Origin of the sequence: Nocardia sp. NPDC005745, from assembly GCF_040630775.1 — a bacterium.
Taxonomy (GTDB): domain Bacteria; phylum Actinomycetota; class Actinomycetes; order Mycobacteriales; family Mycobacteriaceae; genus Nocardia.
On record NZ_JBEXYF010000044.1, the window covers coordinates 1 to 55664 of the forward strand.

Annotated in this window: 54 protein-coding genes, 1 tRNA gene and 1 pseudogene; 22 read left to right on the forward strand and 34 right to left on the reverse strand. The window is 68.3% G+C overall.

The features are described 5' to 3' along the window. Positions 1 to 103: 103 nt before the first annotated feature. Positions 104 to 684: pseudogene (locus ABZ420_RS32060) on the forward strand (IS5 family transposase); the annotation flags it as partial. A 420-nt stretch (positions 685 to 1104) separates the two neighbouring features. Here the strand turns inward: ABZ420_RS32060 and ABZ420_RS32065 are convergent. From ABZ420_RS32065 to ABZ420_RS32085, 5 genes are all read right to left on the reverse strand, one after another. Further along, a tRNA-Ala gene (locus tag ABZ420_RS32065) sits at positions 1105 to 1180 on the reverse strand. Positions 1181 to 1271: 91 nt separating this feature from the next. Continuing rightward, on the reverse strand, positions 1272 to 2390 hold the full coding sequence (glpR, locus tag ABZ420_RS32070) for a gephyrin-like molybdotransferase receptor GlpR (protein ID WP_357130797.1): 1119 nt from the start codon (positions 2388 to 2390) through the stop codon (positions 1272 to 1274). A gap of 263 nt (positions 2391 to 2653) precedes the next feature. Further along, the gene (locus tag ABZ420_RS32075) at positions 2654 to 3304 is read right to left on the reverse strand and encodes a GNAT family protein (RefSeq protein ID WP_357130800.1); all 651 of its coding nucleotides are present in this window, start codon (positions 3302 to 3304) and stop codon (positions 2654 to 2656) included. Positions 3305 to 3316: 12 nt separating this feature from the next. Further along, on the reverse strand, positions 3317 to 4573 hold the full coding sequence (gene glp, locus ABZ420_RS32080; RefSeq protein WP_357130803.1) for a gephyrin-like molybdotransferase Glp: 1257 nt from the start codon (positions 4571 to 4573) through the stop codon (positions 3317 to 3319). A gap of 150 nt (positions 4574 to 4723) precedes the next feature. Continuing rightward, positions 4724 to 5680: a UTP--glucose-1-phosphate uridylyltransferase gene (locus tag ABZ420_RS32085; RefSeq protein ID WP_357130806.1), complete on the reverse strand. Its 957-nt coding sequence runs from the start codon at positions 5678 to 5680 to the stop codon at positions 4724 to 4726. Between the two features lie 68 nt (positions 5681 to 5748). On the opposite strand from ABZ420_RS32085, the gene ABZ420_RS32090 reads away from it, so the two are divergent. The 3 genes from ABZ420_RS32090 (at position 5749) to ABZ420_RS32100 (ending at position 7486) form a co-directional block, all read left to right on the forward strand. Then, on the forward strand, positions 5749 to 6357 hold the full coding sequence (locus ABZ420_RS32090) for a 5-formyltetrahydrofolate cyclo-ligase (RefSeq protein ID WP_357130809.1): 609 nt from the start codon (positions 5749 to 5751) through the stop codon (positions 6355 to 6357). Positions 6358 to 6426: 69 nt separating this feature from the next. Further along, complete coding sequence (locus tag ABZ420_RS32095) at positions 6427 to 6732, forward strand: FmdB family zinc ribbon protein (protein ID WP_083864045.1); 306 nt, start codon at positions 6427 to 6429, stop codon at positions 6730 to 6732. Positions 6733 to 6820: 88 nt separating this feature from the next. Next, entirely contained in the window at positions 6821 to 7486 is a 666-nt protein-coding gene (locus ABZ420_RS32100) for an SAF domain-containing protein (protein ID WP_357130812.1), read from the forward strand. A 170-nt stretch (positions 7487 to 7656) separates the two neighbouring features. On the opposite strand, the gene ABZ420_RS32105 is transcribed toward ABZ420_RS32100, so the two are convergent. The 8 genes from ABZ420_RS32105 to ABZ420_RS32140 all read right to left on the reverse strand — a co-directional run bounded on the left by ABZ420_RS32105 (position 7657) and on the right by ABZ420_RS32140 (position 15858). Continuing rightward, positions 7657 to 8328, reverse strand: coding sequence for an MspA family porin (locus tag ABZ420_RS32105; RefSeq protein ID WP_357035687.1), 672 nt, complete (start codon positions 8326 to 8328; stop codon positions 7657 to 7659). 67 nt (positions 8329 to 8395) lie between these two features. Continuing rightward, a complete protein-coding gene (locus tag ABZ420_RS32110) occupies positions 8396 to 9070 on the reverse strand; it encodes an MspA family porin (protein WP_357130815.1) in 675 nt (224 codons plus the stop codon). Between the two features lie 322 nt (positions 9071 to 9392). Then, the gene (locus ABZ420_RS32115; protein WP_357130817.1) at positions 9393 to 10064 is read right to left on the reverse strand and encodes an MspA family porin; all 672 of its coding nucleotides are present in this window, start codon (positions 10062 to 10064) and stop codon (positions 9393 to 9395) included. 65 nt (positions 10065 to 10129) lie between these two features. Beyond that, positions 10130 to 10804: an MspA family porin gene (locus tag ABZ420_RS32120; RefSeq protein WP_357130820.1), complete on the reverse strand. Its 675-nt coding sequence runs from the start codon at positions 10802 to 10804 to the stop codon at positions 10130 to 10132. 690 nt (positions 10805 to 11494) lie between these two features. After that, positions 11495 to 11989, reverse strand: a complete 495-nt coding sequence (locus tag ABZ420_RS32125; protein WP_181719529.1) for a MogA/MoaB family molybdenum cofactor biosynthesis protein — start codon at positions 11987 to 11989, stop codon at positions 11495 to 11497. A 101-nt stretch (positions 11990 to 12090) separates the two neighbouring features. Continuing rightward, positions 12091 to 13464, reverse strand: coding sequence for a trypsin-like peptidase domain-containing protein (locus ABZ420_RS32130; RefSeq protein ID WP_357130823.1), 1374 nt, complete (start codon positions 13462 to 13464; stop codon positions 12091 to 12093). Positions 13465 to 13706: 242 nt separating this feature from the next. Further along, the gene (locus ABZ420_RS32135; protein ID WP_357130913.1) at positions 13707 to 15092 is read right to left on the reverse strand and encodes a HAMP domain-containing sensor histidine kinase; all 1386 of its coding nucleotides are present in this window, start codon (positions 15090 to 15092) and stop codon (positions 13707 to 13709) included. A 79-nt stretch (positions 15093 to 15171) separates the two neighbouring features. After that, complete coding sequence (locus ABZ420_RS32140) at positions 15172 to 15858, reverse strand: response regulator transcription factor (RefSeq protein ID WP_062977293.1); 687 nt, start codon at positions 15856 to 15858, stop codon at positions 15172 to 15174. A 356-nt stretch (positions 15859 to 16214) separates the two neighbouring features. Between ABZ420_RS32140 and ABZ420_RS32145 the strand changes: the two genes are divergently transcribed. From ABZ420_RS32145 to ABZ420_RS32170, 6 genes are all read left to right on the forward strand, one after another. Then, the gene (locus tag ABZ420_RS32145) at positions 16215 to 18980 is read left to right on the forward strand and encodes an ATP-binding protein (protein ID WP_357130826.1); all 2766 of its coding nucleotides are present in this window, start codon (positions 16215 to 16217) and stop codon (positions 18978 to 18980) included. After that, the gene (locus ABZ420_RS32150; RefSeq protein ID WP_039801134.1) at positions 18977 to 19387 is read left to right on the forward strand and encodes a roadblock/LC7 domain-containing protein; all 411 of its coding nucleotides are present in this window, start codon (positions 18977 to 18979) and stop codon (positions 19385 to 19387) included. The genes ABZ420_RS32145 and ABZ420_RS32150 overlap by 4 nt, the downstream gene beginning before the upstream one ends. Positions 19388 to 19394: 7 nt before the next feature. Beyond that, positions 19395 to 19766, forward strand: a complete 372-nt coding sequence (locus tag ABZ420_RS32155) for a DUF742 domain-containing protein (RefSeq protein ID WP_040782732.1) — start codon at positions 19395 to 19397, stop codon at positions 19764 to 19766. Between the two features lie 100 nt (positions 19767 to 19866). Next, the gene (locus ABZ420_RS32160) at positions 19867 to 20424 is read left to right on the forward strand and encodes an ATP/GTP-binding protein (RefSeq protein ID WP_040870011.1); all 558 of its coding nucleotides are present in this window, start codon (positions 19867 to 19869) and stop codon (positions 20422 to 20424) included. Beyond that, positions 20417 to 21217 carry an MHYT domain-containing protein gene (locus ABZ420_RS32165; RefSeq protein WP_357130829.1) on the forward strand — a complete coding sequence of 267 codons (801 nt, stop codon included), beginning with the start codon at positions 20417 to 20419 and terminating at the stop codon, positions 21215 to 21217. The genes ABZ420_RS32160 and ABZ420_RS32165 overlap by 8 nt, the downstream gene beginning before the upstream one ends. 158 nt (positions 21218 to 21375) lie before the next feature. Further along, complete coding sequence (locus tag ABZ420_RS32170) at positions 21376 to 22425, forward strand: DUF1906 domain-containing protein (protein WP_357130832.1); 1050 nt, start codon at positions 21376 to 21378, stop codon at positions 22423 to 22425. A 475-nt stretch (positions 22426 to 22900) separates the two neighbouring features. On the opposite strand, the gene rpmF is transcribed toward ABZ420_RS32170, so the two are convergent. Genes rpmF through ABZ420_RS32185 form a run of 3 tightly spaced genes read right to left on the reverse strand, consistent with a single transcriptional unit; the run spans position 22901 to position 24673 of the window. Further along, positions 22901 to 23074: a 50S ribosomal protein L32 gene (gene rpmF, locus ABZ420_RS32175; protein ID WP_040869869.1), complete on the reverse strand. Its 174-nt coding sequence runs from the start codon at positions 23072 to 23074 to the stop codon at positions 22901 to 22903. 1 nt (position 23075) lies between these two features. Continuing rightward, on the reverse strand, positions 23076 to 23336 hold the full coding sequence (locus ABZ420_RS32180; protein WP_040869871.1) for a type B 50S ribosomal protein L31: 261 nt from the start codon (positions 23334 to 23336) through the stop codon (positions 23076 to 23078). Beyond that, positions 23333 to 24673: a GTP-binding protein gene (locus ABZ420_RS32185; protein WP_357130834.1), complete on the reverse strand. Its 1341-nt coding sequence runs from the start codon at positions 24671 to 24673 to the stop codon at positions 23333 to 23335. Before ABZ420_RS32185 ends, ABZ420_RS32180 begins: the two co-directional genes overlap by 4 nt. Positions 24674 to 24774: 101 nt before the next feature. On the opposite strand from ABZ420_RS32185, the gene rpmB reads away from it, so the two are divergent. The 4 genes from rpmB to rpsR are packed head-to-tail and all read left to right on the forward strand — an operon-like array spanning position 24775 to position 25786. Further along, positions 24775 to 25011: a 50S ribosomal protein L28 gene (gene rpmB / locus ABZ420_RS32190; RefSeq protein WP_063052922.1), complete on the forward strand. Its 237-nt coding sequence runs from the start codon at positions 24775 to 24777 to the stop codon at positions 25009 to 25011. A 10-nt stretch (positions 25012 to 25021) separates the two neighbouring features. Next, positions 25022 to 25192 carry a 50S ribosomal protein L33 gene (gene rpmG, locus ABZ420_RS32195; RefSeq protein WP_019049259.1) on the forward strand — a complete coding sequence of 57 codons (171 nt, stop codon included), beginning with the start codon at positions 25022 to 25024 and terminating at the stop codon, positions 25190 to 25192. A gap of 1 nt (position 25193) precedes the next feature. Then, a complete protein-coding gene (rpsN, locus tag ABZ420_RS32200; protein ID WP_357130838.1) occupies positions 25194 to 25499 on the forward strand; it encodes a 30S ribosomal protein S14 in 306 nt (101 codons plus the stop codon). A gap of 32 nt (positions 25500 to 25531) precedes the next feature. Continuing rightward, on the forward strand, positions 25532 to 25786 hold the full coding sequence (gene rpsR / locus ABZ420_RS32205; protein WP_011211513.1) for a 30S ribosomal protein S18: 255 nt from the start codon (positions 25532 to 25534) through the stop codon (positions 25784 to 25786). An 88-nt stretch (positions 25787 to 25874) separates the two neighbouring features. Here rpsR and ABZ420_RS32210 read toward each other — a convergent pair whose 3' ends face one another. After that, on the reverse strand, positions 25875 to 26459 hold the full coding sequence (locus tag ABZ420_RS32210) for a LysM peptidoglycan-binding domain-containing protein (RefSeq protein ID WP_357130841.1): 585 nt from the start codon (positions 26457 to 26459) through the stop codon (positions 25875 to 25877). Positions 26460 to 26670: 211 nt separating this feature from the next. Between ABZ420_RS32210 and ABZ420_RS32215 the strand changes: the two genes are divergently transcribed. After that, complete coding sequence (locus ABZ420_RS32215) at positions 26671 to 27132, forward strand: hypothetical protein (protein WP_357130844.1); 462 nt, start codon at positions 26671 to 26673, stop codon at positions 27130 to 27132. Positions 27133 to 27308: 176 nt separating this feature from the next. Here ABZ420_RS32215 and purH read toward each other — a convergent pair whose 3' ends face one another. The 6 genes from purH to sucC all read right to left on the reverse strand — a co-directional run bounded on the left by purH (position 27309) and on the right by sucC (position 34785). Further along, positions 27309 to 28880: a bifunctional phosphoribosylaminoimidazolecarboxamide formyltransferase/IMP cyclohydrolase gene (gene purH, locus ABZ420_RS32220; protein WP_357130847.1), complete on the reverse strand. Its 1572-nt coding sequence runs from the start codon at positions 28878 to 28880 to the stop codon at positions 27309 to 27311. Continuing rightward, positions 28877 to 29533, reverse strand: coding sequence for a phosphoribosylglycinamide formyltransferase (gene purN, locus ABZ420_RS32225; RefSeq protein WP_357130916.1), 657 nt, complete (start codon positions 29531 to 29533; stop codon positions 28877 to 28879). Before purN ends, purH begins: the two co-directional genes overlap by 4 nt. A 57-nt stretch (positions 29534 to 29590) precedes the next feature. Then, complete coding sequence (locus tag ABZ420_RS32230) at positions 29591 to 31075, reverse strand: DUF6350 family protein (protein ID WP_357130850.1); 1485 nt, start codon at positions 31073 to 31075, stop codon at positions 29591 to 29593. Positions 31076 to 31165: 90 nt separating this feature from the next. After that, on the reverse strand, positions 31166 to 32239 hold the full coding sequence (locus ABZ420_RS32235) for a DUF5336 domain-containing protein (protein WP_357130853.1): 1074 nt from the start codon (positions 32237 to 32239) through the stop codon (positions 31166 to 31168). A gap of 439 nt (positions 32240 to 32678) precedes the next feature. Further along, a complete protein-coding gene (gene sucD, locus ABZ420_RS32240) occupies positions 32679 to 33593 on the reverse strand; it encodes a succinate--CoA ligase subunit alpha (RefSeq protein WP_357130856.1) in 915 nt (304 codons plus the stop codon). Between the two features lie 25 nt (positions 33594 to 33618). Next, positions 33619 to 34785: an ADP-forming succinate--CoA ligase subunit beta gene (gene sucC / locus ABZ420_RS32245; protein ID WP_357130859.1), complete on the reverse strand. Its 1167-nt coding sequence runs from the start codon at positions 34783 to 34785 to the stop codon at positions 33619 to 33621. 537 nt (positions 34786 to 35322) lie between these two features. Here sucC and ABZ420_RS32250 point away from each other — a divergent pair. Further along, on the forward strand, positions 35323 to 36573 hold the full coding sequence (locus tag ABZ420_RS32250; protein ID WP_357130862.1) for a M23 family metallopeptidase: 1251 nt from the start codon (positions 35323 to 35325) through the stop codon (positions 36571 to 36573). 266 nt (positions 36574 to 36839) lie between these two features. On the opposite strand, the gene ABZ420_RS32255 is transcribed toward ABZ420_RS32250, so the two are convergent. Continuing rightward, the gene (locus ABZ420_RS32255; RefSeq protein ID WP_357130865.1) at positions 36840 to 38084 is read right to left on the reverse strand and encodes a helix-turn-helix domain-containing protein; all 1245 of its coding nucleotides are present in this window, start codon (positions 38082 to 38084) and stop codon (positions 36840 to 36842) included. Between the two features lie 214 nt (positions 38085 to 38298). Between ABZ420_RS32255 and ABZ420_RS32260 the strand changes: the two genes are divergently transcribed. Next, on the forward strand, positions 38299 to 38613 hold the full coding sequence (locus ABZ420_RS32260; RefSeq protein WP_357130868.1) for a hypothetical protein: 315 nt from the start codon (positions 38299 to 38301) through the stop codon (positions 38611 to 38613). A 69-nt stretch (positions 38614 to 38682) separates the two neighbouring features. Here ABZ420_RS32260 and ABZ420_RS32265 read toward each other — a convergent pair whose 3' ends face one another. Then, positions 38683 to 39906: a cytochrome P450 gene (locus ABZ420_RS32265; RefSeq protein WP_357130871.1), complete on the reverse strand. Its 1224-nt coding sequence runs from the start codon at positions 39904 to 39906 to the stop codon at positions 38683 to 38685. Positions 39907 to 40057: 151 nt separating this feature from the next. Between ABZ420_RS32265 and ABZ420_RS32270 the strand changes: the two genes are divergently transcribed. Continuing rightward, positions 40058 to 40615 (forward strand): helix-turn-helix domain-containing protein, encoded by a 558-nt coding sequence (locus ABZ420_RS32270; RefSeq protein WP_357130874.1) that lies wholly within the window; start codon positions 40058 to 40060, stop codon positions 40613 to 40615. Positions 40616 to 40711: 96 nt separating this feature from the next. On the opposite strand, the gene ABZ420_RS32275 is transcribed toward ABZ420_RS32270, so the two are convergent. Beyond that, positions 40712 to 42331, reverse strand: a complete 1620-nt coding sequence (locus ABZ420_RS32275; RefSeq protein WP_357130877.1) for an MFS transporter — start codon at positions 42329 to 42331, stop codon at positions 40712 to 40714. 369 nt (positions 42332 to 42700) lie between these two features. Between ABZ420_RS32275 and ABZ420_RS32280 the strand changes: the two genes are divergently transcribed. Then, positions 42701 to 43273, forward strand: a complete 573-nt coding sequence (locus ABZ420_RS32280) for a TetR/AcrR family transcriptional regulator (RefSeq protein ID WP_357130880.1) — start codon at positions 42701 to 42703, stop codon at positions 43271 to 43273. Positions 43274 to 43346: 73 nt separating this feature from the next. Here the strand turns inward: ABZ420_RS32280 and ABZ420_RS32285 are convergent, their stop codons facing one another. Continuing rightward, positions 43347 to 43772, reverse strand: a complete 426-nt coding sequence (locus ABZ420_RS32285) for a hypothetical protein (protein ID WP_357130883.1) — start codon at positions 43770 to 43772, stop codon at positions 43347 to 43349. Between the two features lie 63 nt (positions 43773 to 43835). Then, positions 43836 to 46421, reverse strand: coding sequence for a DNA helicase PcrA (gene pcrA / locus ABZ420_RS32290; protein WP_357130886.1), 2586 nt, complete (start codon positions 46419 to 46421; stop codon positions 43836 to 43838). A 385-nt stretch (positions 46422 to 46806) separates the two neighbouring features. Here pcrA and ABZ420_RS32295 point away from each other — a divergent pair, with 385 nt between their 5' ends. Further along, positions 46807 to 47100, forward strand: coding sequence for a chorismate mutase (locus ABZ420_RS32295; protein WP_062977356.1), 294 nt, complete (start codon positions 46807 to 46809; stop codon positions 47098 to 47100). A 159-nt stretch (positions 47101 to 47259) separates the two neighbouring features. Here the strand turns inward: ABZ420_RS32295 and ABZ420_RS32300 are convergent, their stop codons facing one another. Both ABZ420_RS32300 and ABZ420_RS32305 read right to left on the reverse strand, forming a co-directional pair. Continuing rightward, entirely contained in the window at positions 47260 to 48477 is a 1218-nt protein-coding gene (locus ABZ420_RS32300) for a hypothetical protein (RefSeq protein WP_357130889.1), read from the reverse strand. A 210-nt stretch (positions 48478 to 48687) separates the two neighbouring features. Continuing rightward, positions 48688 to 50145: an NAD-dependent succinate-semialdehyde dehydrogenase gene (locus ABZ420_RS32305; protein ID WP_357130892.1), complete on the reverse strand. Its 1458-nt coding sequence runs from the start codon at positions 50143 to 50145 to the stop codon at positions 48688 to 48690. A gap of 115 nt (positions 50146 to 50260) precedes the next feature. Here ABZ420_RS32305 and pgi point away from each other — a divergent pair, with 115 nt between their 5' ends. Further along, positions 50261 to 51898 carry a glucose-6-phosphate isomerase gene (gene pgi / locus ABZ420_RS32310; RefSeq protein WP_357130895.1) on the forward strand — a complete coding sequence of 546 codons (1638 nt, stop codon included), beginning with the start codon at positions 50261 to 50263 and terminating at the stop codon, positions 51896 to 51898. A 13-nt stretch (positions 51899 to 51911) separates the two neighbouring features. Here pgi and ABZ420_RS32315 read toward each other — a convergent pair whose 3' ends face one another. From ABZ420_RS32315 to ABZ420_RS32325, 3 genes are all read right to left on the reverse strand, one after another. After that, positions 51912 to 52460 carry a potassium channel family protein gene (locus ABZ420_RS32315; protein WP_357130898.1) on the reverse strand — a complete coding sequence of 183 codons (549 nt, stop codon included), beginning with the start codon at positions 52458 to 52460 and terminating at the stop codon, positions 51912 to 51914. 96 nt (positions 52461 to 52556) lie between these two features. Beyond that, positions 52557 to 53261, reverse strand: a complete 705-nt coding sequence (locus tag ABZ420_RS32320) for a nucleoside/nucleotide kinase family protein (protein WP_357130901.1) — start codon at positions 53259 to 53261, stop codon at positions 52557 to 52559. A gap of 131 nt (positions 53262 to 53392) precedes the next feature. Continuing rightward, on the reverse strand, positions 53393 to 54319 hold the full coding sequence (locus tag ABZ420_RS32325; RefSeq protein ID WP_357130904.1) for a LysR family transcriptional regulator: 927 nt from the start codon (positions 54317 to 54319) through the stop codon (positions 53393 to 53395). Between the two features lie 71 nt (positions 54320 to 54390). Here ABZ420_RS32325 and ABZ420_RS32330 point away from each other — a divergent pair, with 71 nt between their 5' ends. Beyond that, positions 54391 to 54792 carry a nuclear transport factor 2 family protein gene (locus ABZ420_RS32330; RefSeq protein WP_357130907.1) on the forward strand — a complete coding sequence of 134 codons (402 nt, stop codon included), beginning with the start codon at positions 54391 to 54393 and terminating at the stop codon, positions 54790 to 54792. Positions 54793 to 55019: 227 nt separating this feature from the next. Here ABZ420_RS32330 and ABZ420_RS32335 read toward each other — a convergent pair. Next, on the reverse strand, positions 55020 to 55664 hold a 645-nt coding region (locus tag ABZ420_RS32335; RefSeq protein ID WP_357130910.1), incomplete at its 5' end, for an acyl-CoA dehydrogenase family protein.

A 55664-nucleotide genomic window follows, 5' to 3' on the forward strand; every position in this document is an offset into this window, starting at 1 on the left:
TCGGTCGTATACGACCGACGTTTACGAGGAGGCACAGCAAACATCCTTACCAGCAGAACCATCGATCCTGCTAACTCGGTGTCCACTACCCGGGGTGAACCTCAGCCGCGTCTGGCGCCGGTTACACAAGGCTGTTCTCGACGAGCTAGGAAGCCAAGGCTTGATCGACTGGTCGCGTGCAGTAATCGACGCGGCGTCGGTGCGGGCGAAAAAAGGGGACCCATGACCGGGCCGAGCCCGGTCGATCGAGGCAAGACCGGATCGAAGATCCACGTGCTCTCCGATCGTGCGGGAATTCCTCTGGCTGTGGGTATTTCGGCTGCGAACACCAACGACGCCGAAGCATTGAAACCGCTCGTGATGGCGGTCCCCGCCGTGCGATCGCGGCGCGGCCCACGCCGACGCAGGCCCGCCAAGTTGCACGCCGACAAGGCCTACGACACCGCCGACCTGCGACGATGGGTGCACGGTCGAGGCATCGCGGTCCGGATCGCACGCAAAGGCATCGAGTCCTCCAAGCGGCTCGGCCGCCACCGATGGGTCATTGAGCGCACCATTTCCTGGCTGACCGGCTACCACCGGCTCAACATCCGCTACGACCGCAAAGCCACACACTTCCTCGGCTTCCTCACACTCGCTGCGACACTGACCTGCTACAAGAAGCTGACGAAATCAGCGACATGAGACACGGTCTTAGAGCCAGGCGGCGCAGCGGCTGGATCGGAAACATCTTCAGGATCAGCTCGAGAGACTGGAGACCAAGGAATCGAGCCCCATCGAACTGGCTGAGGACGGCGCGATACCGAAAGCTCGGATCAAAACCCGCCTGAGGGAGATCCCGCGCACACGGGAGAAACTGACGGCCGAGCCGGGCCAGGTGGCCGAGAATCTGAACGCTGGTGTGGAGTACATCACCGCATGCTGTAGATCACCGGACATGAGCTACAACCGGCATCGGCCGAGTTGAATGCCGTACAAGCCGGAGCTACGGCCGTGCAGCGAGGTGAAGAACCCAGCCGCGATGCTGGCAAAGTGTGCTGAAGCGGCACTTGCCGCAAAAAGAACTCGCCACCCGAAGAGGTGGCGAGTCGCTGAAAGACCTTTTGGTGGAGCTAAGGGGAATCGAACCCCTGACCTTCTCGATGCGAACGAGACGCGCTACCAACTGCGCTATAGCCCCGTGCGGTTCCGGGGAACCGCGCTGTGACACTGTATCAGGCCATCCGCCCAGACTCCGAATCGGTGCCCTGACCTGCGGGAACAGGTGGGGGCTATGCGCCGGCGGCGCGGCGCATGTCGCCGTTGGCGCGGGTGCGCAGGGCGCGGGCGGTGGCGGGGTCGAAGGGGTCGAGGTGGGCGAACATGGGGTCTTCGTCGTCGGGCTCGACCAGGGTGGAGCGGCGGCGCAGGGCGCGGGCGGTGTCGCGGTCCATGGTGCCGTGTGAGGCGCGGGCTCGACGGGCGTGCGGATCGGCCTCGTCCTGGTGGCCACGGTTGAGGCGGGCGGCGCGCCTGCGGCGGATCTCCTCCTCCATCCGCACCTGCTTGCGCAGGTAGGCCAGGTAGGTCACCAGCACGGTGGCGGCGAGCCCGCAGGCCCACCACAGCAAGGGGGTGAGAACCAAGGCGAGCGCGCCGGAGAGGATGGCGGTGAGCAGCAGGCCGAGCACCGCGCGCTGCCGGAAGGTGTAGCGGGCCGCGCGCGCGATGGCGTCGGCCTCGGGGTCGTAACCGCCCCGGCCACGACGGCTGGGGACGAAATCCTGTTCCGCCGAGCCTCCGCCGTCGTAGTCGTCGTACTCGTCGTAGTCCACGCGCGCGGGCGCGGTGGAGCGCGCAGGCGGGATTCTGGCCGCGACCGTCTCGGGGTGGTATGCGCCCACGCCGCCATCATCGGTCTCCGCGTCGATCTTCGCAGCGACTTCGGCGGCTTCGTCGTCGTCCGACTGCTCGCCGACCGACTCGGCCTCGTCCGACTCGGCCTCCTCCGGCTCCACCTCGTCCGGTGCGTCGGTCCCGAAGTCGTCGGTCTCGGTGTCGTCCGTTTCGGCGTCAGCGATGTCGGATGCCGCGACGTCGTCGGCCGCGGGCATGTTCTCCTCGTCGGTCTCGGTGACGGGCTCGTCGGCCGGTGTCGTCATCCGGTCCTCCGCATCATCGCTGTGGGGATACTTCCTCGGTACGCGGCGAGGCCGCCAGTTGGGATCGGTTTCGTGCCCGGCGGCCGGGCCTTTCCGGAGACGTCGTTTGCCTCCGCCGCGATGCAGGACCCTGGTCGCCAGCGCGGCATCGGTGGTCCGGCGGATTCTCGGGTGGCGATCGGCGAGAATCGGGAACAGGACGAAGACCCAGAGCACGACCAGCCCGATCCACAGGATCGAATTCGGCATCGCGTCAGCACCTCCGTCCCGCCTGGGGTTTTGTCCGGCTCGGCCCGCGAGCGGTTCGTCACACGCTCCGCCCTCGGCCGGCCCCCGTCCGACGCAGCGGCGCGGACGCCGGTCCCCTCGCAGGCTCTGTGCCGATGACGCAAGACGCACCATCGACGTCCGTAGGCTAATTCCGGGTAGCACCAAGTTCCGGCAGGCGCGCCGTGCACATCCGCCACACCTGTCACATTTCCACCAATGTCACCGCGGCCGCATGGCCGGATCTACAGCAGGGTGACGCGCCCCTCTCGCACCAGCCGGTCCAGGACCGTTCCGGCCGGCTCCTCGACGGTTATGCCGACCAGCAGGTGATCCCGCCAGGCGCCGTCCACGTCGAGGTAGCGCCGTAGCAGTCCCTCTTCCCGGAAACCGACATTGCGCAGCACCGCCTGGCTGGCCAGATTCTCCGGCCGGACGGTCGCCTCGACCCGATGCAGACCGACCGGCCCGAAGCAGTGGTCGAGGCCCAACGCCAACGCCGCCGTCGCGACACCCTGCCCGCTGAGATCCTTGGCCACCCAGTAGCCGATCCATGCCGAGCGCAGGGCGCCGCGCACGATATTGCCCACGGTCAGCTGCCCGCTGAACACGCCGTCGACTTCGATCACCAACGGGATCATCGCGCCGCGCCTGGCTTCCGCCTTGAGACTCGACCACAGCGACGGCCAATTGGAGGCGTGGTTGCGCGCCTCCCACGACCCGCGTCCGGTCGGCTCCCACGGCTCCAGATGCGCTCTGTCGCGCAAGCGGATCCGGCTCCAGGCCGCCGCATCGCGCAGCCGCACCGGACGCAAGGTCACCTTTCCCGCGGCTGCCCGGACCGGGCCCAGTCGCGCGGGCCACCCCGGATGCTGCGTGGCCCGGAAGACATTCATCGCGTCCACGTCTCAGCCACGCTGTGCGAGAAAGGCGACCTGGACTTCGTCACCGGTACGGATCTCGGTGTCGTCCGGGTCGATCACGATCAAGCTGTTCGCCTCGGCGAGCGTGGCGAGCAGGTGCGAGGAGGAGTTCCCGTTGCCGAGCGGCTGTACGAGGTATTCACCGGTCGCTTCGTCCCGCATGAGCTGCGCGCGCAGGTATCCCTTGCGCCCGGCCATGGAACTGATCGGGGTGATGGTCCGCGCGTTGATGATCCGGCGCATCGGTTGCCTGCGCCCCAACGCGATTCGGATCAAGGGCCGCACCATCACCTCGAACACCACCAGCGCACCCACCGGATTGGACGGAAGCAGGAAAGTCGGCACCTCGTCGCGGCCGAGCCGGCCGAAGCCCTGCACGGAACCGGGATGCATGGCCACGCGCGTGATTTCGAGCTCGCCGAGCCCTTCCAGCGCCTCCCTGACCTGCTCGGAGGCCCAGCCGCCGACCGCGCCCGCGATGACGACCACCTCGGAGCGCACCAACTGCCCCTCGACCACGTCGCGCAACCGGCGCGGATCGGAACCGACGATGCCGACGCGATTCACGTCCGCGCCGGCATCGCGCGCGGCCGCGGCCAGCGCGTAGGAGTTCACATCGTACACCTGGCCGGGGCCGGGCGTCCGATCGATATCGATCAGTTCGCCGCCCACCGAGAGCACCGATAGTCGCGGGCGCGGATGCACCAGCACTTTGTCTTGACCGACCGCCGCGAGCAGACCGACTTGCGCGGCGCCGATGATGGTCCCCGCCCGCACCGCGACGTCACCCGGCTGGACGTCGTCGCCGATGCGCCGCACGTAATCGCCGGAGCGCACCGGTTCGTACACCTTGATTCTGGCCCGGCCGCCGTCGGTGAAATCCAGCGGAAGCACCGCGTCGGCGAGCGTCGGCATCGGCGCGCCGGTGTCCACCCGGACGGTCTGGCGCGGTTGCAAGCGGATCGGCTGACGCGAACCGGCGACAACCTCGCCGACCACCGGGAGGGTCAGGTCGACGAGGTCGCCCGCTTCGTCGCGGATGTCGGCCCCGGCGGAAGCCACGTCGACGCTGCGCACGGCGTAACCGTCGATGGCGGCCTGATCGAAGCCGGGCAACGGCCGCTCGGTGACGACGTCCTCGGCGCACAGCAGGCCCTGGGCCTCGGAAATCGCGACCCGGACCGGCCGGGGCGCGACCGCCGCGGCGGTCACCTTGATCTGCTGATCCTCAACCGAGCGCATCCAGCCCTTCCTGATCCTCTCCGCACTCCATCCGGTCTCGCCTGCACGGGCACGCGCGATCCCGCCGCGGCGCAAGCGCATTCGCGCGCACCGCGGTGACCATCATTCGTACCCGACGGTCCACGCTCGGCGAAACCCCCGGCCGGTCCCTCAGTCGTCGGTCGTCAGCTGCGGATCCCAGTCCGGACCGAGGCGGTACTGCAACCACTCGCGCAGGGCGGGGCCGTATTCCTCTCGTTCCAATGCGAAATCGACCGCAGCACGAAGATAACCGCCCGGGTTGCCCAAATCGTGGCGCGACCCACGGTGCACCACCACATGAACCGGATGTCCCTCGGCGATCAGCAGTGCGATCGCGTCGGTGAGTTGCAGTTCGCCGCCCGCACCGGGCTCGATGCGGCGCAGCGCGTCGAAGATCGCGCGGTCCAGCAGATACCGGCCCGCGGCCGCGAACGTCGACGGCGCGTCGGCGAGCGCGGGCTTCTCCACCATTCCCTTGACCCGCAGCACGTTCGGGTTCACCGCGTCCGGCACCGGCGCGACGTCGAACACGCCGTAGGCGCTGACCTCGTCCTTGGGTACGTCGATGGCGCACAGCACCGTTCCGCCGCGCTTGCGGCGCACCCGGCACATCACGTCGAGCACACCGCGGGGCAGAACCAGGTCGTCGGGCAGCAGGACGGCGATGACGTCCTCGTCGTCGTCGAGGGCCCGCTCGGCCTGGGCCACGGCGTGCCCGAGCCCGAGCGGCTCCTCCTGCACCACCGAGGTCACATCGAGCAGTCCCGGCGCCTTGCGCACCTTCTCCAGCAGCTTGAACTTGCCGCGCTCTTCCAGCGTGCTCTCCAGCACCAAGTCCTCGACGAAGTGCGCGACCACGCCGTCTTTGCCCGGGGAGGTGACGATCACCAGGCGCTCGGCGCCTGATCCGGCCGCCTCGGCGGCGACCAGCTCGATGCCCGGGGTGTCCACCACCGGGAGAAGTTCTTTGGGCACCGTCTTGGTCGCGGGCAGGAACCGTGTTCCGAGCCCGGCCGCGGGCACCACGGCCGTGCGGAAGCACGACTCCGCCGGGGCGCCACCGGGCTGTCCGGACTTTGCTGTCATACGCATACCCTATCCATCCATCACGCCGCCGGATCGGCGTCGAGCCGACCCGGTCCCGGGGTGAGCCTATGGTGATCACTGTGGAGATGCCCGGCGAGCGCGATAAACATGCATGGCGCATCGAACTACTCGCCCGGCGCGCTGTGATGAGCGCCACGGAGCGCGAAAAGGAAGCGTTCGCCCTGGCCACGGCGATGGACACCCTGCAAGCCCAGGGGTGGGTCTGCGCCTACGTACCGGTGGCGGGTGAACCGGGATCGACGGCGATGCTGGACGCGCTGCTGGCCGGTGGCGCGCGGATACTCCTGCCGGTCACCGGGCCGCCGGGACCGTTGAGCTGGGCCGAATACACCGGCGCGGACGCGCTGCGGCGGGCCCGCTACGGCTTGCTGGAACCCACCGGCGCTGTGCTGCCGCCGGACGCCGTGATCCGGGCCGATCTGATCATGGTCCCCGCCCTCGCGGTGGACTTGCGCGGCGTGCGGCTGGGTCGCGGCGCGGGCTACTACGACCGCACGCTGCCCGCCGCGCGTCCGGACGCGCGGCTGGTCGCGGTGGTCCGGGACGACGAGCTGGTCGACCGGCTGCCCGAGGAGCCGCACGACCGGCGCATGGGCTGGGCGCTCACGCCACGGGGCGGCCTGCGCCGCTTGGGCGACCATTACGCTGGGGAATGAAACACCGATTGGCGGTGTTGGCACTGTCGGCTGTAGAGTGCCAGATCGACGAACACCGCGGAGGATCCTGTGCCTACTTACTCGTATGCGTGCACCCAGTGTGACAACCGCTTCGACATCGTTCAGTCCTTCACGGACGAGGCGCTGACGGTGTGCTCGGAGTGCTCCGGCAAGCTGCGCAAGCTGTTCAACTCGGTCGGCATCGTCTTCAAGGGCAGCGGCTTCTACCGCACCGACAGCCGGGGCGGCTCCACGACCGCCAGCGAGCCGGCCAAGTCCGACAGCGGTTCGAGTTCCTCTTCCGACTCCGGGTCGTCGAGTTCCGGGTCGTCGAGCGGGTCCACCGCATCCACCAGCACTGCCGTGGCCAGCTGATTCGACGGTTTTTCCACAGCCAGTCAGCTATCCACAGCCCACCGTGATCCCGGCCGGGTGAGTGCGCGTCCGGCCATAGGATCCGGCCATGACTCGTGCATTCGCCGACCTCGGCCGCGGCGGCTGGAATCCGGCCGGGTGGCAGCGACCGCCCTGGGCCGACGCCGCGCTCGCCCGACGGCTGCTCGCGGCCGCGCTCGCCGCCCTCGCGGTCTTGCTCTTCCTTCGCGGTGACCCGGATACCGAACGCACGACGGTCCTCGTCGCGGGCCGGGATCTGGCGCCGGGACGACTCCTCGAAGCAGGTGACCTACGCCCCGCACCACGCGAAGCGGGCACGCTGCCCGCGGGTGCGGTCGCCGATCCCGCCGTGCTCGTCGGCGCGACGCTGACCGGCGCCATGCGGCAGGGAGAGGTCTTCACCGATCTACGCGTCGTCGGCCCGCGTTTGGCCGCGGCGGCGACCGGCGCGCGCGAGGCGCGCATCGTGCCCATCCGTCTCGCCGACACGGCGGTCGCCGACATCTTGCGCGCGGGTGATCGCGTGGACGTGATCGGCGCCGAAGACGCGAACGGCCCCGGCACCCGTCCCGCCCGCACCCTCGCCACCGATTCCGCCGTCATTCTCGTCGCCGGCGCGGGTGACGGACGCGCAGCCGCGGAACGCGTGGTGTTGGTGGCGATGGACGCCGAGCACGCTACCGCCGTGGCCGGGGCGTCACTGCGCACCGCGCTCACCGTCGTCTTCCACTGACCCGTCGACTGCTTCGCCGAAGAACCACACTGCGAGGTGCTGATTCAGATTCACGATCTGCACCGAGAGCCGGACCGCGCAGGGTGGGCGGAACTCACTTCACGTGCGCCGCAAGCGAAACGGGCCCGTCATCGACAGGCCCGTTCGCCTTGCGCGCGTTACTTTCCGGCTCAGCCGAGGCTGAAAGGCGCTCCCCACAACGTCACCCAGGTGATCACGTTGTCGGTCTCCACCTCGACGCTGACGAAGGCCCGCGCCTGGGCGTAGCCTCCGCAACCGTTGAGACCGATGGTCTCATCGGCCCACGTCACCGAACCGGACGTGCCCTTGAACGCATTACGGGTCTTGTGCGTCTCGTTACCGAAATCATCCGCCTGCTCCAAATCGAGCACATAGAACGACTTCGACTGCCCCGGACCCAGGGACAGATTGCCGCCCGAGTTGGCGCCGACGCCACCGGTGACGTTCTGCCCGTCGCTCCAGTCCACATTGCCGTCCACACCACCCGTGGCACCGCCACCGGCGATGTTCACCTGGCAGCCGACTGTGTAGCCCGGGAAGATCTTGCCGCCTGCCGAGCCCGACAAGTCCACTTGTGCGCTACCGGACACCCATGCGTTGCGGTGCAAGGGTGTAGCGCCCATGGACGGACTGATGGTCGCGGACTCGCCGACCAGGCGAATGGTCACGACGGTGCCGTCCGACAGCGTCTTGGTCAGCTCCCCGCCCGGCAGCGGGACGAAGGTGTCGGCGTTCGCCGCACCCGTGGAGAGCAGACCTACCGCGATGGCCGCGGACGCGCACAGCCCGGCCGCGCGCGCCAGTTTTTTACGATCGAACATGATGGTAATTCCCCTAAAGAATCGAGTTCGTTTCAGCGAAAAGAGATTTGATGGATCCGACCCGCGTTCAGCCGATGCTGAACGGCATCCCGTAGAGGGTGGTCTTCGAGTAGTGATCGCCGATGATCTCGACGACCGTGTACGAACGCGCCTGCGCGTAACCCGCGCAGCCCTGGACCTCGATCTCGGCATCCTGATACTCCACCGAGTACACACCCGGCTTCAGAATGTCCTTGTAATCGATCTGAACGAACTTGACCTCACCGGGACCGAGGTTGACACCGATCGAACCACCGGCGCTCGCGCCGCTGAGGTTCACACTGCCCGACACACCCGCCGAAATCGCGTCGTCGGCGATGCTGACCTGGCAGCCGACGATGTAACCGGTGCTCAACTGCGACGCACCGTGCGTGGACGAATTATTCGTTCCCGGATTCCCGGTCGGCCCGTTGTTCGGGCCGATTTCGCCTTCCGGCGTCACCGCGACATCCGCGATGGCATTCCCCGACACCCACACGACACGGCCGGCACCGTTCGCGGCGAGGGATGGGGAGATCAGGGCGCGCTCGCCCGTACGGGCGATGTTCACGCCAGGGCCTGCCTTGTGGCCGTCCGGCAACGGCACGAAGGTATCGGCGTCGGCGGCGCCGGTCGAGAACAGACCGGTGGCCACGGTCGCCACGGCGGCGGCGCCCGCGACGCGGACGCCTCGAGACAGACCGTTGATGCGGTACTTGCTCATGTTTTTCCTCATCAGGTTGCATCCGCCCGCCCCAGGGTGTCGAGGCGGACTGTCCCTCCAAAGCCGACGGCGCGCTCGGTGGAATGTGCTGTCCACCAGACGATCCGCCGACCATCGCGTCATCGAGCGATCTCGGACGAAACAATGCTATTCGGTATCAACCAGACTTTTCCGGAAATTCGGGCAATTCGTCACGCGACGTCAACGATCCGGCTAGGATCGCGCCGACTTGCGGCGCAATGGAATTCATGACGAAATGGACCCGCCGCGATACGAGGGGTCCATTTCATCAATGGCTACGGGTTTTTCACCCGTAGTTCACTCAGCCGAGGCTGAAAGGCTGTCCCCACAACGTCACCCAGGTGATGACATTGTCGGTCTCGACTTCGACGCTGACGAAAGCGCGCGCCTGGGCGTAGCCTCCGCAACCATTCAGACCGATGGTCTCATCGGCCCACGTCACCGAACCGGATGTGCCCTTGAACGCATTCCGGGTCTTGTGCGTCTCGTTACCGAAATCGTCGGCCTGCTCCAGATCGAGTACATAGAACGACTTCGCCTGGCCGGGGCCGAGCGAGAGGTTGCCGCCGGAGTTGGCGCCGACGCCGCCGGTGACGTTCTGCCCGTCGCTCCAGTCGACGTCACCGTCGACGCCACCGGTGGCTCCGCCACCGGCGATGTTCACCTGGCAGCCGACGGTGTAGCCCGGGAAGATCTTGCCACCTGCCGAGCCCGACAGCTCGACCTGCGCGCTACCCGAGACCCACGCGTTGCGGTGCAGCGGCGTCGCGCCCATGGACGGGTTGATGTTCGCCGACTCGCCGACCAGGCGAATGGTCACGACGGTGCCATCCGACAGCGTCTTGGTCAGCTCCCCGCCCGGCAGCGGGACGAAGGTGTCGGCGTTCGCCGCACCCGTGGAGAACAGGCCCATGGCAATGGTGGCAGCGGCGCCGACGCCGGCCATCCGCGCCAGGTTCTTACGGTTGATCATGGTTGGTATCCCTCGAGGGTTGAGTCCGCTTCAGCGGGAGGATGGTTCGTTGGAGTCGACAGACGTCAGCCGATGCTGAACGGCATCCCGTAGAGGGTGGTCTTCGAGTAGTGATCGCCGATGATCTCGACGACCGTGTACGAACGCGCCTGCGCGTAACCCGCGCAGCCCTGGATCTGAATCTCGGCATCCTGGTACTCGACGGAATACACACCCGGCTTGAGGATGTCCTTGTAATCGATCTGAACGAACTTGACCTCACCGGGACCGAGGTTGACACCGATCGAACCGCCCGCGCTCGCGCCGCTGAGGTTCACACTGCCCGACACACCCGCGGAGATGGCGTCGTCGGCGATGCTGACCTGGCAGCCGACGATGTAGCCGGTGCTCAGCTGCGACGCACCGTGCGTCGAGGAGTTGTTGGTTCCGGGGTTTCCGGTCGGACCGTTGTTGGGGCCGATCTCACCGTCCGGCGTCACGGTGACGTCGGCGACCGCGTTGCCCGATACCCAGACCACGCGACCGGCGCCGTTGGCAGCCAGCGACGGCGAAATCAGGGCCCGCTCTCCGTTCCGGGTGATCGTCACGCCCGGCCCCACCTTCTGGCCGTCCGGCAACGGCACGAAGGTATCGGCATCGGCGGCACCGGTCGAAAGCAGGCCCAGGGCAACGGCCGCGGCAGCGCCCGCGCCCGCGACGCGGGCACCGCGGCGCAGACCTTTGGTGCGGTTCTCGCTCATACTTCCCCTCATCAGGTTCAAACAGTCAACCTCGACCATCGAGGCTGGACAGTGGTCCTCTCAGGCCCAGCTCAGTGTGTCGCTCCTTTGTTGCCGGTGTGTAACCGGTTGTTATTTCGGCGCAACGGACTTGCTGGTAACGGAACCGAGCCAGGTTCCGCCGAACGGCTCCATGCGTGCCGGTACCCGCGCCTGCGGGGCCCGATTGCGAGTGGCTCGATGGGGAGATTAAACGTTTTATAACGGCGCTCGCAACGTAACGTTTCGTAAAGTTCAAGGTGACCTGCATCACACTTGCGCACATTTGAATATGGCTTGACGTGCATAAATGCCGAATCGCTACAGCCGGCCGGGATGAGTGAGCAGATCGCGACACAGGAGCGCCAGGGCCCGGATACGGGACGGGGCCGTAATGATCGCGCCGGTATTACTTCCGCGCAGAAATGATCACTGGCCGGTTACAAACCTGGCGGGATTGATTACGTAGCTACTACGTAGATAACGGTCAGCCGTGATGCGGGGGAATCTGGGCGCGCAGCCAGTCGTCGGCGGACCGGACGTCGTCGCGCTCGTCGCGCTCGTCCGCGGTGGTCTCGGGCAGAGTGTCGCCGAAGATCTTCGCCAAGCGCGCGGCATCCCTCGCCCGGCGCGCCGCCGGGCGAGGGTTCTCAGGGGGTGTGGGGGCGGTGATTACTCCACCAATCCGGACAGCTCACCGATCACCCGGCTCGCGAGCGGGCCGAGCGTCGCCATGCCGTCCCGAATGGCGGAACGGGTGCCGGGCAGGTTGACCACCAGGGTGCTTCCGGACACGCCTGCGACACCACGGGAAAGCCCGGCGTCCAGCGAACCGGCCACCCGGCCGGAGGACCGCAGCGCTTCGCTGATTCCCGGCAACTCGCGGTCGAGCACCTGTGAGGTGGCCTCCGGTGTCACGTCGCGCGGGGACATGCCCGTGCCGCCGACGGAGATCACCAGATCGACGCCGCCGATCACCGCGGTATTGAGTGCGTTGCGAATTTCCACCTCGTCGGCCTGCACCGACACCGACGCGTCCACGAGGAAACCCGCCTCGGTGAGCAGCTCGGTGACCAGCGGACCGAGCGAGTCAATACCTCCATGCGCCGTTCGATCGTCGACGACAACCACCAGAGCACGCCCCGCCACAGGAGCATCGATTTCCATGGTGCTCACCGTAGCGCCTGCGTCCAGCAACTCGGCGGCCGCGCCGAGAACGTCGGCGTCCACATCGATCTCCGGGCCGCGCCCGCCGGGCACCAGGCGCATCACCGGCCGCCGTCCGCGGGCGCGCCGGAGAGAGTCACCTCGACGGTCTTGGGGTTGTTGCCTTGCGCGTCGGTATAAGTGACTTTCACCTTGTCTCCTGGCTGATGCGAGCGAACCGCGGCGACGAGCGCGTTCCCGGAATCGATCGGGCGGTCGTCGAGCTTCGTCACCACAGCCCCCGGCGGGATGCCCGCGCGTGCCGCGGGACCATCCGGCGTGACGTCGCGAACCTGCGCGCCGGAAACCTGTTGGGCCGGGTCCTGCTGACGCGACACCGTGATGCCGACCTGGGCGTAGGTGGCCTTGCCGGTCTTGATCAGTTCGTCGGCGACGCGGCGCGCCTGGTCGACGGGGATCGCGAAGCCGAGTCCGATCGACCCGGTCTGGCCGCCCGCCGCCTCGGTGGGCCCGAGCGTCGCGATGGCCGTGTTGATACCGATGAGCTTGCCACTGCCGTCCACCAGCGCGCCGCCCGAGTTGCCCGGGTTGATCGCCGCATCCGTCTGGATCGCGTCGATCACGGGGCTGACCGCCGCGGCGGGGTCGCTACCGTCACCGCTGGTTACGACGGGCCGGTTCAGCGACGACACGATGCCGGTGGTGACCGTGCCCGCCAGCCCGAGCGGCGAGCCGATCGCGACGACGGGCTGGCCGACCTGCAGATTCGCCGAGGTACCCAGCTCGATGGGGGTCAGACCGCTCTTTCCGGACGCCTTGATGACGGCCAGGTCGGAGACCGGATCGGCGCCGACCAGCGTCGCGGGCGCGCTGCTGCCGTCGGAGAACACGACCTCCATCTTGGCGCTCGGCCCGCCGCCCGCGGCCACGTGATTGTTGGTCAGGATCAGGCCGTCGGAGGACAGGACCACCCCCGAGCCCTCGCCCTCGGCCTTACTGCTGGCCACCTTGATCATCACCACGCTGGGCAGCACCTTCTGAGCGACCGCTTGGGTGGAGCCGGCCGGAGCGTTGACGGCATTGCTCACGTTCGGCCTGGGAGCGTCCAAGGCGTTGGTGGCCGGGGCGCGACCCTCGTCGCCGTGCGTGACCAGCGCGCCGACCGCACCGCCGACGCCACCGCTGACCAGCGCGAGGGCGACGGCGCCTGCGGCCAGGCCCGCGCGGAACGGACGCCGCGGCGGGGCGGGCGGGGCGCCATAGGCCGGGCCGTGCGGTCGAGTGGGGTCATTCGGCGGACCGAAGGACGCCGGATATCCCTGGAACGGCGCGGCCGGATGTTGCTGCGGCGGGTACTGCGCGGTGGGATGCGGCGTTTCCTGCGGACCGTAACCGGCGGCATGCGCGTTCCCCGGCCCGAACGGGCCCGCGGCCTGCGGGCCCGGCTCCCGGCGATCCTTCGAATCCTCGGTCATGGACTCCTCGTTTCTCCTCGCGTCCCGACCAGGTTGGCCACGGCGACTGAGAGCGGACTGAGACCGCGCTTTCAGTTTTCCGAGAGCTGTGCGGCCGGTACTGCGATAGAACCACTGACTACTTCATGTCTCAAATTCTGCGGCAAACCAATCGGAGCAATCGAAATACCCGGCCGACGATGAATATTTCGCACAGCACTCGACATTCTGTCGGAAATGGACTTCCGTCGCCCGGTATTGCGTCAATCGGACACCGGCGCGCCCGGCTCGCCGGGCAACACGATGCGGACAACGGCGCCGCCGCGTTGCGAGGTATCGATCGCGATGGTGCCGCCGTGTTTTGTCACCACCTGCTTGACGATCGCCAGACCGAGGCCGGAGCCCGGCATCGATCGCGACGACATGACGCGATAGAAACGCTCGAACACCAGCTCGCGTTCCGCCGCCGGAATACCGGGACCCGCGTCATCGATGGACAGCTCGAGCAGGCCCGGGCCGCTCTCCCGCATGAGGATGCGCACCTGCGCCCTGGCCGGGCTCCACTTGGCCGCGTTGTCCAGCACGTTCAGCACCGCGCGCTCCAAGCCCGCCTCGTGCCCGTAGACGAACCACGGGCGCAGATCGGCGACGAACTCGATGCCGGTGCGGCGGCGGCGGGCGCGTTCGAGTGCGCGTTCCACCACCTCGCCCAGATCCACGCGCTCGTAGACGGTTTCCGGCGCGTCCTCGCGCGCGAGATCCACCAGATCGCCCACCAGGGTCGACAACTCCTCGATCTGGGCCATCACGTCGGCGCGCAGTCCGGCCATGTCCTCGTCCGGGATACGGGGAGCGCCGGGACGGCCCGAAGCGATGAGCAACTCCATGTTGGTCCGCAGCGACGTCAGCGGCGTACGCAGTTCGTGTCCGGCGTCGGCGACCAGCCTGCGCTGCCGATCGCGCGACTCGGTCAGCGCGCGCAGCATGGTGTTGAAACTTTCTGTGAGCCTTGCCAGTTCGTCGTCACCGGTGACCGGGATCGGAGTCAGGTCGTCGGTGCGGGCGACGCGCTCGGTGGCCGCCGTCAGCCGCGCGATGGGCCGCAGACCCGTCCGCCCGACCGCCGTGCCCGCCGCGGCGGCCAGCACGACGCCGCAGCCGCCGACCACGAACAGCAGCCAGGCGAGCCGGTCGAGTACCTCCCTGGTGCGGTCCAGCCGCTGGGAGATGACCAGCGTCGCACCCGAGTTGGTGTAGACCGCCAGCACGCGCTGGTTGCCGTCGGTGCGCAACGACGAACTCCGCTCGCCGCGCGCCACGGCCAGCTCCTGGTTCCCGACCGGCGGATCGGTGGATTGCGGGGGAAGCCAGCGCCGGAGGTCGGGATAGATCAGCGCGATGCCGGTGTCGTCGTAGAAGGCCGCGGCGACCATCAGATTCAGGTTGTTGAACCCGTACGGGTTGCTGGCGATCACGGCCGTGGAACGGCTGCGCAGCTGGGCGTCCACGTCGGCGTACAACGCGCGCGCCACCAGCGCGTAGGCCGCGATCGATGTGACCGCCACCGCGATCGCCACGACGGAGGCGGCCAGCAGCGTCACCCGCCAGCGCAGCGAGACCGACCGCGTCAGCGGCATGGGCGGCCGCATGTCCGCGGGCTCGGGCGGACGTTGGCCGAGTGCGGCGACGGCGGGGCGTCTGGGTGTGGTGCGTGCCATATCCCTGGACCTACGGTGGCGTTTCACGCAGCACATAGCCCACGCCGCGCACCGTGTGAATCAGCCGCGGCTCGCCTTCGGCCTCGGTTTTGCGGCGCAGATAACCGATGTAGACCTCGAGCGCGTTTCCCGAGGTCGGGAAATCGTAGCCCCAGACTTCCTCGAGAATGCGGCTACGGGTCAGCACCCGGCGCGGGTTCGCCATCAGCATTTCCAGCAGTGAGAACTCGGTGCGGGTGAGACTGATCGGCCGGGCGCCTCGGGACACCTCGCGGGTCACCGGATCGAGCGACAGATCAGCGAACTTCATTTCCTCCGATGCCTCACCCGGACCCGCGGTCGTCCGCCGCAGCAGCGCGCGCAGCCTGGCCAGCAGCTCTTCCAGCGCGAAAGGCTTCGGCAAATAGTCGTCCGCCCCGGCATCCAGCCCCGCGACCCGCTCCGATACCGAATCTCGCGCGGTGAGAACCAGAATCGGCAAATCATCGCCGGTGCTGCGCAGACGGCGGCAGACCTCGAGCCCGTCGAGCCGGGGCATCATGACGTCCAGGACGAGTGCGTCGGGTCGCTGGACAGTTGCCTTCTCCAGCGCGTCCACACCGTCCACCGCGAGATCGACGGAGTAGCCGTTGAACGTCAGCGACCGGCGCAGCGATTCCCGGACCGCCCGATCGTCGTCGACCACTAGAATGCGCATGCCCCCAGTTTGACCGCACCGACTGAGAGGTAACTGAGAGGGCGCTCTCGACACGCCGTGGCGCACACCCGCCAGAACCCCCGGCGCGTCGCCCGCGTCAACCCGGGTGACCAGGCTCTTCCAGGGCCCCGCCGAGAAGTTGACGCGTCCCTTACGCATTCCACCGCGAAACACGTTCTCTATAGCCATATTCGGTAAATTGAAGACCGACTCCCCCGGATTGCCGATGACCCCTCTGCACGGTATGTTCCGTGCGGTAAAAAAGAAGACCTCTAGTTGGTTCTTTGCGGGTTGAATCAATACCGAACAGCCACGCGCGCCCGAGGTCACTGGTGAAGCGGAGGCGACGGAAGCGGATGGAAGCTGCACCGCGGTCCTGGCAATTCAGCCTGTCGAACTGGTCGGTCACCCGCAAGGTTGGCGTGGTGCTGGTGCTTCCGGTGCTGCTGGCCACCGTCTTCGCCGTGCTCCGAATCAACAACGAACTGCGTACCATGGCGCAGTTGGACGCGGCGACCGAACAGGCGATCATCATCCGGCCGATCGTCAAGTTCGGCTCGGCCACCGAGCAACTCGGCGTCACCGCGACCGCCACCTGGGGCAATACCGCGGACCCGCAGACCGACGCGGCGCTGACGAAGTTCGACCAGGCCCTGGCCGAACTGGAAGGCGCCTTGCAGACCACCAAGGTCAGCGGCCGGGTCACCTCCGAACTCGCCTCGGCCATCGCCACCGGCACCACGATGCGCAACAGCCTGCGCAACGGCTCGCCCGCCATGGTCGGCGAGCAGTCCGACGAGATCATGGTCCGCATCGGCAACGCGCTCGCGCTGTCGCCGTCGGTGGACGACCTGGTCATCCAGCGGTACTTCCTCCAGCTGGCGTCGGTGCAGACCGCCCGGCGGGTACTCACCCAGCAGCGCATGCTGATCGGCTCGCCGGACGCGGGCCGCAACCCGAGCGTGCGGCCGCGCGTGCTGGTCGCGGCGGGCGCCGAGATCACGATGATCTACCAGTACGCGCAGATCCTGCCGGACTACGCGGGCAATATGCGCCCGCTGCTGGACGCGGTGCAGACCCGTCTGGGCACCTTCAGCCAGAACGTCGCCGATCCGGCGTCCAACCCGGCCGTCATCGACTCGCTCCTGATCAGCTCGGACACCTACGAGAAGACCACCGCGCAGCTGATCGACACCATTGATGCCGCGCTGGCCGCCCGCACCACCGAAGCACAGGCCGGTGCGCTGCGCGAGACGACGATCGTCATCGGCATGCTGCTCGCGGGCCTGGCGCTGGCCCTCTCGGTGGCGCGCACCCTGGTCGTCCCGGTCCGCCGCCTGCGGCGGGACGCGCTCGAGGTCGCGCACATCAAGCTGCCCGACGAGCTGGCCGTGGTGCGCGCGGGCGGCACCACTCCCGAGATCACCCCGGTCGCCGTGCACACCACCGACGAGATCGGCCAGCTGGCCCGGGCCGTGGACGAGATCCACGAACAGGCGCTCAACCTCGCCGCCGACCAGGCCCGCTTGCGCCTGCAGATCGGGAACATGTTCGAAACCCTGTCCCGCCGCAGCCAATCGCTGGTCGAGCAGCAGCTGGCGCTGATCGAGGACCTCGAGCACGACGAGGACGACACCGACCGGCTGCAGAGCCTCTTCCGCCTCGACCACCTGGCCACCCGCATGCGCCGCAACGGCGACAACCTGCTGGTGCTCGCCGGTACCGCGCTGCGCCGCGGCCAGCTGCACCCGGTGCCGCTGTCGGACATGCTGTGGAGCGCGGTCTCCCAGGTCGAGGACTACCAGCGCGTCGAGATCGGCGCGGTGCCCGACGGCATCGTGGCGGGCGAGCCCGCCGTCGACATCGAGCACCTGCTCGCCGAGTTGATCGACAACGCGCTGCGCTACTCGCCGCCGACCACGCCGGTCACGGTGATGGTTTCGCGCGCGGTGGACGGCGGCTACCTGATCGAGATCACCGACCGCGGCCTCGGCATGTCGCTGGAGGACCTGCAGACGACCAACGACCGGCTCGCCTCCGGTGGTGAGGTGACGGTCGAGACCGCGCGCCGCATGGGCCTGTTCGTCGTCGGACGGCTGGCCAAGCGCCACACCATCACGGTCAGCCTGCGGCGCACGTCCACGATGGCGCAGCAGCCGGGCATCACCGCCAGCGTGCACCTGCCCGGCGCGCTGGTCGCGCCGCCCATGGACGTCACCGACCCGGCGGGCAAGCCGCTCGACCTGACCGCCGAGCATCACCTGCCCCCGCACGTCACGCCGCCCACCGGTGCGCACCCGCGCAACCTGGTTCCGGTGCCGAGCCTGCCGCAGCGCGACACCGCGCGTTTCGGCGTGACGAGTTCCGGCTTGCCGCAGCGTCGTCCGGCCATCCGCGTGGCCGATGCCCCCGACCAGCCCACGGTCTCCACACCGGTAGGCCGGGCGGTCAACCCGGCGGATCAGCCGCCCACCCAGCCGTGGCCGGTGCTCACACCGCGCACCGACGACCGCACCCCGACCGGTCCGTTCGCCCCGGTGACGCCCACCACCGGTGAACACGCCGTCGAACGGGAGCAGAAGCCGGCGCACACCGATCTGTGGGCCGAGGTGAAGGACGACGAGCCGGCGACCGGCCCCACGCCGACCGTGCCGAGCCAAGCGCCCGCGCCGCAGACCACCGCGCGATCCGGTCTTCCGATCCGGAAGCCCGCCGCACCCGTCGACCCGCCGCAGGAGGTGGCACCGGAACCCGCGACGGTGACCTCCTCCCGGCTACAGCCGGTCGCCGGAGCGTCCCCGACCCCGATCTATCAGCGCATGGTCTCGGAATGGCTGGTCGAGCCCTCGACTTCGCAATCGCCGGAAAGCTCGTGGTCCTCGCCTGGTGACGCGGGCTGGCTGGCCGCCGAGGATGCGAGTCATCCGACCACCACCGCGCGCACCGTCGGCGGGCTGCCGATCCGCAGGCCGGGCGCCCAGCTGGTGCCGGGCGGCCTGGCGCCGGTGGACGACGCGGGCCCGCGTGATCCGGAAGAAATTCGCAACAACCTGACCAGGCATCTCAGTGGGGTCCGCAGCGGGCGGGCCAATGCGCAGTACAACGACGGAGGGCTTGCATGACCAACGCGAACAACAGCACCACAGACGAGAATCTGAACTGGCTGGTCGCCCGCTTCACCCGCGATGTGCCCGGCGTGTCCCATGCGGTGCTGGTATCGGCGGACGGCTTGCTGCAGGCCACCAGTCCGCATCTGCCCAGCGATCGCGCCGAACAGCTCTCCGCCGTCACCGCCGGGCTCGCCAGCCTCTCCATGGGCGCGGCCTCGCTGTTCGACGGCGGCAAGGTGATGCAGTCGATCGTGGAGATGCAGCGCGGCTACCTGCTGGTGATGAGTGTCGGCAACGGCTCGCATCTGGCCGTGCTGGCGAACAAGTCGCATGACATCGGCCGCATCGGCTACGAGATGGCACTGCTCGTCGATCGGGTGGGTTCGGTGGTCACCGCGACCGCGCGCACCGCTGTCTGAGCGTGAGATGTCCAACCCATACGGCCCCGGACCACGCCCGACAACGCGCGTCCGGCCCTACGCCCTGACCTCGGGGCGTACCGAACCCGCGATCGACCTGCCATTGGAGGCGGTCATCGAAACCTTGTCGTACACTGCACATCTCGACTGGCCGACCGGCGATATCCGTACCGAGATACTCCGGCTCGGCACGCACCGCCTGTCGGTCGCGGAGATCGCGGCACATCTGGACCGGCCGCTCGGCATGGTCCGGGTGGTGATCGGCGACCTCGTCGTCGATGGCACCATGCGCGTGCATTCGACCCTGACCGAAGAGGCGAGCTATGACGAGCGCCGTTCCCTGATGGAGAGGACATTGCGTGGACTCCGCGCCCTATAGGAATCTGGGGCCCAGTGGACATCCCGGGCCAAGTGCGAATCTCGGACCGGGAAACGCCCCCGGACCGGACGGCTTCGAGAATCGGGTCGCTTCGACGAAGATCGTCGTCGCGGGCGGCTTCGGCGCGGGCAAGACCACCTTCGTCGGCGCGGTGTCGGAGATCGTTCCGCTGCGCACCGAGGCGATGGTGACCCGATACTCCGACGGCATCGACGATCTCGCCGAGACGCCCGAGAAGGAGACGACCACCGTCGCCATGGACTTCGGCCGGATCATCCTGCCGGGCAACCTGGTGCTCTACCTGTTCGGGACGCCGGGTCAACGGCGGTTCTGGTTCATGTGGGACGACCTGATCCGTGGCGCGATCGGCGCGGTGGTGCTGATCGACACCCGGCGGCTGGAGGACAGCTTCGCCGCGGTCGACTTCTTCGAGGCACGCAAGCTGCCGTTCCTGATCGCGGTCAACCGCTTCCCGGACGCGCCGCGCTTCCCCATCGCGGAGCTGCGCGAGGCGCTGTCGGTGCGCGAGGGCGTGCCGATCGTGGACATCGACGCGCGCAACGCGATGGAGGTGCGTCAAGCGCTCGCCGCGGTCACCGAGTACGCGATCGCTCAGCTGAAGGCCAGCGAGCTGGAAGGGACCGCCCGCCATGCGTGAGGTCGCGGTGCTGGCCGCAGGCGGGGCGTCCGTCGACCAGTTCGCCCTCGGATACTGGATGATCGCGCTCTCGCTGGGCATCTCGGTGCTCGGTGCGGTGGTCGGTCTCGCCTGCATCGTGCACGGCGCGCGCTCGGTGCAGTTCCGGCTCGTGTGGCTGGTCTCGGCGGCGATCTCGCTCGGCGGCGTCGGGGCGTGGCTGGCCACCTCGGTGGCCATGCTCGGCCTCAAAGTGCCCGGGAGCGCGATGCGGTACGACCCGGGCAGGCTGATCGCCGCCCTGGTGGTGTCCATCGCGGCCGTCTTCGCGGCGCTGCTGATCATCGGGCGCACCCCTCGGCTGACGCTGCTGCTGCCCGGCGGCTTGGTGCTCGGCCTCGGCATCGGTGTCACGCACTACCTCGGCATCGGCTCACTCGAGATCCAGGGGTCGGTCGGCGTGACGACCTGGCTGGCCGCCGTCTCCGCCGTGATCGGGGTGATCACCGCGACCGCGACGCTGTGGTTGTTCCAGACGATGCGCTTCCCGCTGGCCCGCGCCGCGACCGTGCTGCTGTTCGGCGTCGGCGTGTCCGCCACGTACTACACGGCGCTGTCCGCGCTGCATTTCGACGTGGACCGGACGGCGAAGGTGCCCGGCGGCGTCGAGCTGTTCGACTTCGTGTTCCCCATGTTCGTCATCGGCTTGCTGGCGTTGACCGTGCCGATCTCCGCGGTGCTGATCGCGCCGGATCGCCGTGAGCTGGCCGGCCCGCCGAAGGTGCGGCGGCCGAAGCTGCAACCCGTTCGCTGACCCGCGGTCGCCGACAACGGCGAATCACACGGCCCGCGGTTCGGACTCACGGCGCGGAACGGGGCTGTTCGACCGTTTCGCGCTGACCGATCCCCGCGGGCGGTGCGGATTCGGCGATGCCCCGGATTCACCAGCCCGGCCCACTTACAGTGGAGGCCATGCGTTTCGGTCTCGACTACGCCGCGGGACGTCCGGGGGGCGCGGCGATTCGGGCGGCGGGGTACGACTTCGTGGTGCGGTATCTGTCCGAGGGCGGCCCGAGCTTGCCCGGAAAGCTGCTCACCCCCGCCGAGGCGAACGATCTGCGGACGCACCGAATCTCGATCGTTTCGACTTGGGAGACCACGGCCGCGCGGATGCTGGACGGCTACGGTGCGGGCATCGTGGACGCGCGCGCGGCCCTCGCCCAGGTGCTGCGCTGCGGCGGCCGGGTGGACCGGCCGATCTATTTCTCGGCGGATTTCGACGCTTCGCAGCAGGATCAGCTACGCGTCAACGCCTATCTGGACGGTGCCGCGACCGTGCTCGGCCGCGCGAACGTCGGTATCTACGGCGGGTACTGGGCGGTCAGCCGCGCACTGGACGCGGGGTACGCGACGTGGGCATGGCAGACCGACGCGTGGTCGGGCACGAACGTGGAGACCAGACGCGCGATCCATCAGACGCTGCGCCAGGTGACGGTCGGCGGCGTGCTTTGTGACGTGAACGAGGCCGAGACGACCGATTTCGGCCAGTGGGATTTCGTGGGACGGGAGGATCCGGACGTGACGCCGGAACAAGAGGAAGTGCTGCGCGACATCCAGATTCAGCTGCGCGGACCCGGTTTGTCGGGCTGGCCGCAACTGGGCGCCGACGCGGACGGCCGGAATCGGACGCTGGTGGACGGATTGGCCGCGGCATTGGCGCGAATCGCCGCATTGGAGCGCGAATCCTCCGCATTGCGAACGCAAGTCGGCGAATTGCGCACCGAGATCAGCGAACTGGAGGCGACGACCGCCGAACTGACCGACCAGGTGGAACGTTGGAACGGGCGGCATTGGCCGTGGCCGCTGTCGCTGATCGAGGGTCCCGCAGCGCTGGTCGGCGAGCAGCTCGCGCGCTTGGAGGCCCTGCTACCGGACCTGCCCGGGCTGCCCGGACACGACGGTGGCGTTCGGCGCGCGCCGGGCGGTGACGACGGACCGGCGGCGTTGACCTCGAAAAACTGAGTCTCACACCGGCGCGACGATCGGAGCCGCCCAGACCGGTGGACGAGAGCGACTCGGGAGAGCGGAAACCGGCGAACAGCCCCGGAATTGGCGATGGACGGGTTCTCTTGGAAACCAAGAGAACCCGCCCTCGACGACGAGGGTACCGGTATCGGGCTGTGAGCGCACCATTTTCGGTGAACTTTTCCCCCGCGGAAAACCAACCATTGGTCCGGGATTCATCGCCTGGCTATCTGATCGCAATCGCTTCACGCGCAATAGTGCGACGTGATGCGGGACACATAGTTTGCTGTAAATTAGCCAACTTGTCTGATGGCTGGCGCGGAATTCTCCTCAGAAGGCAGCGACGTGGCCGTTTCCGGACGGTTGACCATCATCCTGCTCATCCGGAGCCCCATCGGCATCGGCCGAGCAATCGCCCGTCGACACCAGCGCTCGCGGCGAAGGGCTGCACGACGCTTTCGGCGCGTACCGCTCAGAGCTTCTCGACGTCGATCAACCCGCGCCGTACGGCCGCGACCAACCGGCGCGGCACCTTGTGCACGACACCCGCGACGGTCACCGGCACCAGATCCACGGGCGCGGCCTTCCAATTCGACCGGCGGCTGCGGGTGTTCGACCGCGACATCCTCCGCTTCGGTACCGCCATCTCAGGATTCCTTCCGTGCGCGCTTGCCGTACTTGCGTTCGAACTTCTCCACCCGCCCCTGGGTGTCCAGCACGCGGTGCGCACCGGTCCAGAACGGGTGCGAGTCGGCGGTGACGTCCACCGTCAGCAGCGGATAGGTGTTGCCGTCCGCCCACTCCACGGTGCGCGTGCCGGTGGCCGTGGACCGGGTGAGAAATCGCTTGCCGGTGTTCACGTCCTCGAAGACCACCAAGTGGTAGTCCGGGTGGATCCCTTTCTTCATTTCGCCTCTCCTCTCGGGCTTTTCGCGTCCTCTACGGGTTGTCCCGGTTGGTCGCCGCTCGCGCACGGGTCGGCGTGCCATTCCCCGAACGGGTCCTCCCACTGGGCGACTCGCTCCGGCGCACGCTCGACCAGCCGCAGTTCGTCGTCCTCCACCAGCGCCCAGTGCAGCGCTTCGCGGATCTCCGCCGGATCGGCGTCGTGCACGAGGATCGACAGCGAGACGTCCCGGTCCCCGAACCGCTCGTCCCAGCGCAGGGCGGCCATCGCGCGGCGCTCCGGATCGGTCTCGGCCAGTTCCTCTTCCGGCAGCGCGGCCAGCCAGCGCCCGGCACCGCCCACCCGCAGGCCGCCACCGGCGGATTCGAGCCACACCACCTCGTCGGGCTGGGTGGCCAGCCAGACGCGCCCGCGCGCGGTGACCACACCCTCGAGCAACACGTCGAGAGCCTGGTGCAGGCGGGCGGGATGGAAGGGCCGCGCCGCGGCGAACTCCACGAGTTCGACGCCGTAGTCACCGGTCAAGGGCGGTCGGCCACGCAGCAGCGGCGCGTGCGCGTCGAAGATCCTGCCGCGGCGCGAATCGGCGGGGATCCGCGTGAGCAGCGTTTCGGCCAGCGCGGGGGTGATGGAGTCCGGCTCGTCCACCCAGGCGATCGGCGCGCCGGGGATCAACCGGGCCAGAACGGCGGCGAGTTTGCCGCGGTCGACCGCCATGTCCGCGAGCAGCGCTTCGAGCGTGACGGCGCCCAAGGCGATGACGGCATCGGCGAAATCGACCTGTCCGACCGCGACCTGCGCCACCGTGCGGTCGTCGTCGGCGGCGGCGAGGCCGCGTTCGGCGAGCGTCTCGTCCCCCGTCGCGTCGGCGAGCCAGGCGCCCGCGTCCAAGCAGGTGACAACCGCGTCCACCCGCACGTCGCGCCCGGCCGGGCCGTCGACGCGGCCGTGCACGCCGGCGACCACGACATGCTCGATGGCCTGGCACACCGCTTCGGCCTCGAACGCCGGGTCCAGCGCCAGCACGATGCGATCCACCGATTCACGCTGGGAGAGCGTGCGCAACAGCGGAAGCAGATCCATCCGCAGCGTGCACGAGACGCAGCCGTGCGCGAGTTCGAGCACCGCCGAGGTCTCCCGCGTCGCGGTGCGCACCGTGCGGTGCACGATGCCTTCCCGCAGCTGGGTCAGATCGTGGCGGACCACGATGGTGCCCGGAGCCATGCCCAGCACCGCGGCCGCGCGATCGACGCCCGTCGCGGCGAGTCCCGCGAAACCGGCGAGCACCACCACGGGCGTTCTGCGGTCGAACTCGGGTGGGGAATCTGCCGCCGCCACCGGAACTCCTTTCAGTAACGATTTTCATTTGCTGTAAGGCAACGGTACATTGCTGGACAGCCGTTGTCGAAAATGATTGTCATCTACTGGAGGGAGTCCGGATGTCGGCCCACTGCCAGGTCACCGGGCGCAAGCCCGGCTTCGGTAAGTCCGTGTCGCACTCGCACAAGCGGACCAGCCGCCGCTGGAACCCGAACGTCCAGCGCAAGACCTACTACCTGCCCAGCGAAGGCCGGCGCATCACGCTGACCGTCTCCGCAAAGGGCATCAAGACCATCGACCGGGACGGGATCGAGGCCGTGGTGGCCCGGCTCCGAGCCCGCGGCGACAAGATCTGAGGAGCGACCCATGGCGTCGAAATCGACCGACATCCGCCCGATCGTCAAGCTGAAGTCCACCGCGGGCACCGGCTACACCTACGTGACCCGCAAGAATCGCCGCAACGACCCGGACCGCCTGGTACTGCGCAAATACGACCCGGTGGTGCGCAAGCACGTCGACTTCCGCGAGGAGCGCTGAGATGGCCAAGAAGTCGAAGATCGCGCGTGATCAGCAGCGCAGGACGATCGTGGAGCGCTACGCGGCACGCCGCGCCGAACTGAAGGATCTCATCCGGAGGCCGGATACGCCGGAGTCCGAACGCGCGGCGGCCCAGGCAGAACTGCGGAGGCAGCCGCGCGATGCCAGTCCGGTACGATTGCGCAATCGGGACGCCGCCGACGGACGACCGCGCGGTCATCTCCGGAAGTTCGGACTCTCCCGTGTGCGTGTGCGCGAGATGGCCCACCGGGGCGAATTGCCCGGTGTGCGCAAATCGAGCTGGTAGACAACCACTGATCTCGAGAAGGAACTCGTCATATGGCAGTCAAGCGAGCACCGTCGAAGAAGGTCCGCGCCGAGCAGGCCCGCCGTCCGAAGAAGAACCCGCTCATCGCCGCCGGCATCGAGACGGTCGACTACAAAGACGTGAACCTGCTGCGTACGTTCATCTCCGATCGCGGCAAGATCCGCAGCCGCCGGGTCACCGGGCTCACCCCCCAGCAGCAGCGCCAGGTCGCTGTCGCGGTGAAGAACGCCCGTGAGATGGCCCTGCTGCCGTTCACCAGCCGGTAGGCGGACCGCGCGAGACGAGCGAAGCAGAAAGACCCCCGATGCGTGCGCACCGGGGGTCTTTGTCATGGCGGTTACCGGACCGGCCGGATCACGGGATGGTCACCACCTGGCCGGGGTTGATCGCGTCCGGGTTCGGGATGCCGCTGGCGTCCGCGATCTCCTGGTAGCGGTTTCCGTCGCCGTAGAAACGCTCGGCGATCGCCCACAGGGTGTCGCCCGGCTCGACGGTGTAGGTGCGCGGCTCGGGAGCCGGAGGCGGAGGCGGCACCTCCTCGGCGGCCGGAGCCGCGACCTGTTCGGGCTCCGGCGCCTGCTCCGGTTCCGGGGCGGGCAGCGGAGTGTCGGTGTGGGTGCCGGACGCCCACAGCGCGCCGCCGTCGGCGCCGTACAGCACGACGTTGCGATCGGCCTGCACGACGAGCCGATCGGCCGCCTGGCCGTTGGTCTCGGTCGCCCACGCGGCGCCGTCGCTCTTGTAGAGCACGAAGTTGCCGTCCTCCTGGAGCACGGCCCGCTCGACGCCCTGATCATGAGTTTGGGTGGCCCACACCACATTTCCGCCCGGCTCGGACAGCACTAGATTGCCGTCGTCCTGCAAAGTGAGGGTGTAGGCCCCGCCCTGGAGCGATTGCCCCCGCCCGAGTTCTTCGCCTACGCGCAGCGTGTCGACCACGATACTTCCTTTCCAGAAAAAGCTGGTAGAGCATCCGACATGGATGCGCACCACCACGTCCCGGCGCGCATCCCCGCAGAACTTACTGCCCCCGAATGGTTTTCGGAGCTGTTACGCGCGGGGTTCGCGGAACGTTCACTGTGGGGTTCGTCCCAGTGCGAACGCGCCCGCGGTGCGCTACGCGGCGCAACGCCGGGACTAGGGTGGCGGTATGGATCGGATCCAGGCCGGACGCGCCGCCACAGCTGTCGCCGTAGTACTCGCCTGCCTCGCCGTCGGGGGCTGCGGCGGCTCCGACGACGAGGGGGCGCCGCGGAGCACGAGCGCCACGTCGAGCGCAGCGCCGCAGACGCCGATCGAGGATCCACGCGGGAACCAGGGCAACGAGTTCACCGCCGATCCGGCCATCGTCGGCGCGCACCCGATCCCCTTCCAATCGTGGACTCGCTTGGCGGACAACAAGATAGCGGTGAACTTCGAAACCGGGTCGCCGGAATGCTACGGCGTGGACGCCACGGTCACCGAGTCCGGCTCTACGGTCACGGTCGAGCTGCGCTCGGGCAGCCGCGCCGAGGCGGTGGGCCGGATGTGCACGATGATCGCGGTCTTCGGCACCCTGGAGGTGCCGCTGAAAGAGCCGCTGGGCAACCGCACGGTGCTCAGCGCGGCCTAGGACGACGTGCGGCACGGCCGGGGACTCCGCGCCGCACGGATTCGCCTCCGCCTTCCCACACGGGAGGCCAGGTAGCTACCGGCTTGCGCCGATGTTCCACGGCCGCGTCATCTCCGCTGGAACGAAAACGCCGCGTCGGACCTTCGATCCGACGCGGCGTTCCAGGACTACCGATCTCAGTGGGCGAAGTGGCGGGCCCCGGTGAGATAGAGGGTGACGCCTGCCTCACGAGCGAGGTCGATGGTCTCCTGGTCGCGCACCGAACCACCGGGCTGCACGATGGCGCGGACACCGGCCTGGATGAGGGTCTGCGGACCGTCCGGGAACGGGAAGTAGGCGTCGGAGGCCGCCACCGAGCCCTTGGCACGGTCCCCGGCCCGCTGGACCGCGAGGCCGACCGCGTCCACGCGGTTGACCTGGCCCATCCCGACACCGACCGAAGCGCCCTCGTGCGCGAGCAGGATCGCGTTGGACTTCACGGCCCGGCAAGCGCGCCAGGCGAACGCCAGATCGGCGAGCGTTTCGGCGTCGGCGGCCTCGCCCGCGGCCAGGCTCCAGTTGGCCGGGTCGTCGCCCGGCGCGTCCAGCACGTCGCGCTGTTGCAGCAGGACGCCGCCGCTGATCGGCCGCAGCTCGGCGCCCGCGCGCCGCGGCGGCTCGGCGACGAGGATGCGCACGTTCTTCTTGCGCTGCAACACTTCCACCGCGCCGTCCGCGTAGGACGGCGCGACGATGACCTCGGTGAAGATCTCGGCGACCTGCTCGGCCATCTCCACGGTGACCTCACGGTTGGTGGCGATCACGCCGCCGAACGCGCTGACCGGGTCGCAGGCGTGCGCCTTGCGGTGCGCCTCGGCGATGTCGGCGCCGAGGGCGATGCCGCACGGGTTGGCGTGCTTGATGATCGCGACGGCCGGGGCCTCGTGGTCATGGGCGGCGCGCCAGGCCGCGTCGGCGTCGACGTAGTTGTTGTACGACATCTCCTTGCCGTGCAGCTGCCGCGCCTGCGCCAGTCCGAGGCTGCCGTCGCCGCTGGTGTACAGGGCGGCGGACTGATGCGGGTTCTCGCCGTAGCGCAGCACCGCCGACCGAGCCCAGGTGCCGCCGAGCCATTCGGGGAACCGGATCGCCGTGTCTTCGGCCGCGTCGCCCGTGGCCAGCGCGTTGGTCATCCAGCTCGCGACCGCCACGTCATAACTCGCGGTGTGCTGGAACGCCTTGGCCGCCAGGGCCGTGCGCTCGGCCAGCGTGAAACCGCCGGACTTCACCGCGGCCAGCACGTCGTCGTAGTCGCCGCTGTCGACGACCACCGCCACCGAGGGATGGTTCTTGGCCGCGGCGCGCACCATGGACGGGCCGCCGATATCGATCTGCTCCACGCACTCGTCGGGCGTCGCCCCGCTCGCCACGGTCTGGGTGAACGGGTAGAGGTTGACCACCACCAGCTGGAACGCCTCGACGCCGAGTTCGACGAGCTGGTCGACGTGCTCCTGCTTGCGCGAGTCCGCCAGGATGCCCGCGTGCACCCTCGGGTGCAGGGTCTTGACCCGGCCGTCCAGGGTCTCCGGGAACCCGGTCAGGTCCTCGACCTTGGTCACCGGGATGCCCGCGTCCGCGATCTTGCCCGCAGTGGAACCGGTCGAGACCAGCTCGATGCCCGCGGCGTGCAGACCGGTCGCGAGCTCCACGAGACCCGTCTTGTCGTAGACGCTCACCAGCGCCCTGCTGATCGGCTTGCGTTCACTCACCGGAGAACTCGCTCATCTGGGATAACTGCCTTTCGTCCGTCGGAGACAATGCCTCGCGTCGCGACGGCGGCGACGACCTCCGCCAGCAACCGTCGCTCGACAACCTTGATGCGCTCGTGCAGGGCGGCCTCGTCGTCACCCGGCAGCACCGGCACCGCCTCCTGCGCGAGAATCGGCCCGGTGTCCACGCCCTCGTCGACCAGATGCACGGTGCAGCCGGTGACCCGCGCGCCGTAGGCGAGCGCGTCACGCACGCCGTGCGCGCCGGGGAAGGCGGGCAGCAGGGCGGGATGGGTATTGATGATCCGGCCGCCGAACCGGTCCAGGAAGGCGGGACCGAGCAGCTTCATGAAACCCGCCGATACCACCAGATCCGGCTGGTGCGCGGCGACGGTCTCGGTGAGCTCCACATCCCACGCGGCACGGTCCGGAAAGTCCTTCAGCGCCACCCGGAAATGCGGTATGCCCACCGCGTCGGCGTGGGTGGTGGCGGCGCACAGCCGGTCGACGGCGACCGCGACGACCTTCGCCGGGTAGCCGGGTGCGGCCGTGGCGTCCAACAGGGCACGCAGCAGTGAGCCGGTGCCCGACGCCAGCACGACGACGGTGGCCGGCGTCGCTGCCGGCTTCCACGAGGCATGCGGGGACGTCAGCGCTCTACTCCCTGATCGATCGGATGGCGGATGGATGCGGCACCGCCGGGTTAGAGCCTAACGACCGTCCACCCGGTCACTGTCCGGCAGGTCCGCCTCGACCACTTCGGCGTCGACGATGTCCGATGTGGCGTGGTGGTGGTATCGGCCGCCGGACTCGATCGCGGGCGGATCGTCGACGAATTCGGCGTCCAGCGGGGCTTCCAACTCCGGCCGGTCGTAGTCGTCGTAGTAGTCGTCGTCCTCGTAGTAGTCGCCGTCGTCCGCTTCGTAATAGGCGTCGTCCTCGTCGAGGTAGTCGTCGTACGGATCGGTGTAGTCGCCCGGTGGAACGCCGACCGGTACGAGGAACCATCGCGCGAACGCCAGGCCCGCGTAGCCGGGAACGGCCAGCCAGGCGAACGTGATCAAGGGGAACACCGGCAGGTCCAGCCCGACGCGGCCGACCGCGCCGAGTTCGCCGCCGGCCACCGCACCGGCCAGCGTGAGCGCGAGCGCGGCGAGCCCGGCGGAGGTGAGCGTGGCCCACGGCGCGGTGATCCGGTCGGTGGAGGTGCGCGCGAGATCGAGCCCGCCGAGCACACCGACAGCGGCGGGAACCACCAGCAACACCGGCCACCATCCCGCCGCCGGACCGGTCGGCACGGCGGCCAGCAGTGGAAAGGCCGGGATGGGTCCGCCGACGACGGAGAACACCCCGAAGGACGCGGCGCCGATCTGCGCGCTGGAACCGACCAGCACACCGACGGTCTGGATCGCCAGGTTCGGCACGTACGCCAGCGAGAGCAGCGTCAGGCCGAGGACACCTCCGAAGTTGCCCGCCGACTGATACATCTCGCCCAGCCGGGAAATGTGCGCGAGGAACGAGATCACCACGACCGCCGTCGCGCAGCCCAGCAGGCGCAGGACCGAACGCCCCGCGCCGTAGAGACCGGATACCGCCCAATCGGGCAGGCGCAGCAGCGCGAACAGCTGTCGCCGGAGACGGACGGCGATACCGATGGCGGCGGCGAGCAGATACAGCGCCGCGACCCAGGCGAAGGCGGCGAGGGTGTTCGGCGGTTGCAGTGCGATGACACCGGAAGCGTCTTCGGTGACCGCGAGGCAGACGGAGGTGACCAGCAATGGACCGCCCACCGCGGCGCCCACGATCCATCCGAGATCCGCCCTGGTGGACTGCGGTTCCACGGCGCGCGCGCATTCCCGTGCGGCCAGCCAGACCAGCAGCGCGGTCGGCAACAGCGGAAGCAGTCCGAGCGAGGTCTTGCCGATCACCAGCGGAACCTGGTGCACGCCCAGCCAGGAGGCGGCGATCGCGCCGGAGGTGCCGTCCAGATCGCTACCGGAGGCCAGCAGCGTGACGAAAACGAGGACGACGAGGGCGGTCAGCCCGAAGGCCGAGGGGCGGCCCGCGACCGCGATGAGCACCCTGGACCGCTCGGGGGTGAGGGACAGAAACCCGTCTTCGTCCGCGTCCGGGGGCGGCTGCGACGCACGCGACCCGCCGATCCGGCGGGTCGAGGAGTTTCTGGAGGAGCTCATGGCAATTCAGCGTGGCATCCTCCCCGGCGCGAGCGGGTCAGGCGCGCCGCAGGCACGCGACCGCCGCGCCGGGGGGACGCCGCTGAGTTCCTACTTGTTGTTGTTGTCGTCCGACGAGGGACGGAACGCCTGGGTGGCATCCGAGGACGGATCGCCGCTCTGCTCGCCGCCGAACGGCTTGTTCTGCTGGCTCGGCTGCGCCTGCTGCTGGCCGTAGCCGGGCGTACCGTAGGGCGCCTGCTGACCGGACTGCTGCTGGCCGCCGAAGTGCTGGGTGGCGCTCTCGTCCGGGCGCGGCTGCGCGCCGTACGGCGAACCCGGCTGCTGCGACGCGCCGTAGGCCGTGGTCTGCTGGCTCTGCCCGTAGGGCGACTGCGGCTGGCCGTACGACTGACCCTGCTGGGCCTGACCGTAACCCGGCTGACTCTGCTGCTGCCCGTAGGGCGAGGGCTGCCCCGCCTGGGACGGGAACTGCGGCGGCGCGGCCTGAGCGCCGTAGCCCGCCTGACCGTACGGGCTGGCTCCGTAACCGGGCTGGCCCTGGCCGTAGGACTGCTGTCCCTGTCCGAACGACGGCTGCTGCTGGGCGTAGCCGCCCTGGCCGAATCCGCTCGGCGCGGTGGCCGGGCGCGGCGCGGGGGCCTTGAGGATGCCCGCGTCGAACAGCGCCGCGGCGATCGACACCGCCGCCTGCGCGAAGGCCAGCACGAGCAGGACGTACGCACCCGCCTTCAGCTCGCTGCCCTCACCGAAGTTGAACGACTGGAACAGCAGCGCGATGAAGCCCGCGGTCGAAGCCGCCGCGGCCGCGCCGATCCAGTTCTGCTTCGGCAGCAGCGACAGCGCGGCGAGCAGACCGCCCAGCAACAGCAGACCCAGCAGCGGCGTACCGGACGCCACCTCGAAGAAGTTGGCCGTTTCCGGTGCGCTGACCCTGCGGCCGCCGATATCGATGGGCTTGCTGCCGAGGAACGGCAGGAAGCCGAGCAGGAAGTTGATCACGCCGAGCGCGGCTACGCCGACCACCAGGAAGAACGGCAGACCTTTGGCATCGGAACCGGTAGCGCTCGAACCTGAAGTGGCACCACCCGTCGCCGGGCTCTGACTGGATGGCGCTGAGGGCTGGGGTGTGTTGTACCCGGAGCCCCCGGTCGGGTAGGACATGTCGTCGTCTCCTCAATCGAGTCGTACATGGTCTTCACGGCTGGATTACTTCTGACGCTACTGCACTGTCTCGCCCCGGTCACCCCTGCCGCGACGGCCGGAATGGGCGAGTCCGCCCGTATCCCGGCAGGTCGCGGCACATGTCCGGGCGCGAAGCACCTAGCGAGACCACCTACCGCTCCTTGAAACTGTTGCCCGCGATGGCACTTTTCACACCACGGGGGTTCTCAATAGCGGGGAATTTCCGGTGACAGGTCGATGAACCATCCATTCGGCTGCCTCGTGTGAACAGAGAAGGGGACGACGAAACCCCCGGCACATCGAACAGTTCCGCGCGTGGCGGGTCCGGATGCTCGGCTACTGCCCAGCCAGAGCCCGCCGCCACACATGACGAAGGCCGCCCCCCGAATTCGGAGGCGGCCTTCGTGCGCGGGGTAGATCAGGCGGTGATGCTGGCCTTCTCCAGGATCTCGCGAGCCAGCGCGGCGGTCTCGGACGGCGTCTTGCCGACCTTCACGCCCGCGGCCTCCAGCGCGTCCTTCTTCGCCTGGGCGGTGCCCGACGAGCCGGACACGATGGCGCCCGCGTGGCCCATCGTCTTGCCCTCGGGGGCGGTGAAGCCCGCCACGTAGCCGACGACCGGCTTGGTGACGTTGGCCTTGATGTAGGCCGCGGCCCGCTCCTCGGCGTCGCCGCCGATCTCGCCGATCATCACGATCAGCTTGGTCTCCGGGTCCTTCTCGAACGCCTCGATGGCGTCGATGTGGGTGGTGCCGATGACCGGGTCGCCGCCGATGCCGATGGAAGTCGAGAAGCCGAAGTCGCGCAGCTCGTACATCATCTGGTAGGTCAGGGTGCCGGACTTGGAGACCAGGCCGATCGGGCCCTTGCCGGTGATGTTGGCCGGGGTGATGCCGACCAGCGACTCGCCGGGAGTGATGATGCCGGGGCAGTTCGGGCCGATGATCCGGGTCTTGGCGCCCTTCTCCACGTTGTAGGCCCACGCGTAGGCGGTGTCCTGCACCGGGATGCCCTCGGTGATGACCACCAGCAGCGGGATCTCCGCGTCGATGGCCTCGATGATGGCGTCCTTGGCGAACTTCGGCGGCACGAACGCGATGGACACGTCGGCGCCGGTCTCCTTGATGGCCTCGGCGACGGTGCCGAACACCGGCAGCTCGACCGCGTTGCCGTCGGAGTCGGTGTGCGCGACGGTGGTGCCCGCCTTGCGCGCGTTCACACCGCCGACGATCTGGGTGCCCGCCTTCAGCATCAGCGCGGTGTGCTTGGTGCCCTCGCCGCCGGTGATGCCCTGGACGATGACCTTGGAATCCTTGTTCAGGAAGATAGACATTCTTTTCGTCCTTACTCGGCCGTCGTTATCGGGCGGCTGCCAGTTCGGCGGCCTTGTCGGCGCCTTCGTCCATTGTCTGCGCCAGCGTCACCAGCGGGTGCGCGGCATCGACGAGGATCTGGCGACCCTCGTCCACCCGGTTGCCGTCGAGGCGGACCACCAGCGGCTTGTTCGCGTTGTCGCCCAGGATCTCCAGCGCCTTCACGATGCCGTTGGCGACCGCGTCACACGCGGTGATGCCGCCGAACACGTTGACGAACACGCTCTTGACCTGGTCGTCGTTCAGGATGACGTCGAGACCGGCGGCCATCACCTCGGCCGAGGCGCCACCGCCGATGTCCAGGAAGTTGGCCGGCTTCACGCCGCCGTGGCCCTCGCCCGCGTAGGCGACGACGTCGAGGGTCGACATGACCAGACCCGCGCCGTTGCCGATGATGCCGACCTCACCGTCGAGCTTGACGTAGTTGAGGTCGTTCTCCTTGGCCTTGAGCTCGAGCGGGTCGGTCGCGTCCTTGTCCGCGAACGCCTCGTGCTCGGGGTGGCGGAATCCGGCGTTCTCGTCGAGGGTGACCTTGCCGTCCAGCGCGAGGATCTCGTCCTGCGGGGTGCGCACCAGCGGGTTGACCTCCACCAGGGTGGCGTCCTCGGCGACGAACACCTCCCACAGCTTCTGGATGGTCACGGCCGCGGCGTCCAGCACGTCGGCGGGCAGGTGGCCCTGCTCGGCGATCGAACGCGCGAACGCCAGGTCGACGCCCTTGACCGCGTCGACGGGAACCTTCGCCAGCCGCTCCGGCTTGGTGGCGGCGACCTCTTCGATCTCCATGCCGCCCTCGACCGAGCACATGGCCAGGTAGGTCCGGTTGGCGCGGTCCAGCAGGAAGGAGATGTAGTACTCCTCCGCGATGTCCTTGGCCTCGGCCACCAGGATCTTCTTGGTGATGTGACCCTTGATGTCCAGGCCGAGGATGTTCTGCGCGTGCGTCAGCGCGTCATCCGGGGTGGCGGCGTACTTCACGCCACCGGCCTTGCCGCGGCCACCGGCCTTCACCTGGGCCTTGATCATCACCGGCTTGCCGATTTCCGCCGCGATGGCGCGGGCGTCCTCGGCCGTGTCCGTGACGCGGCCCTCGGACGAAGGCACTCCGTGCTTAACGAAGAGCTCCTTCGCCTGATATTCGAAGAGATCCATGTACTCACCGTCTCGTCTGCGTTGTGATGACAACGTCTTTGTTGGCGGCCCGACGTCGGAAGCGGGTCGGGTCGGACTCTAATCAGTCACATGGAGGGCCAATCGGCCACGTTCATCCTAAGTGGCGCAGGTCACGGAGTTGTGCCCAGGGCGGCAAAACCGCTGGCCAACGCTACTCGCGAGTAGGTTGCTGGCACCGCGCCAGGTAGAGCGGGCGAACCCGGGAGCGAACCGCGATCTACTACGAATCGTCGTTGAACGACCTCTCCGGAGTGCCCATACAGCAGTGAGATATTCCGTGGGGTTAGGGTGATGAATCTCACATGTTTGTCACGGACCGTGCACACCGCTTGTGGGCACGACATCGTTTCGTTACCGTCATTGCGGTCGATGTCACAACACGGTCACGACTAGGAGGACGGCAAGCTTGACGCAGCACAGCACTCCGCAGACGGAGAGCCGCTCCGCATTCGACCGATCGACGCCGCTGGTCAAGCGGCATCCGAGTTCCATCCGCTTCACGATGTGGCACCGCCGATGAACCACAGCTCCACCTTCGCTTCCGATGATCGCTTGCGGTCGGGACATCGTTATCGCTCCGACGACGAGCCCTTCGCTCCGGCGGCCCGCCACGCAGGCCCCTCGTTCGACCAGCATCACGCCGGGTACGAGGCAGCGCCGCAGGCGGAATACGACTTCCGTCCCGCCGGTGGCGATTACGGCTTCGCGGCCGAGCCCGCTCACGATTCGGGCTACGACCAGCCGGCCTATGAGAACGCGGCCTACGACAACGCGTGGGACACCAACAGCGCGTGGTCGCAACAGAATTGGGCACAGCAGGACTCCTGGTCCGACGGCGCCGCCTGGAACTCCGGCGACGCGTGGGCCGAGCAGGAGCCCTGGACGCCCGACGAGACGTCCTGGGTGTCCGACACCGGCTGCTGGGCTCCCGAGGAATCCTGGGCGACCGAGACCCCCGAGCCCGAGGCCGACGAGGAGCCGAGCGCACCCGTCCTGCCGACCGTCATCCGAGGGGGCCGCTCCGCGAACAAGCGCGGTGGCGCACACCGGGTAGCGGCGCCGCCCGCAGCTCTCAAGGGTCGGGCCGCGGTCGCCGCCGTCGCCGCGGGCGCGGTCGTCGCGGCCGGGCAGGCCGCGTTCGCCTCGCCCGAACAGCCGTCGCAGGCGGTCGACTACGAAGCCGCGGGGCAGATCCACGAGATCGCCGCGCAGTCGATGAACATGGCCGATCCGACGGCCGCGCCGGACTCCCCCCAGGTGCTGAACGTCTCCTCGCCCGCCCACCTCGACCAGTTCAACGACATCCTGCAAAAGGGTCAGAAGTACGCCGAGGACCTCGCCGCCCAGGAGGCGTCGAAGCTTCGCCCGCTCTTCACCAAGTTCGCCGCGGGCACCTTCACCTCCGGCTTCGGCGCCCGCTGGGGTGTGCAGCATCTGGGCATCGACATCGCGGGCCCGATCGGTACCCCGATCTACGCCGTCGCCGACGGCACCGTGCTCGAAGCCGGTCCCGCGTCGGGCTTCGGCATGTGGGTCCGTCTGCTGCACGACGACGGCACCGTCACCATCTACGGCCACATCGACACCGCCACGGTGTCGCAGGGCCAGCGCGTACTCGCCGGAGACCAGATCGCCACCATCGGCAACCGCGGCTTCTCCACCGGCCCGCACTGCCACTTCGAGGTCTGGCTGAACGGCGTCGACAAGGTCGACCCGCTGCCCTGGCTGGCGACCCGCGGCATCAGCCTCGGCCCGCAGCGCGACTGAACGGCACGTCCAGCCTCCGAACTGCGGCCGGATCGGGTAGCCGGCTCCTCGGGCATCAGGCTGATGCGGTGACGACAGCAATCGGAGCAGCATGCGGCGGAACCGGTGCCAGTCCGATGTCCACGGCGGGAACCCGCTCGCATATCACCGGCGGGCCTTGACGAAGCCTCACGTCTGAATCCTCAGCAGCTAGGCAACTGATCGGGCAGTCCGTCAACCGCCGCGTGCGCGGGAAACATGGTTGTAGTACCGCGCGAGACAGCACCTCACAGGACGGGGGTGTCGGCCGGGGCGGTGTCGGTGAATAGTTCGGGGGCGTTGCGGCGGATCTTGCGCAAGGCGGCGGTGGTGCGTGCGGAGTTGACGGCGTGCAGGGCAGGTAAGGCGGTACGCCATATGTCGGCGGCTTCCGTGTGCCTGCCGATTTTCCAGCGGAGTAGGCCGGTTTCGGCTGCGCTGAGCGCCCAAACGCGGGCGTGTGTCTCGGGATTCCAGATGCTGGTGCCCAGTTCGTAATGGCGTTCGGCATTGGCGAGATCACCCAGAGAGAGAAAAGTTTTCGCGGCTTGGTCGACAACCGTGCCCTTGTTGGGGCACCACATCGACACCCAACGCGGTTGTTCGCTGGTCAGCTCGGGAGTTATGTGCGGTTCGGCGGTCCGCAGGGTGGCCAGCGCCTTCTTGTGGTCGCCGTTTTCGGCATGACAGCGGGCAACCGCGATCGTGAGCAACGCTGTCGCATCCGGTCCGAACCGGCCTCGTCCCCGGGCTACGGCCGCTTCCGCGAGTGCGGCACTGAATCTCGGTTGGCCGATGTCGGTTCCTTGCATGGCGAGGATGCGCAAGACCCAGGCGTCCTGACCCGGCACCTGACTTTCCTGCGCGAGCCGCAGCGCCGAGAGGAAATACCGCTGCGCGATGCCGTCCTCCCCCGCGTCGTGCGCTTTGAAACCCGCCAGATACGCCAGCTCGGCGGCGGCGCTGAACGCGGCGGAGCGGACCGTCGAATCGGCGAACCGTGAACGCAGCAGTGACGCGACATCGGTGCTCAGGAATTCGGCGACAGCGGTCCGGCCGATGCCGCCGCCCTTGACTTCGTCCAAGCGCAAGAAAGCGTCCGTGATCCCCTGCACGGCGCGCACTTCCGGCATTCCGACGCGCGCCGAGTCGTCGGCTCGCACCAAGCGGGCCATGTCCGACTGCGACACGAGCGCGGTCGCCGAAAGCGCCGCGCTGCAGGCGGACGTGCGCAGGAACGACCGCCGGTCCACATCCGCTCGGCCCAACATACTGACCAGTGTGACAGGGTCGCATGTCACTTCGCCGCACGCGCGCGTGTAGGCCGCGACCACGTCGGCGGAAGCGACGCGTGTTCCCGTCTCCACATGGCCGAGGTAGCTGCGCGAGAACGGTATTCGCGCCGCCAGTTCGGCCAGTGAGAGCCCCGCCGCCTGCCTGGCGGCTCGCAAACGTTCCCCGATGTCAGGAGGCAACCCCCCGTCCGTCCCCATGGGTGAATCGTAGGCGGATCGGTAGACGTGCTGTAGCCGTTTTACCAGTCCAGAGCGATGTTTTCCGCGCGAGGCCTGCATCCGCACCCACCCGGCGGGCGCGTCCGCTCCCGTCTGGAACGGACGCACCGCGAGCCGTGAGCGGCCCCCAGTGATCACACCCCGCCGGGTGGCGTGCGTCCAGAGGACGAGCGACGAAGCAGGGGTGATCGTGATGGGGTTCAACTGGTGGCGAGACGCCGAGCCGGACGACATGTCGGCGCAAGCGATCATCGACCGGATAGCCGCCGAGTGGCGTGCCGAGCGCGAACGCGAACGGCTTCGCACCGAGCGGCCCGACTCCGGGCTGTGGCCTACCGGCTGGCCGCATGAAGCTCCCGAGCACCCGCTGAGCGTTTCCGAAGCGCACCAGACGATGCAGCGGCACAGGGAATGCCGGGCGGACCAGTGCCCGCGTAAGGTGGCGGCCCGGCAGACGCTCATCGACGCCGGGCGCATGAAGCCGGACACCTCACGGGAGGAGCGCTGAACGCGTTGCTCGGTCCCAGGACTCATTACCGCCGTCGCCTCGGACACCCGGACGGTGACGTGGCCCCGATCAGTTCCGCACGCGTACCGGCACGTTGGTCCAGCCCGCGACGCTGGTTTGCGTCGCCTTCCGCAAACCCGCTCTGTCCACCTCGTATTCGGGCATGAAGTCGAGCATCGCGTCCAAGGCGATCCGGCCTTCCAAGCGTGCGAGGGCGGCGCCGAGGCAGCTGTGGATGCCGTAACCGAAGCCGAGGTTGTGGCCGGAGTGCGGGCGGTCGATGTCGAAGCGGTCGGCGTCGGGGAATGCCCGCTCGTCGCGGTTCGCGGAGGCGAGCAACATGAGTACGGGGCTGTGTCGCGGGATGGTCCGGCCGTGCAGGTGGACCGCACGCAGGGTGTAGCGCAGGTCGTATTGCACAGGCCCTTGATAGCGCAGCAGTTCCTCGAAGGCCCCGGGGATCTTCGACCGGTTGCGGCGCAGGTCCCGCCATTGCTCGGGGTGGTCGGCGAAGATCACCGCGGCGTTGCCCAACAGTTTCGCCACGGTCTCCGCTCCGGCGCCGGCCAGCAGGGAGGCGAAGCCGAGGATCTCGCGATCGGTGAGCCGGGTGGGAGTGCCGTCTTCGCGCTCCACCTCCACTTCGGTGAGCCGGCTGATCATGTCGTCTCGGGGACGGGCCCGGCGTTCCAGGATGAGCTGGTGATAGAACTGCGCGGTCGCCTCCAGCGCCAGCCGCGCTTCCGGTGTCGGCCCGGCATATCCGGTCTTGCGTTCCATCGGCGCTGCCAGCCACCGGCGCAGCTGCTGCCGGTGTTCGGGCGGGACGCCGAGCATCGTGGTGATGACTTCGATCGGGAAGAGCGCCGAGAAGTCTTCGACCAGGTCGAACCGTTCCGGATCGAGTTGTTCGACGAAGCGGTGGACGGTTTCGCGGACCATCGGTTCCAGTCCGGCGATGGCGCGCGGGGTGAACACCTTGCTCACCAACTTGCGCATCCGGGTGTGGCCCGGCGGGTCCATCATGATGATCATCGGTATCGCCTCGTCCGGCGGATCCGGATCGAGAACCATCTCGAGGGTGATCCCCCGCGCCGACGAGTACGTCTGGAAGTCCTTCATCGCCGGTGCGACGTCTTCGTAGCGCGACAACGCCCAGAAGCCGTAGGCCGGGTTGTGGTAGACGGGGGCGTCGTCGCGCAGCCGCCGGAAGGTCCGGTCCGGGTCGGTGAGGAATTTTTCGGAATAAGGGTCGAAATCGATGGTGTCGTCCGGGACAAGTGTGTCTGTCATCGGTATCTCTACTGTTCCGGGAAGGGTCCGCGGGCGCACCGAGTTCGCCGGCCGAGTGCCCGGGATTCGGTGCGGGAGCGGATGATTCGAGTACCGGAAGCTCCGGCACGATTCGATGTTACAGTTTTTACGAAACTTGTAAAGGATGTAAATGGATTCGGATTCCGAGAGCAGCTCGGACACGACGACCCGAACGCGGATCCTGCGGGCGACCTTCGAGGTGCTCGGCCGCCGAGGGCACAGCAAGCTGAGCCTGTCGGATGTCGCCGCCCAGGCCAAAGTGTCGCGGCCGACGCTGTATCGCCTGTTCTCCTCGAAAGAGGAACTCCTCGCCGCGTTCGGCGCCTATGAACAGCGCAACATCGAGGACGGGCTGCGCGCGGCGACCGAGGGACGGACCGGCCGCGACCGGCTGGACGCCGTTCTCCAGTTCATCGTCGAGTTCCAGGATTCGTATTCGCTGAGCCACTTGGTGGACGTCGAGCCGGATCACGTGCTGTCGCAGATCGCGCGGGTGCTGCCGATCATGCGCGCGGTCATCCAGCCGATGGTGGAGGGCGACGACGCGGAGATCGTCGCGGCCACGATCGTGCGGCTGGCCATATCGCACTATCTCGTCGCAGGCGACGACAGGGCGGCCTTCCTCGCCCAGCTCCGTCATGCGGCGGGGATCGGCGCGTACGACCGGCCGGCACCGGCCGGTCGATGAGGTCGCCCGCACCTCGCGGCGCTGTTGGGTAGTGGGCTGTTGGGAAGGCCAGGCGCCTGCTGGCGATTCGGGGTTTCGCCGGCCTGCCAGCCCCCTTCAGGGCTTGGGCTTGCGCTTCCAGACGAGGAGCATGGAGTCGCCGGCGGGTTTCCATGGCAGGAAGATGGCAATGGCACCCGCGACGATCAGCGACGCCGAAACCGTCACGTAGGACGCGAGTTGGAATCCCTCCATCGACGCGGCTTTCATCGCGTAGATCAGGTCGGCCTTCTGCTGGGCGAAGGCGGGGTTGGTGGGACGCTTGGCCATTTCGAGTACAGCGATGACGCTTTCGCGGGCGAAGCCCTTCTCGTTCGTGGTCATCAGGAAGTCCGGGATGGCATCGATGCGCGGTCCGACCTCGGTGGTGTACACCGACGCCACGATCGATCCGAGCACCGCGACACCGAGGGTCCCGCCCGCCTCGCGGGTGGTGTCGTTGACCGCCGAACCGGCTCCCGCTTCGTCGAGGGCCACCGAGGACATGATCGAGTCGGTCGCCGGGCCCTGCACGATCGCCAGCCCTAGACCCATCAGCACCATCGAGACGAGCACAGGACCCACATACGGTGTCTCCACTTTCACCTGCCCGGCGATGAACATCCCGACACTCATCACCACCAGACCGAGGACGATGACCGCCGTGGTGCCGACCTTCTGGGCGATCAGCGTGGCCAATGGGGCGCCGACGGCGATGGCCACGGCGAACGGTAGCGAGTGCAACCCGAATTGCAGCGGCGACAGCTCCATCACCCCCTGGAAGTACTGGGTGATCATGAACAAGAATCCGAACATGGAGAAGTAGCCGACCGCGATCGCCACCGCGGGCAGGGAGAATCGCCGGATCCGGAACAGGTTCATGTTCAGTACGGGCGAGGCAGTGCGCATCTCCCATCGGACGAACACCGCGAAGCAGACCGCGGCGAAGACGAAGCACGTCAGGCTGATCGGGGAAAGCCAGCCCTGATGCGGCGCGGCGATGATGGTCCACACCAAGGTGGTGACGCTCAGGAGCGAGAGGGCGATGCCGATCACATCGAGCCTGCCGGTGTGTGCGGCCTTCGACTCCGGAAGCAGTACGCGGGCGAGAAGCAGGACGATCATGGCGACGGGAACGTTGACCCAGAAGACCGAGTGCCAGGAGAAGTGCTCGAGTAGCCAGCCGCCCGCGGTGGGCCCGATCGCGATGGCGAAGCCCGCCATCGCCGTCCACGCCGCGATGGCGACGGTCCGTTCCCTGACGTCGGTGAAGATATTGATGATCAGCGCCAACGTCGCGGGGAATACAGCGGCGGCGAACACTCCCATAGCGGCGCGGGCGGCGATCACCTGTCCCAGGTCGGTCGCCAACGCGCCACCCAGAGACATCACCGCGACGCCGGCCAGTCCGAGCATCATCACCTTGCGTCGGCCGTAACGATCTCCGAGGTGGCCGAACGCCAGCAGCAAGCCCGCGAAGGCGAGCGTGTACGCATCGACAACCCACTGCAATCCGCTGAAACCGGCGTGTAACTGCACACCCAGGGACGGCAACGCGACGTTGACGACGGTGTTGTCGAGTACCACGAGCAATTCCGCGACGCAGATGACGACAAGGGCCTGCCACCGCCCCCGCGTGCTCGGGGTTGCGGTGTGCACAGCCCGTGCGGCCGGCTCGGCGACGGATGAGTGGGGCATGGGAAATCGACTCCTCGTCTTTGCAATACGGGCCAACTCGGAAAGTGGCAGCCGACGGGGCCCGGCGACAGCCACCCCGGACCGGCAGCCATGGGATGCCGGCGGGGCAGCTCGATTCCGCGAGAGCACCGCCTTTTGTGGGACGCCGATATCAGGCCCCGCGGTGGGGTTCGGGCCGGTTCCCTCCGACAGATTGATGTTACTTAGCGTAACGCTAACGGCAGCGTAATAGAACGCCTGGTCTATCGCAAGCGCGGGATTGCGGGTTCTTCGAAGAGATCCGGAGCCGAGACTCCATCCAGAAGACTGGATGGTCTACTGTTCGGTGCGTCGCTAGGCTGGATGGCCTGTACAGAGGGGAAGAGGCTCATGGCTGCGGATGCGCGACGGCGCTTGATCGAGAGCGCGATCGAGCTGATCAGACGCCGGGGGGTGGCCGGCACCGGGGTGGCCGATCTGCTCGAGCACAGCGGCACCGCAAGACAATCGATCTACAAGCATTTCTCCGGCGGAAAGTCGGAGTTGATCGAGGAGTCCGTCCGGACCGCAGGCGCCTGGATCGAGCAGATGATCGAGCAGATGGCCGAGACGCTTTCGTCGCAGGAAATGCTGCGGGCCTTCGTCGAGTATTGGAAATGGGTGCTGGTTACCAGCGACTACGAGTCCGGGTGCCCGATCGCCGCCGCGGCATACGGCGGAAGCGAAGCACCGGCCGCCCGAGAACTATCCAGCCAGGCATTCCGGCGCTGGGAACACCACCTGGCCGAGAAAGCCATCGCACAGGGCGTACCGACCCGGACAGCCCAGAGCCTGGCGACCACGACAATCGCGGCGATCGAGGGTGCAGTCATGATGTCGATCGCGGATCGCAGCATCGCACCCCTCAACCGCACCTACGACCAGCTCCGCGAACTGCTCGGAATCCATCTCGAGGCACCCTGACCACGCCGCCTCTCGAGACAACGGACGCGTACGGCTATGAGCGGTCAGCTATGACAGCAACGTAGGTGGACGCCTATGGTGCGGCCGCGATCGCGAGACCGAGCAACGCGATGACCTTGGCGATCTCCAGGCCGATGTACCAGTAGTGCGCGGGCGAGCGCGGCAGATCCTCGCCCGCCAGCTCGCGATCGGCGCGGCGGGACAGCGGCGGGCGCACCACGAGGATCTGGACGGCCAGCAGCACCACGGCCACGCCCAGCCACAACCAGGTCGGCTTGCCGGGGCCGGTGATCAGCGCGGCGATTATCAGCAGCACGGCGAGCACGGCCTCCGCGGCGTTCAGCGCACGGAACACCAAGCGGCCGATGCCGAGTCCCAGCGGCAGCGTGACCCCGGGGGCACGGAACTTCAGCGGCGCTTCCAGGAACGAGATGGCCAGCACCATGCCGAGCCACAACATGGGCAGAAACCACAGGATGTGCTGCGCGACCGTGTCCATAGCGCGGACCCTACCGGCGGAACGCGTCCGCGCGGCAGGGTCCGAAGGCCCGAACCCGGTAGCTCAGAGCTTGACCAGCGTCCGGCTGTACTGCGGGATCAACCGGATCTTGCCCGCGGTGCCGAAGTCGATGGTCACCGTGGCCAGCGGCCCGAAGCCCTCCGCGGCGATCACCCGGCCGAGACCGTATTTGTCGTCGCTGACCCGATCGCCCACGGCGAGCACCAAGTTCGTGTTGTTGCGGGTCGCGCCGCCGGGAGCGGGCCTGCGCGGGCCGCGATCGCGCAAGCCGGGTCGTGGCTCCGACCACCCGTCGCCGCGCGTCCAATCCCGTTCCAGCCCGTCGTCGTCACCGCCGCGACGCCGCAGCCCCCTCGTTCCGGGCGATCCGGCGGGCTCGAGCCTGCGCCAGTCGATGAGGTGGCCGGGGATCTCTTGCAGGAAACGCGATTCCGGATTCGACACCGGCTGCCCCCAGCCGGACCGCACCACCGCCCGCGTCAGGTACAGGCGCTGCCGGGCCCTGGTGATGCCCACGTAGGCGAGGCGGCGTTCCTCGGCCAGCTCGGTCGGATCGCCGAGCGCCCGCATGTGCGGGAACTGCCCATCCTCCCAACCGGTCACGAACACCACCGGGAACTCCAGGCCTTTGGCGGTGTGCAGCGTCATCATCGTGACCACGCCGGAGCCCTCGTCCGGGATCTGGTCGGTGTCGGCCACCAGCGAGACCCGCTCCAGGAACGCGGCGAGCGAACCGGGATCCGGCTCCCCTTCGCCCACCTCGGGCAGCAGCCCCTCCTGCCGGGCGGCCTCCGCGTTGTTCTGCGCCTCCGAGCTGAACTCCCGCGCGACACTGACCAGCTCGTTGAGGTTGTCCAGCCGGGCGCCGTCCTGGGGGTCGTCGGAGGCCTCCAGTTCGGCGCGATAACCGGTGCGCTCGAGCACCGCTTCCACGACGTTGCCGACATCGGGAAAGTCGGACTCCGCGCGTTCGCCTGCGGCCCGGATGTCGTCGAGCAGCTCCAGGAAGCCCGCGATGGCTCGCTGCGCGCGCGTGTTCAGCAGCGCCACCTTGCCTTCCGCGGCGTCGCGCAGCGCGGCGGCGAAACCGATGCCGCGCTGTTCGGCATGGACCGCCACGCAGGCTTCGGCGCGGTCGCCGATGCCGCGGCGCGGCGTGTTCAGGATGCGGCGCATGCTCACCGCGTCCTCCGGGTTCTCCAGCACCCGCAGGTAGGCGACGATGTCGCGCACCTCTTTGCGCTCGTAGAAGCGGACGCCGCCGACCACCTTGTAGGGCAGGCCCATCCGGATGAAGATCTCTTCCAGCGCGCGGGAGTTGTTGTTGGTGCGGTAGAACACGGCGACGTCGCCGTAGTTGGCCTCGCCCTGGTCGACCAGCCGGTCGATCTCGCGCGCGACGAACGACGCCTCGTCGTGTTCGTTGTCGGCGACGTAGCCGGTGATCAGATCGCCTTCGCCGGAATCGGTCCACAGCTTCTTCTCGCGCCGGTTCTCGTTGCGCGAGATCACCGCGTTGGCGGCGGAGAGGATGTGCTGGGTGGAGCGGTAGTTCTGCTCCAGCAGAATGGTTTCGGCGTCGGGGAAGTCGCGCTCGAACTCCTCGATATTGCGGATCGTCGCGCCGCGGAAGGCGTAGATGGACTGGTCGGCGTCGCCGACGACGCACAGTTCGCTCGGCGGTACCCGGTCGTCGGCGCCGTCTTCCACGTGGTGGCCGACCAGCTCGCGGACCAGGACGTACTGCGCGTGGTTGGTGTCCTGGTACTCGTCCACCAGCACATGCCGGAACCGGCGGCGGTAGTACTCGGCGACCTGCGGGTGATTCTGGAGCAAAGCCACCGTCTCACCGATGAGGTCGTCGAAGTCCAGCGCGTTCGCCGAGCGCAGCCTGCGCTGGTATTCGGTGTAGACCCGCGCGACCAGGCCGGGCAGCTCGGTGTCGTCGGATTCCGCGTCGGCGGTGGCGCGGGCCGGATCGATGAGTTCGTTCTTCAGATTGGAGATCGCCGTCGCCAGCAGGCGCGCGGAGTACTTCTTGGTGTCGATGTCGAGGTCGCGGCTGATCATGGTGAGCAGGCGCCGCGAATCGTCCGCGTCGTAGATCGAGAAGTTGGAGTTCAGCCCGGACAGCAGCGCCGCCTGGGTGCGCAGGATGCGGACGCAACTGGAGTGGAACGTCGACACCCACATGGCATTCGCCCGCGGGCCGACCAGTCCGGTCACCCGCTCCCGCATCTCCGCGGCGGCTTTGTTGGTGAACGTGATGGCCAGCACCTGGCCCGGCGTGACGCCGCGGGCGGCCAGCAGGTAGGCGATGCGACGGGTGAGCACCGCCGTCTTGCCCGAGCCCGCGCCCGCCACGATGAGCAGCGGGGATCCGGTGTGCACGACCGCCGCGCGCTGCGGCGGATTCAAGCCGTCGAGCAGCCGCTCGGTCTCCTCGGCGCGCCGCTGTTCCCGCTCGGCGCGCTGCCGCTCGCGCTCCGCGTCGGTCGGCGGCGCCGCGCCGACGGCGGCGGGCTGCGACCCCTCCGCCGCGTTACCGCCGGCGAACTGCGGTTTCGATGCCGGATCCGGGTGCACGATCCGACCGGCCTGCGTCTTGGGAGCCACCGTGATGTCCATCGTCCATCCACGCTACCGGCGGCCACCGACACAGATGAAGCCCCGGGTGAGATCGGTATCGGTTCGGCGCCGGATGGCTGAACGGCGAGTGAACTCCCGCTGGTGGGAAGGGCGGGTGAAACAACCTGCGAATCTCACGCGATTCCCAAACGTATATGTTTTGCATACCCCCCAGCCCGTGGCACACTGGCGACATGCTCAGCGCTTTCGCCAGACATCCGATTCGGCTGCCAGCCGAACGCCGGGATCGCGGAGCCTGTACCTGAGCACACCTTTCTGGGGGGACAATACGAGGCCCCACCAGGTCTGTTTCACGGTGAAAGAACCGATCGGTAACGAGCCGCGAGCACGCCCCGATCCATGTTCTGACACGAGGAGATGAATGATGAGCACCCCTGCCACGACGACCGGGTCCGAATCGGCGCTGCCGCAGACCGAGGCCGAGATCGACAAGCTCCGCAAGGAGATCGATCGTCTCGACGCCGAGATCCTGGCCGCGATCAAGCGCCGGACGGAGATCTCCCGAATCATCGGCCGGACGCGCATGGCGTCGGGCGGGCCGCGCCTTGTGCACAGTCGCGAGATGAAGGTGCTGGAGCGTTTCAGCGAGCTCGGCCAGGAAGGCCACACTCTCGCCATGCTGCTGCTTCGCCTAGGCCGCGGTCGTCTCGGCCACTGAACTGAGAGCACGCGGCGCGCTCGCCGGACCGTCGCTTCCCCTGGCCGCCCCGGGTGTACATGCACCCCGGGGCGGTCGCTTCATGTCCGCCCAGGCCGCCTACCACCCGGGGCGGAAGGTTTCCAGATCGTCGGCTCGGTGGATGGTGCCCCACCGACGCTATCCGGGATCCACGGCCGGTCCATCACCCGCGGCGGAATCGTTCAGTGCCCGCAGGTCGGCCCTCAGCTCGGCTTCGAGCGGTTCGGCATGCGAGCGCATAACGGGATGCACATGACGAAGATGCTCTAGGTCTTGACTCGTCCGTTCGATCGCGGCCGCTCGTTCCGCGGGGCTGCCCTCCGCCGCGATCGTGCGATTGTCCAGCACACGCCAATCTATTCCGGATTGGTCCAACGCCTCTCGCACGGCCGCACTGGGTGGCTGGTGCAACCCGATGAAATCTATGTCCGCGGTCGTCAGGTCGAACATCTGGGCTTCGATGAAGTGGTTGGCGCGAAAGTCCGCTCCGAGATAGTCGCGGCCGATCGGAGCGAGCCCGTTCATTCCGGCGCCATAGGAGTATTCCGACGGGTTGTCCACGGGAGAGGGTATCGCCAGGTCCCGCTCCACCAGCGAGTCACCGAACGTGATGGTCGCTCGGGACCGGACCTCCGGCTTCAGATAGATCTGATTGTCTCCGTAGTTCAGCTCCGACAACGCATCGATGAGGCCCGGTTGTGATGGGCGCACTCCGTCCACGGCGACGTAGCCGTAGACGGGTGGGTTGTCGTGGACGTGCGGGCCGAACCACTCTTCTTCGGCATGAGCGCGATCGCCGACGGGGTTGCGAGCGCCCCTGATTCGCCCTTCCCCGAGGATGGCCACGAGTTCGTCGTCGCGGACCCGGATCGCGAGGGGTTTCCCGTCGAGCGCTTCCTTCAGCTCTCGACGCATCTGCTCACGTAACTCGGCACTGTCCCGGCCGAGAGAAGCCGCTGATCTTTCGATTCTTCTGTCGATGAGGGCGTATTGCTCCAGCCGGGACAGCCGACGGTGGGCTATGAAGTCGGACCAATCGTCGCCGATCGGTCCCTTCTCGCCGAAACGTCGACTCAATTCGGCGTCGAGTCGCCGTCGGGCCTGGTCCAACGACGCTCGGTCCGGCGGCGGGGGGCACAAATCCCGCCTGGCATCGGCCTCGCCGCCCGCCGAGGACCATCGACGCCGGATCGCGAGAGCACCGTCGGCGTCGCCGTGCGTGTGTGCCTCGGCGACTTGCCGGGACGCGCGGGCCGCGCCTGTTTTCATATCGGCGACGCCCTTGGCTTCCCTCCTGGTCAACCGTTTCAAATCGTCCACGGCCTGCAGGAAGACTTTGATAATGCCGTTGCTCAATCAGGCATCACCGGCGCCCGCACCATCTCATCATCAGCTCTTCGCCCCTCATCGAAACCCGAGTCGAGGCTAATGTCGATGATCGACGCAGTCGCCCCCCGAAAGCATGGGGCAGTCGCGCCAGCGCAGACCGGCCAGGTGCGCGCGTGCCCGCCGACTCTCAGGTGCGCGAGCGGGCGCCTTCGGGAATGCGGAACCCGCGGCACTCTCTCACGTGAGCGCGATGTACTTGGTGGACAGGTACTCCTCGATCCCCTCCGTGCCGCCCTCCCTGCCGAAGCCGGACTCCTTGACGCCGCCGAAAGGAGCAGCCGGGTCGGAGATGACGCCGCGGTTTACGCCCACCATGCCGGATTCCAGACCCTCGGCAATCCGCAGGGCACGGTCGAGGTCGCGCGTGTAGACGTAGCTGACCAGTCCGAATTCCGTGTCGTTGGCGGCGGCGAGCCCCTGCTCCTCGGTGTCGAAACCGACGATCGGGGCGACCGGGCCGAACACCTCCTCGCGCAGGATCCTGGCCTGCGGCGGGACGTCGCGCAGGACCGTCGCCGGATAGAACCAGCCGGGGCCGTCGGGCGCCTTGCCGCCGATCAGTACCCGCGCGCCCGCCGCGACGGCGTCGTCCACGAGTTCGCCGACCGTACGCAGTTGCTCCTCGTTGATCAGCGGACCCAGTGTGGTGTCCGGATCGGCGCCCGGCCCGAGCCGAACGCTGCTCTCCATCGCCTCGACCAACTTGGTGGTGAACTCGTCGAGCACGCTGTTGTGCACGTGGAAACGGTTGGCGGCGGTGCACGCCTCGCCGCCGTTGCGCAGTTTCGCCAGCATCGCGCCCTGTACGGCGGCATCGACGTCGGCGTCGTCGAACACCACGAACGGCGCGTTCCCGCCGAGTTCCATCGAGGTGCGCAGCAACCGGTTCGCGGATTTCTCCACCAGCTTCTTGCCCACCTCTGTGGAGCCGGTGAAGGTGAGCTTGCGCAGCCTCGGATCGTCGAGCAGCGGCTGGGTCACCGCGCCGGAGTGGCTGGAGGTGAGCACGGACAGGACGCCGTCGGGCAACCCCGCCTCGCTGCACAGCTTCGCAAGCAGCAGCATGGTCAGCGGCGTCGCCGAGGCGGGCTTGACGATCATCGTGCAGCCCGCGGCCAGCGCTGGGCCGATCTTGCGCGTGCCCATGGCGAGCGGGAAGTTCCACGGGGTGATCGCCAGGCAAGGGCCGACCGGTTGCTTGTGCACCACGATCCGGCCGGTGCCGGAAGGAGCGTGCAGGTAGCGCCCGTGCACCCGGGCGGCCTCCTCGCTGAACCAGCGGAAGAATTCCGCGCCGTAGCGCACCTCGTTGCGGCTCTCCGGCAGCGCTTTGCCCATCTCCAGGGTCATCAGCAGGGCGAACTCCTCCGCGCGGGCGGTAATCCGCTCGAACACCGCGCGCAGGATCTCCCCGCGCTCCCTGGCGGGCGTGGCCGCCCACGAGTCCTGGGCCGCGACGGCCGCGTCGAGCGCGCGCATCGCGTCCTCCGGCGTCGCGTCCGCGACGTGCGTCAGCACCTCGCCGGTCGCCGGATTGTGCACCGGGAAGGTGCCCGCGCCGGTGGCGTCGACGGGCCGCCCTGCGATCCACAACTGCTTCGGTACGGATTCGAGAAGTTCACGTTCGGACACCATGACGCCAGCCTAGGCCTCGCGATGGAAGCGCAAACGCCGAACGCGAGCCGGTCCGGCCGACTCTCCACGCAGGCACCCGTGCGCGCGGCGGTGCCTGCTTGTAGTCTCGGCGAACGTGAGCAGCGACATCACCGCGACGGCGGCATGGCGGAAACTGCACGATCACCACGGCACCGTCGCCGGACGACACCTCAGGGAGTTCTTCGCCGACGATCCGGCCCGGGGCAGCGAGCTGACCGTCCAGGTGGCGGACCTGCACATCGACTACAGCAAGCACCGCGTGAACCGGGAAACCCTGCATCTGCTGGTGGAATTGGCGCGCGAGGCGGGCGTGCCCGAGCGGCGCGACGCGATGTACCGGGGTGCGCACATCAACACCTCCGAGGACCGCGCGGTCGGCCACATCGCGCTGCGGCTGCCCGAAGGCGAGACGATGATCATCGACGGCGTCGACGCGGGCGCCGAGGTGCACCGGGTGCTGCGGCGGATGGGCGAGTTCACCGACGCGCTGCGCTCCGGCGCGTGGCGCGGGGCGACCGGCGAGCGCATCACGACGGTGGTCAACATCGGCATCGGCGGGTCGGACCTGGGGCCGGTCATGGTGCATCAGGCGCTGCGGCACTACGAGGACGCCGGTATCGGCGCCAGATTCGTCTCGAACGTCGATCCCGCCGATCTGGTCGCGAAACTGGACGGGCTCGATCCGGCCACCACGCTGTTCATCGTCGCGTCCAAGACCTTCTCCACCCTGGAGACGCTCACGAACGCGACCGCGGCCCGGCGCTGGCTGGTCGCCGCGCTCGGTGAGGACGCCGTGGCCGAGCACTTCGTCGCGGTGTCCACCAATGCCGAACGTGTCGCGAAATTCGGTATCGACACCGAGAACATGTTCGGGTTCTGGGATTGGGTCGGCGGCCGGTACTCGGTGGCCTCGGCGATCGGCCTTTCGGTGATGGCGACCGTCGGCAAGGAGCGCTTCGCGGAATTCCTCGCGGGTATGCACGCCGTGGACCGGCATTTCGCCGAGGCGCCGCTGGAGGCGAACGCTCCGGTACTGCTCGGCCTGCTCGGCGTCTGGTATTCGAACTTCTTCGGGGCGGAATCCCATGCCGTGCTGCCCTATTCGAATGACCTTGCCCGCTTCCCCGCGTACTTGCAGCAATTGACCATGGAGTCCAACGGGAAGTCGGTCCGTGCCGACGGCACACCGGTCACGACCTCCACCGGCGAGATCTTCTGGGGCGAACCGGGCACCAACGGGCAGCACGCCTTCTATCAACTGCTGCACCAGGGCACCCGGCTCATTCCCGCCGATTTCATCGGATTCGCGCAGCCCACCGACGATCTGGCCACCGTCGACGGCACCGGCAGCATGCACGACATCCTGATGAGCAACCTGTTCGCGCAGACCAAGGTGCTCGCGTTCGGCAAGACCGCCGAGGAGATCGCTGCCGAGGGAACAGATCCCGCGATCGTGCCGCACAAGGTGATGCCCGGCAACCGCCCGTCCACCACCATTCTCGCGCCGCGGCTCACCCCCTCGGTCGTCGGTCAGCTCATCGCGCTCTACGAGCACCAGGTCTTCGTGGAGGGCACCATCTGGGGCATCGACAGTTTCGACCAGTGGGGTGTGGAACTGGGCAAGCAGCAGGCGCTCGCCTTGGCTCCGCTGCTCACGGCGGCCGAAGAACCGCGGGCGCAGGACGATTCGTCGACGGATTCGCTCATTCGCTGGTATCGCGCGCACCGCTGAGTTCGTCCGCGCGCTAGGCGGCCCCGCCGGGCGGGGGTTCGCGTCGTGCCTCGTCGAGTCGCTGGACGATGCGCGAGGTGGAGATCGCGATCAAGGTACCGATGACGCCCAGGTCGAAGACGACTTGGACCATCGTCGCCACCTTCGCCGCGGGCCCGACCGCGTGCACGTCCCCGTAGCCGACGGTCCCGAGGGTGACGATCGTGTAGTAGAGCGAGTCGGTTCGGGTGCGCAGGCCGTCGAACTGGCCGGGCGCGCGCTGTTCGAGCACGTAGTAGTACAGGGCGAAGAACGTCACCACGACGCTGACCACGAGCAGTACGTCGTTGATCCGTCCCGCGGTCGTCGGCGGATCGCGGAGGTACCGCCGGATGCGCCACCGCGCCAGCCAGATCAGGCCGGCGACCCCGAAGACGAAGGCGACGAGCCCGAGCACCCCGGCGGGGCGGCCGAGCGGCTGGATCTCCAGCGGCAGAAAGTAATAGAACAGCAGAGCGCACACCACGGCCAGCGCATTGAACAGGACACCCGAGACTCTGCCGCCTGCGCGATTCTCCGTCATTGATTCATCATCGGGCCAGGTGGAGTGCGTGAGCCGCCGCACGCGCCGATGTCACCGCACCGGATGTGGCCGAGGACGTCGAGTTCGAGACCTCGCTCACCCTGCGCTGAGTCCCGGTGGCTGGACAGCCACCGCGTAGTTTCCCTCCTCCACGCGCAGCACGAGGTCGGCGCGCCGCTCGGTGGCCGCGACGAGATCCGCGTTGCGCAAGTCGCTGTCGCGCACCTTGTCGTGCGCTGCGGCGGGCGTGCGACCACCGCGAATGTGTCTGCGCAGCAGGCGATCCCCGATCACGTCGCGCGCCGCGTCCAGGTACCAGCACTCGTCCAGGAGCGCCCGGACCGCTGACCATCGACGCGTGCCGAAGTCGTCGAGCAGCAGATAGTTGCCCTCGGTGAGGACAATGGACTGCCGGTCGAACACCACGCCGCCGGGCACCGGGGCGTCGACGGACCGGTCGAACGTGGGCCATGCCACCGGCTCGCCCACCGGTGTGGTTCGCAAGCGTCGCAGCCCCGCTACGTAACCATCGACGTCGAAGGTGTCCGGCTCCCCCTTGCGAGCAAGACTTCCCGTCGCCCGGAGGATGTCGTTGCCCAGGTGAAACCCGTCCATGGGCGCGATCTCGGCGACCATGCCGCCCGCCTCGCGGTTGATCGCGTCGCGCAGCGCGACCGACAGGGTGGATTTTCCCGCGCCCGGCGGCCCCGCGATGCCCAGCAGATACCGTCCCCGCCCGGCCCGCTCCCGCACCCGCCGGGCCAACCAGCTCAACGGTCTCTCGACGAACTCCCCTGCCATCGCCGCCACTCTACCGGCGCTGTTGAGCCCGTACCGCCGTCGGCCGCTGCCCGCCCGCCAGTGGTCCACATCCGTCCACAGAATGAACTGCGGAAGGCGGCGCCGTTCGTCGCGGATAGCGAAACCGGTGATCACGCGCCATCGCGAAGGCGCCGACGCACCTGGGCCGACAGCTCGGCCGCCTGGTCGCGCAGCGCCTCGGCGAACATCCCGCGCGGATCGGCGGCGCCGCGATCGCCGCGATGCGCGAGGACGGTGCGCCGGACCGCGGCCGGGTGATCGATCCGCAGCAGCGCGATGGTCGGCGGCAGCACGGGAACGGCGATGCCGGGAACCACCGTGACGCCCAGTCCGGCCGCGACGAGGCCGAGTTTGGCGAACCAGTCGCGTGCGACGAACGCGATCTCCGGCTCCCAGCCGGGGTCGCGCCACGCACCGAGGAGAGTGGCGGACGGCTCCTGGCTGCCCGCGATCCATCGTTCGTCGCGCAGCAGATCGGGCGTCGCGCTGGTAGCGCCCGCGAGCGGATGCGTGGACGCGACCGCGACGAGCAACGGATCGTCCACCAATGGCTCGATCTCGACGCCGGAGGGCAAGGTGTCCGGCGGTGTCACCACGGCGAGGTCGAGGCGTCCGCGCGCGACGGCGGTGAGCAGCCTGGGACTGAGCCCCTCGCGTAGCGAGATCCGCAACTGCCGGTCGCGGGCGGCGGTGGCGGCGATCGCGCGGGGCACCAGGGCGGCCATGGCCGTCGAGAACGCGCCGAGGCGCAGGCGGCCCGCTGGGCGCGCCGCGAGATGGCGGATGTCGTGCCGGGCCTGCTCCAGCTCCCCGAGAATCACCTCCGCGTGGCGCAGCACGACGTGCCCCGCCTCGGTGGGCTGTACGCCACGGGCATGTCGCTCGAACAGCGCGCGGCCCGCCGCCCGCTCCATGAGCGCGATCTGCCGGGATACCGCGGACTGCGTGTAGCCGAGGTTCTCCGCGGCGGTGGAGAAGGACCCGCAGGCGGCTGCCTCCCGCACCACGCGCAGACCGGCCACGGTGAACTCGTTCATGCGTATTGCTCATACCAGATATGCGAGACAATCGCTTGTCGCATATGTCGAGCGGCTCTAGCGTCGTGCTCATGAGTGCGATCGAGAACAAGAAGCTGCTCGCGGACATCTTCGAGCAGATGTCCTCGGGGAATACCCGAGCGCTGAGCGACGCCATGGCCGATGACTTCCGCTGGGTGTTCCCCGGCGACTGGTCTTGGGGCGGCACTTGGGAACCGAAAACCGCGGTGCTGGAACGACTGCTGCGTCCGCTGATGGCTCAGTTCACCGGGTACCGCATCGCCGCCCAGACGATCATCGCCGAGGGCGACCGCGTCGTCGTGCGGGCCCGCGCCGAGGCGGTGACCACACGCGGGGAGTCCTACGACCAGACCTACTGCTTCGACTTCCGGGTCGCCGACGGGAAATTGCGCGAGGTGGTCGAATACTGCAATACGGCGTTGGTCGAGCGCGTACTGACCCGGCCCGCCTGATACCGGCACCGAACCGTGGGAGCGGGCGCCCGTGCACCGATGCTGTGGACGACGGCGCCTGCGGACTCTTCGTATCCGAGTCCGATCGCGACCACCAGGGCGGACGATCCCGGTCCGGCCGGGATACCGATCGATACGGTCCGCGCGGATCACCTCCGTACCGCGGCGGCCCGAGTCCCGGCTCCGACCCCCTGGGAACCCGAACCGGTCCCCAGGGCACAGGAGGCTCAGACGAACGCGCGCTCGACGATCGCGCCCGTGTCGACGCCGGTGGGCAGCGTGCCGAACGCGATGCCCCAGTCGTCGCCGAGCCGGGTGGCGCAGAAGGCGTCGGCGACGGCGGGGTGGCCGTGGCGAACGAGCTGAGCGCCCTGGAGCACGAGCGCCATCAACTCGACGACGCGCCTTGCGCGGTATTCGATGTCGTCGAGATCCGACAATTCCTTGCCGACCCGGGCGATCGCGTCGTCCAGGCGCGGGTTCTCGCCCTTGGCGCGCGACACTTCGTCGAAGTACGCCTCGACCGTCTCCGGCTGACGCCCCATGGCGCGCAACGCGTCCAGCGCGGCGACATTGCCCGACCCCTCCCAGATGGACATCAGCGGCGCCTCCCGGTAAAGCCGCGGCATGCCGGATTCCTCGGCGTACCCGTTGCCGCCCAGGCATTCCAGCGCCTCGGCCGCGTGCGCGGGCGCACGTTTGCACACCCAGTACTTGGTGACCGCGAGCGCGATGCGCCGCAGCGCCGCCTCGGCCGGATCCCGGCCCGCCCGGTCGGTGGCCCCGGCCAGCCGCATCATCACGGTGGTCGCGGCATCGGACTCGATCACCAGATCGGCCAGCACATTGCGCATCGCGGGCTGGTCGATCAG

Bases quoted from the DNA above. Each gene is read 5' to 3' on its own strand.
- glpR (WP_357130797.1), bottom strand. From the start codon at position 2,390: ATGCCGAATTCGATCCTGTGGATCGGGCTGGTCGTGCTCTGGGTCTTC.
- ABZ420_RS32075 (WP_357130800.1), bottom strand. From the start codon at position 3,304: ATGAATGTCTTCCGGGCCACGCAGCATCCGGGGTGGCCCGCGCGACTG.
- glp (WP_357130803.1), bottom strand. From the start codon at position 4,573: ATGCGCTCGGTTGAGGATCAGCAGATCAAGGTGACCGCCGCGGCGGTC.
- ABZ420_RS32085 (WP_357130806.1), bottom strand. From the start codon at position 5,680: ATGACAGCAAAGTCCGGACAGCCCGGTGGCGCCCCGGCGGAGTCGTGC.
- ABZ420_RS32090 (WP_357130809.1), top strand. From the start codon at position 5,749: ATGGTGATCACTGTGGAGATGCCCGGCGAGCGCGATAAACATGCATGG.
- ABZ420_RS32100 (WP_357130812.1), top strand. From the start codon at position 6,821: ATGACTCGTGCATTCGCCGACCTCGGCCGCGGCGGCTGGAATCCGGCC.
- ABZ420_RS32105 (WP_357035687.1), bottom strand. From the start codon at position 8,328: ATGTTCGATCGTAAAAAACTGGCGCGCGCGGCCGGGCTGTGCGCGTCC.
- ABZ420_RS32110 (WP_357130815.1), bottom strand. From the start codon at position 9,070: ATGAGCAAGTACCGCATCAACGGTCTGTCTCGAGGCGTCCGCGTCGCG.
- ABZ420_RS32115 (WP_357130817.1), bottom strand. From the start codon at position 10,064: ATGATCAACCGTAAGAACCTGGCGCGGATGGCCGGCGTCGGCGCCGCT.
- ABZ420_RS32120 (WP_357130820.1), bottom strand. From the start codon at position 10,804: ATGAGCGAGAACCGCACCAAAGGTCTGCGCCGCGGTGCCCGCGTCGCG.
- ABZ420_RS32125 (WP_181719529.1), bottom strand. From the start codon at position 11,989: ATGGAAATCGATGCTCCTGTGGCGGGGCGTGCTCTGGTGGTTGTCGTC.
- ABZ420_RS32130 (WP_357130823.1), bottom strand. From the start codon at position 13,464: ATGACCGAGGATTCGAAGGATCGCCGGGAGCCGGGCCCGCAGGCCGCG.
- ABZ420_RS32135 (WP_357130913.1), bottom strand. From the start codon at position 15,092: ATGCGGCCGCCCATGCCGCTGACGCGGTCGGTCTCGCTGCGCTGGCGG.
- ABZ420_RS32140 (WP_062977293.1), bottom strand. From the start codon at position 15,858: ATGCGCATTCTAGTGGTCGACGACGATCGGGCGGTCCGGGAATCGCTG.
- ABZ420_RS32145 (WP_357130826.1), top strand. From the start codon at position 16,215: ATGGAAGCTGCACCGCGGTCCTGGCAATTCAGCCTGTCGAACTGGTCG.
- ABZ420_RS32150 (WP_039801134.1), top strand. From the start codon at position 18,977: ATGACCAACGCGAACAACAGCACCACAGACGAGAATCTGAACTGGCTG.
- ABZ420_RS32155 (WP_040782732.1), top strand. From the start codon at position 19,395: ATGTCCAACCCATACGGCCCCGGACCACGCCCGACAACGCGCGTCCGG.
- ABZ420_RS32165 (WP_357130829.1), top strand. From the start codon at position 20,417: ATGCGTGAGGTCGCGGTGCTGGCCGCAGGCGGGGCGTCCGTCGACCAG.
- ABZ420_RS32170 (WP_357130832.1), top strand. From the start codon at position 21,376: ATGCGTTTCGGTCTCGACTACGCCGCGGGACGTCCGGGGGGCGCGGCG.
- rpmF (WP_040869869.1), bottom strand. From the start codon at position 23,074: ATGGCGGTACCGAAGCGGAGGATGTCGCGGTCGAACACCCGCAGCCGC.
- ABZ420_RS32180 (WP_040869871.1), bottom strand. From the start codon at position 23,336: ATGAAGAAAGGGATCCACCCGGACTACCACTTGGTGGTCTTCGAGGAC.
- rpmB (WP_063052922.1), top strand. From the start codon at position 24,775: ATGTCGGCCCACTGCCAGGTCACCGGGCGCAAGCCCGGCTTCGGTAAG.
- rpmG (WP_019049259.1), top strand. From the start codon at position 25,022: ATGGCGTCGAAATCGACCGACATCCGCCCGATCGTCAAGCTGAAGTCC.
- rpsN (WP_357130838.1), top strand. From the start codon at position 25,194: ATGGCCAAGAAGTCGAAGATCGCGCGTGATCAGCAGCGCAGGACGATC.
- rpsR (WP_011211513.1), top strand. From the start codon at position 25,532: ATGGCAGTCAAGCGAGCACCGTCGAAGAAGGTCCGCGCCGAGCAGGCC.
- ABZ420_RS32215 (WP_357130844.1), top strand. From the start codon at position 26,671: ATGGATCGGATCCAGGCCGGACGCGCCGCCACAGCTGTCGCCGTAGTA.
- ABZ420_RS32230 (WP_357130850.1), bottom strand. From the start codon at position 31,075: ATGAGCTCCTCCAGAAACTCCTCGACCCGCCGGATCGGCGGGTCGCGT.
- ABZ420_RS32235 (WP_357130853.1), bottom strand. From the start codon at position 32,239: ATGTCCTACCCGACCGGGGGCTCCGGGTACAACACACCCCAGCCCTCA.
- sucD (WP_357130856.1), bottom strand. From the start codon at position 33,593: ATGTCTATCTTCCTGAACAAGGATTCCAAGGTCATCGTCCAGGGCATC.
- sucC (WP_357130859.1), bottom strand. From the start codon at position 34,785: ATGGATCTCTTCGAATATCAGGCGAAGGAGCTCTTCGTTAAGCACGGA.
- ABZ420_RS32250 (WP_357130862.1), top strand. From the start codon at position 35,323: ATGAACCACAGCTCCACCTTCGCTTCCGATGATCGCTTGCGGTCGGGA.
- ABZ420_RS32255 (WP_357130865.1), bottom strand. From the start codon at position 38,084: ATGGGGACGGACGGGGGGTTGCCTCCTGACATCGGGGAACGTTTGCGA.
- ABZ420_RS32260 (WP_357130868.1), top strand. From the start codon at position 38,299: ATGGGGTTCAACTGGTGGCGAGACGCCGAGCCGGACGACATGTCGGCG.
- ABZ420_RS32265 (WP_357130871.1), bottom strand. From the start codon at position 39,906: ATGACAGACACACTTGTCCCGGACGACACCATCGATTTCGACCCTTAT.
- ABZ420_RS32270 (WP_357130874.1), top strand. From the start codon at position 40,058: ATGGATTCGGATTCCGAGAGCAGCTCGGACACGACGACCCGAACGCGG.
- ABZ420_RS32275 (WP_357130877.1), bottom strand. From the start codon at position 42,331: ATGCCCCACTCATCCGTCGCCGAGCCGGCCGCACGGGCTGTGCACACC.
- ABZ420_RS32280 (WP_357130880.1), top strand. From the start codon at position 42,701: ATGGCTGCGGATGCGCGACGGCGCTTGATCGAGAGCGCGATCGAGCTG.
- ABZ420_RS32285 (WP_357130883.1), bottom strand. From the start codon at position 43,772: ATGGACACGGTCGCGCAGCACATCCTGTGGTTTCTGCCCATGTTGTGG.
- pcrA (WP_357130886.1), bottom strand. From the start codon at position 46,421: ATGGACATCACGGTGGCTCCCAAGACGCAGGCCGGTCGGATCGTGCAC.
- ABZ420_RS32295 (WP_062977356.1), top strand. From the start codon at position 46,807: ATGAGCACCCCTGCCACGACGACCGGGTCCGAATCGGCGCTGCCGCAG.
- ABZ420_RS32305 (WP_357130892.1), bottom strand. From the start codon at position 50,145: ATGGTGTCCGAACGTGAACTTCTCGAATCCGTACCGAAGCAGTTGTGG.
- ABZ420_RS32315 (WP_357130898.1), bottom strand. From the start codon at position 52,460: ATGACGGAGAATCGCGCAGGCGGCAGAGTCTCGGGTGTCCTGTTCAAT.
- ABZ420_RS32320 (WP_357130901.1), bottom strand. From the start codon at position 53,261: ATGGCAGGGGAGTTCGTCGAGAGACCGTTGAGCTGGTTGGCCCGGCGG.
- ABZ420_RS32325 (WP_357130904.1), bottom strand. From the start codon at position 54,319: ATGAACGAGTTCACCGTGGCCGGTCTGCGCGTGGTGCGGGAGGCAGCC.
- ABZ420_RS32330 (WP_357130907.1), top strand. From the start codon at position 54,391: ATGAGTGCGATCGAGAACAAGAAGCTGCTCGCGGACATCTTCGAGCAG.